Origin of the sequence: Bacteroides fragilis NCTC 9343 (assembly GCF_000025985.1) — a bacterium.
Classification (GTDB): Bacteria; Bacteroidota; Bacteroidia; order Bacteroidales; family Bacteroidaceae; genus Bacteroides; species Bacteroides fragilis.
This window is the reverse complement of sequence record NC_003228.3, coordinates 2,595,215-2,652,885: the sequence shown is the minus strand read 5'-3', so window position 1 is coordinate 2,652,885 and position 57,671 is coordinate 2,595,215. Positions and strand designations below refer to the sequence as shown.

Here is a 57,671-nt window from a genome sequence, read left to right as displayed (position 1 = left end):
CTATGATGTATCAAAATCCATATTGGCCTGCCGGCACAGGCAAAGCGCTTGAATGATACCGCTAAACGTATAAAAAACGTAATATGATAAGTTCACCACAGAGTTTACACAAAGCAAATTTGCCAGTGTATCCTGTGGTGAACAAAAACAAATCTCCGAGTGAACTTATCTTATGTTTTTTAAGTTATATAATGTATAAAGAAGACAATAAACGGAATGATAAAATCAAATCTGACCGACTACCATAAACAACAACTTAAAAAAATATAAGAAATTATGAATTCACATCAAGAATTATTCGGTGGAAATATTCCACAAGATGTAACTGGAAAACAAGGCGAAAACGCTATCTTCATTGTCTACGGGCTGAAACAATCGGATAACACTATAAAACAAGTAAAAGATCTATGTGCTAACTTTTCCGCACTGATACGCAGTATGCGTAACCGATTTCCCGAAATGCAATTCAGTTGTACGATCGGATTCGGAGCTGATGCTTGGAAACAACTTTTTCCAGAGCAGGGCAATCCTAAGGAATTAAAGACTTTTGAAACAATTAAAGGAGCTAAATATATTGCGGTTTCAACCCCCGGTGATATTCTTCTACACATCCGGGCAAAACAGATGGGACTCTGCTTTGAGTTTGCCTCCATTATCGACGAAAAGCTGAAAGGGGTTGTAGATTCAATCGATGAAACTCATGGATTCAGGTATATGGATGGAAAAGCAATCATCGGTTTTGTGGACGGTACCGAAAATCCGGCAGTAGATGAGAATCCCTATCATTTTGCGGTGATAGGTGACGAGGACCCGGACTTTATCGGTGGCAGTTACGTCTTCGTACAAAAATACATTCACGACATGACTACATGGAATTCACTTCCGGTCGAAGCCCAGGAAAAGGTAATCGGCCGTCATAAATACAATGATGTGGAATTGTCGGACGAGGAAAAGCCGCAAAATGCACACAACGCTGTCACTAATATTGGAGACGACTTGAAAATAGTACGTGCCAATATGCCGTTTGCCAATACTTCGAAAGGAGAATACGGAACATATTTTATCGGCTATGCAAGTACCTTCAGCACCACCCACAAAATGTTGGAGAATATGTTTATCGGTGACCCTGTGGGAAACACCGACCGTTTACTGGACTTCAGCACTCCGATAACAGGAACCCTGTTTTTCGCACCTTCATACGATCTGCTTGCTAAACTCGGAGAGTAATAGTTACTCTCCATATAGTACAGTTTCTACTATCCAGGCAAAAACATTAGCTATGAGTTTGGACGCATTATTATTAATGGTCCCGGAATTATTGTTTATACGGTTATCGGTAGTTGACGTCGAACTGGACGCCGAACTACCTATATCCGTATCACCCCAATAAACGATTCTCCTTGAATAATCAATGCCTAAAACAATACCTCCCGCAGGTCCCATCAATATAGGAGTAATGCCTTTGGATGCTTCCGTGTTGAGCTGTATTTCGCCATGATAAGCATCATAATTGCGTAAAGAGAAGTCGGTATTGATAGGAGTATATGGGGCACTGGTAAAAGGACCGGTAGTGCTAAAGTAGCTGTTACCATTCTCTGGAGTTGCCAAAGGATAGGGACCGGTATTACTCGTTAAAAAAGAAATGCCGTTATTCCCGCCCAATATCTCTTTTAATAAATTCTGGCTGACATCCAGAGCATCATAAGAAACAATCAATACACGATTCTTTTTCGATTTCACCCAGTTATGAGCTTTTTGTGCATCCGAGGTACCGAACAACAGATTGCCCATATAATGGACATAGACAACATCAAAAGAGGCAAAAAGAGCATCGGTTAAGTTATTATAGTTGGCATTTACACCTATCAGATTATAACCTCCACATTCAACAGTTCCGGTCGGACCGAAATTATTTTGATTATTCAATATACCTCGAAGACCGGTTGCACGCGCTTCGGCACTGCCGGAACCAATAATGTTCGTTCCCAGATATCCCAACCCGGCATTGAACGTTAGAAGATGAATTGTCTGATAAGCGGCCACATCATATTTTTGCTGAATATTCACCAGAATACGCCAACGGTGGGCTGTGATGACAAAATTTTGAATTCGGCTAGTATCATTCGTCGAATTACTCTGCAGAGCCGTAATCACTAACTGACTTCCATTTTGAGCTTTTGTTACAGTAAAGTATTCATTTGCCAATGACTGACTTCCGGTTCCTGTGGGAGTTCCTGCGGCATCGGCCCATTGTAAGGTATAGTCTGGAAGATCGGTACTTACGTTGATAATGCCTGCGGAACCTGCTTTGTTCTTGAGAACAATTTCCCGGGTCGACACTCCAAAATGATGTTCTCCATCAAAATTCATATCAATGGTGTAATCATCCCAAGCCTGTACTTCGGCTACGATATGGGCGGAACGATTATTCGCCGCTTCGTCCGGACTACCCCACCCCGGACCTGAGACCTTCTTTATATTGAATATGTACTTATGATTACGAAGTACTTTCCCGAAAGCATTTTCAACATTATCGGGATCAAAATCCATACGGTAGTAACCCGGTTGATCACTCCCTTCATAATAACCCTCTACAACAATACAGGTTGCCTGACTTACCCGGTTGTCCGGAGTTGGTGAATCGGCTTCAGGCAAATAAAGTTGGGCTGAAAATTCATTCAGGTTCTCAGTAGGTACAGGATACAGGATACTGTTTACATTTCCGGAACTTCCGGCAGGTACGCTCGGAAGCGTAACCCTGACGACTCCAGTTTCATCGGGTATTATCTGTAAGTGGTCATTGGCACGATATGCTTTCACCCCTGACAGCTTAAAGTTTGCCACTTCCGTAGCTTTCACGTCTACCCGGGCAATGGAACGTAACATCTTTATTCCGGTAATATTATTTATAACCGTTGCTTCTAATCCTCCGGGCAATTCATACTCCCCATACATTGGAAAATCGGAAGTGATATTGTTGAACCGGAGATTGATGTTCTTTTTCACCAAATCTTCGCTATCATCCACCGAAGGCTCATTGGCTATTACCGCATCGGTAGCATTGGCCAATATGAGTAATTTTAAAGGCGAACTGCTTGATTTTAATAAAGCTTTAAAAGAAGCAGCGGATGAAGTGTTGTTGATGGATATGCCGGGTACACGGTACTTATATTTACCTTCTTCAAACACTAACACTTGAATCTCACTGATTTTAGACTCATGATCGGTCGTCGCAAATGTTCCTCGCGTCCGGGCATATGTAGTGGAGGCCGGTATGGTTATCACTAACCTTACCGATACATCCTCTGTATTATTTCTATCTGCATCTCCGGACACTTCCATACTGTCGGTACACGACATATATAAAAGGCCGGTTATCAGAATTACCATTAATTTTTTCATTAGGGCTTAGGTTTATTTTCTCAGATACAAAGATGGACTTTTTCAGGAAAGAATCCGTGGCGTTTAATGAATGGTGTAAACAAAGATTTTTCTATTATCACATCTCACATGAATTTATTGTCCAATTATGCAACAATCGGAAATGTGTGTAAAGACGTGTATCTATTTTCGAAACTTCGTCATAAACTTTTCACCAGTTCTTGTTGCCGGTTAAAGAAATGGATTCGCTGAACCTCGCCACTCTGCGAAATCAAAGTTGAATACTTCTTTAATGACTGTATCCATAGCTTCAAGTGCTGAAATAGAAAATCATCTTTCGAAGTTATGGAATTAATGGAAAAGACCCCTATCAGGCATTGATGGTAAATATCTGTTTCTACATAACTATATGTAGACTCAAAATTGATATCGGATATATATATTTTCACATCTTTTCCGGATGAATATTTTCCCTGAGCTGAAATTTTTTCCAATTCATTCAGCAATATCAATAATTCCTTTTTTATTCTTTTTACACTGTCTTCTGATATCAGATTGATATTTAAGAAAAACTTGACCTCATTGACCAATCTGATAAATATCTCTTTATCCCATATATAATTGGTTGACTGGAATAGCTGAGACAGATTTACAAATTCTTTTTGCTTGTCAATCAATTTTTCTGGAATCTCCAAATCTTCATAATGTCTGCCTGCATATGTACTTTCATGCTGGTAAATCCATTTGAAAAGTTGGAATTTGGATAAGGCTTCATACTTTAAATACAGGGTTTGTGGAACGGTATTTGAAGAGGTGCTTCTTTCCGAACTTTCCCGTTCAATCAATTGACCGAACAACTTTATATACGAATCGATAATAGAATAATAGGTCTCCGTAGGGCGTTGGCATTGCAACATATTCAGATTAACAATAGCGTTGTCATTCAAATCGGCCCCTACTATTTTATCAAGAGAGATGCCCATGTGTTGAGATATGGTGGCAACTTCGGCAAAAGTGAACGGTACTTCACCCCGCAACCGCCTGTAAGTAGCTTCTTTGCCAAGGTAAAGAATATCCATCAGCGCATTTGCAAGATTATTCCCCTTGGGTAAGTATATTTTCATTGCATCTATTAAATCTGTATTTATATTACGCATAATCATTGTTTTTATATTTTTATCTGTAAACAAGTAATCTGTAACTTTTGTTTCGCCTATCGAAACGAACAATCCCTTTGATGACGGTGCGTTGCATTATCAGAGCTTTCTTTTGCAGGGATTGCTTCAATAGACACTTTTTGTTTATAAATACATTTTTAAAGTCACAAATCGTTGTTGTCTGGAAGGTATATTTGTTATCTGAAAAAAATGTAGTATATCCACCTAAATAAAAAGATAATGAAAACAAGTAAAATCTTTATGACTACACTGGTTGCATTGACTATGGCTGCATGCAGCAATGACAATGATTGGGTTGACCAGTCCAGGAATCCGGACGTAATTGCCCCGGATGCATATGCCTCTTTTTCCATCAACATTCCCCACGCATCGAAGACACGTGCAGTATCTACAGATCCGGGAATTGCAGCGGAAAACACTGTGAAATCCTTACATGTGTTTATTTATGACGCAGAATCTCCCAATACACCTACTGTAGCTGAATTTACGGTCGCAGGAGGTACACTCACACAGAAACCAGCCGGGAGTTCTACCTGGATGACCAGCCAACCGATCAGCACTAAAAAGACGGATAAATATATTTTTGCGGGAGTAAACCTTAATGCAGAAATAGTGAACTATATTACTTCTAACGGATTGGGTGCATTCAGCTATAAAGATTTCACACAAGAAATAACAAAATTGGCGGATCAAACAAATGGATTTGTCATGTTCAATAGTGCTTATCCGACCCTTACGCCCGCTGCTGATTTATATGAGAAGAAAAGTGAAGCCGAAAACAATCACATAACCATTTCTGTGAATCGCGTCACTGCAAAAGCGGCGGTGTTCCAATCACAGAGCTTTGTGGTGAACGGAGGCGGAACGATGACAGATCTGAAGTTCGGCTGGAGAAACCTGAATAAAAAATTCTACTTTATTCAGGATAACAGAGACGCTCTCATCAAAGACTATAATTGGGCTAATTATACCGCAGAAGATTTTACGAGGGGAACAGATGCCATCAACGTTTATGCTTCGGCTGATGTGCCTACCTCTTTTTCTTATGCTACGGAAAATGCATTCCAGTATATTTCGGGTACATCCAATGTGGATGCAGCAACTTTTATCAGTGTCAGCGGGGTATTTACACCCACTAACATCATATCTGCCAAAAAAAATCCCCCTACAGTTGCGGCTGATTTTGAAATCATCGTCAATCCGAAACCGGTGGATAAAACATTCTTTGTCGTGCGGACTGCCGATGGTGTTGCCAATTACTTTATAGATGGACCTACGGCAGAAAAGTTTGCGGAGCTATGTGCCGCGAATACTCCGCAAATGCCATCTATCAATGGGATCTACCTATTATCGGAGAATACGTATAGCAACGGATTGTGTTACTATCATATTTTTGTTAACGGTGACGCAGTCACACCGCAGGCTCCTTATAATATCTACAGAAACCAATATTTCAAGATCAACATCAATTCTATACAAGCACCGGGAAATCCTTCGGACAATTTTGACAGAGGAGAACCAATCAAGCCTAATTCATGGATTGGGGTCGACATCCAGATTATCCCTTGGGAGGTGATTGAAGAAGATCACGATTTATAACCAGCTAATTAATGCCCCACAGAATGTTTACCTGCAAGATAGAAGCCGGATTCAGAGTATTCATATTCATTATATTGCATTTCGTACTCACGAATTGTATCCGGGAAGATATGTCCGGATGTCCCCGGGATGATGGAGGGCTGGCTCTCAAATTCAGCTATGATACAAATGCAGACTCAAGACTGAGCACTGCGCAAGGTGTTGATCGATTGGCTGTTTTCATATTCGATGAAAAAGGACTTTTTATCTCTCAGGTAAACGATTCTATGACTTCAATCAACGACGATTATGTCATGGAGCTGCCTTACAAACAGGGCAGTTACCAATTTGTAGCATGGGGTGGCTATGATAAAAGTACTTATCAGACTTCTGAATGTGTGCCGAGGAAAACTTATATCGATGATTTCTTTCTATCTGTAAAACGTCAGGAGGACAACCAGGTAACCAATCAGCCCAAACTGCTCTATCATGGTATGCACGATATAGTGGAGCTTAACAGTAAAGAAAAAACAATCGTATTGATAAACTTGAAACAAATGACGAATCATATCCGGGTTATTGCTCATAATTTGAATCAAGATAGAAGTGACAACATTTATATAGAGGATAATAACGGTAAGTATGGATATGATTCACAATTCTCCGATGATGACCGGATAACCTATATTCCCATTTATGAAGCATCATCGGAACAATCAAATCCGTTGATTGCCGACTTCAATGTAATGAGGCTGGAAAAGGATAGAGAACCCTGGCTGCGAATTGCCGACAAAACTGGTACAATCCGCTATGATGAGAATCTTATTGGTAAACTTATAGGCGGAAATCCCAATATTGATTTTGAGCATAACCATGATTTCACCATTGAAATATCCTTCGATAACTACATCCCGGTCATTATCAAGATTAATGGCTGGGAGATAGTTAATGAAGAAATATGACTATAAACTGCAGAACAATGAAACAAAGAAAGGTACACTCATATCAATGAGAATACCATGAAAAATGGCAACGGGTATCATATCCTTTCCGGAATAAAGGGTGATGGATGGCAACAATACATCCATTGAATTTACTCCGGCTGCAGAAATTGGTGCCAGTTTTCCAAAGTATTTTCGGATTAACGGTGCACCCAGCAATGCCATCATCTCACGGAAGATATTAGCCAGCAAAGCAATAGTGCCAAGCTCTGTTGCCAACTGTAATCCGACAGAAGCCTCTTTGAATTGAGTAATCAAAATAGATGAAAGGGAATAATAAGCAAATCCGCTTCCTACCGCCATACAATCGAATACACTCCACTGACTCAGCAATAAACTGGCAAAAGCTGAAAAAAGAAGAGTTCCGACAATGGTAGCTATCGGCACTAAAAGCATATTGGGACGTAGGCTTTTGATCAGAAATTTCAGATTCTTATTGCTCCCGATACTGATGCCAACCTGCAACATCAACGCATAAAGTATGTACATAGAAAGATTGTGCATGTCAAACTGGAAATCATTGAAGATTCCGACCAGACAACCTATACAGAAAAATGCAACAACAATTAGACTGCTTTTCATGACTTTCCTCCTTTCTTGAAAAACAGGCGTAATACGAGAAAAGAAGCCAACATGCTGCCCAAGATACTTGAAGTAGCCAACACAATGGCTTGCCATCCGAATTTACCCAGATTATTTACGATTAAACTATTGGAGCCTATCGAAAGGCCCAGCACGAAAAGTAGCAGGAATATCGTAAGCGAAGTACTCTTTTCTACTTTCTCCAGAAATTTCAGGTTACGCAGCAAATAACCGATGCCAATACCTAAAAACATGATAGATATAATGGAAAACATACTCGTATATTTTAAAAAGTTACACAATGCACTCCCTGGCAACTTTTATGTATAAGCTGCCGGACAGATCCTCTCTTTCACCTTATATTAATAAGTGAACGAAAAGAGATAAATCAAACTACAAAACAGGGAGTAATTCAGATAAATCCGCTAAACCAATGTACATGCACAATGCAGTGTCCGTACAGAATCTTATTTTCTTGCACGGCATTATGTATGCTATATGTAGTAAACAATCGGTTCATATTATTCATTAATTACAGTGCAAAGGTAATACTTTTGCGCATATTTTCCAAATAATTATGCAAAATATAAATAATCATAGTAGTGGAATTACTCATAAAAAGACGATGAAAATCTTGCAGAACCTATTTTTTTCTTCGTATCTTTACAAACCGAAATAAAGGATATATCAATAAACATATAACGATATGGAAAACAGAAGTTTAGTAACCATAGCGGAGCATTCGAGGGAGAAAATTCTCTATATGCTCGAAATGGCGAAACAATTTGAAAAGAATCCCAACCGCCGGTTATTGGAAGGCAAAGTAGTCGCTACCCTGTTCTTTGAACCTTCTACGCGTACCCGACTAAGTTTCGAAACTGCTGCCAATCGACTAGGCGCACGGGTAATCGGATTTTCGGATCCCAAAGCCACCAGTTCATCCAAGGGGGAGACTCTGAAAGATACCATTATGATGGTGAGTAATTACGCTGATGTGATTGTTATGAGACATTATCTGGAAGGAGCAGCACGCTATGCAAGTGAAGTGGCTCCGGTACCTATCGTAAATGCCGGAGACGGAGCCAACCAGCATCCTTCGCAAACGATGCTCGATCTCTATTCTATATATAAAACACAAGGTACACTGGAGAATCTGAATATCTATTTGGTAGGTGATTTGAAATACGGACGTACCGTACACTCTTTACTGATGGCTATGCGCCACTTTAACCCGACTTTCCACTTTATTGCCCCCGAGGAACTGAAAATGCCGGAAGAATATAAAATATATTGCAAAGAGCACAATATAAAATATGTAGAGCATACGGACTTTAACGAAGAGGTAATTAAGGATGCTGATATCCTTTACATGACCCGCGTACAACGTGAACGTTTCACTGATCTAATGGAATATGAACGGGTAAAAAACGTATATATCCTTAAAGCGAAAATGCTTGAAAATACTCGTTCTAACCTTCGTATTCTTCATCCGTTACCACGTGTCAATGAAATTGCTTATGATGTGGATGACAGTCCGAAAGCTTATTATTTTCAACAAGCGCAAAATGGACTCTATGCCCGTCAAGCTATACTTTGCGATGTATTAGGAATCACTTTACAAGATATTTTATAAAATCATGAGCGAGAATAAACAAGCATTACAGGTGGCCGCACTGAAAAATGGCACTGTTATCGATCATATACCTTCAGAGAAACTTTTTACGGTAGTTTCATTGCTCGGATTGGAACACATGACGACTAATATTACTATCGGATTCAATTTGGACAGTAAAAAACTAGGTAAGAAAGGAATCATCAAGATTGCCGATAAATTTTTCTGTGACGAAGAAATCAATCGAATTTCCGTAGTAGCCCCTCATGTGAAACTGAACATCATCCGTGATTACGAAGTAGTAGAAAAAAAAGAAGTGCGAATGCCTGACGAGTTAAAAGCTATCGTAAAATGTGCTAATCCCAAATGTATCACGAATAATGAACCGATGGCTACTTTATTTCATGTGATCGACAAAGACAATTGTGTTATAAAATGTCATTACTGCGAGAAAGAACAAAAAAGAGAAGATATTACAATCATTTAGTTATGCACTGCAAGCTACGAGTTCTAGACCGCTAAACGATGTCGGACGTAACTCGTAGCTCGTAACATATAAAGTGAATAAAAAGATGAAGCAAGACTGGAAGCCCGGAACTCTGATTTATCCGTTGCCTGCCGTATTGGTAAGTTGCGGAAGCGATGAAAGCGAATACAATATACTTACGGTGGCATGGACCGGAACCATTTGTACCAATCCGCCGATGTGTTACATTTCTGTTCGTCCCGAACGTCATTCTTATCCTATTATAAAAAAGAATATGGAATTTGTGATCAATTTAACAACCCGGGATATGGCATTCGCAACAGATTGGTGTGGGGTACGTTCAGGGAAGGATTATCATAAGTTTGAAGAAATGAAACTAACCCCGGGCAAATGTTCTGTAGTGAATGCACCTCTCATTGAAGAATCTCCCCTTTGTATTGAATGCCGTGTGAAAGAAATCGTATCTCTGGGATCACATGACATGTTTATTTCTGACGTAGTAAACATCCGTGCAGATGATCGTCATCTAAACCGGGAAACCGGAAAGTTGGAACTGGCAGAAGCAAATCCGCTTGTATATGTACACGGAGGATATTATAATTTAGGAGAAAAGATAGGAAAATTCGGTTGGTCAGTAGAAAAGAAAACAAAGTGAAACGAATAGTTCTCCTTTTTATATCGATATGGATTGCTTTTGCCGCTTATGGGGAAGACAATCATAAAAAGGAAAGACACCCGGATGACCGCAAAATAAATGTAGGAATCAGGGGTGGATTCAACTCTTCTATGTTTCTGGTTTCTGATCTGAAAATTAAAGATGTAACCATTGACGAAATTCAGAACAACTACAAAATAGGATATTTCGGTGCTCTCTTTATGCGCTTGAACATGAAAAGGCATTTTATACAACCGGAAATCTCGTACAATATCAGCAGGTGCGAGATTTCTTTCGATAAACTCGGCTCACAGCATCCCGACATTGAACCTGACTATGCATCGGTCAGTTCCACTATCCACAGCATTGATTTTCCATTACTATATGGTTATCATGTAGTAAAACAAGGTCCTTACACAATGTCTCTCTTTGCAGGACCGAAACTAAGATACTTGTGGAATAAGAAGAATAAAATCACTTTTGAGAACTTTGATCAACAGGGTATCCACGAAAAGCTGTATCCCTTCAATGTCAGTGCAGTAATTGGCGTTAGTGTCAACATCTCCCGCATTTTTTTCGATTTTCGATACGAGCAAGGGCTTCACAATTTATCAAAATCAGTAACATACGATAATATAGATATGGAAGGTAGACCGGAAGTAAGCAATATCACCTTTCGACGTCGTGACAATGTGCTTAGTTTTTCACTCGGAGTTATATTTTAAATAACTTTTTCTTCAAAAAGGTTGCACACTCTTTAAATAATATCTAAATTTGTGCGATTATAATAATAAAGGTTTCAAGATACACTTTAATCTTATTATAACAAATAATGAAAAGAGACGATTTAATTTTCGATATTATCGAAAAAGAACATCAACGTCAGTTGAAAGGCATTGAGCTGATCGCATCAGAAAATTTCGTAAGTGATCAGGTGATGGAGGCAATGGGATCTTGTCTTACCAATAAATATGCGGAAGGATATCCGGGTAAACGCTACTATGGTGGCTGTGAAGTGGTAGACCAAAGCGAACAAATTGCCATTGACCGCCTGAAAGAGATTTTTGGTGCAGAATGGGCCAATGTGCAACCCCACTCAGGAGCACAGGCTAATGCAGCCGTATTTCTGGCTGTACTGAATCCGGGAGATAAATTCATGGGGCTGAATCTGGCACATGGAGGACACCTTTCACATGGTTCATTAGTAAACACTTCGGGAATCATTTATACTCCCTGCGAATATAATCTGAAACAGGAAACTGGGCGCGTAGATTACGATCAAATGGAGGAAGTAGCATTGCGTGAAAAGCCCAAAATGATCATTGGAGGCGGTTCGGCCTACTCTCGTGAATGGGATTATAAACGTATGCGCGAAATTGCCGACAAGGTAGGAGCAATTCTCATGATCGACATGGCACATCCTGCTGGGTTAATTGCAGCCGGTCTATTGGATAATCCTGTGAAATATGCACATATTGTGACTTCAACCACTCATAAGACCCTCCGAGGACCTCGTGGTGGCGTAATCATGATGGGAAAAGACTTTCCTAATCCTTGGGGAAAGAAAACTCCGAAAGGAGAAATTAAGATGATGTCTCAACTACTTGACTCAGCTGTATTCCCAGGAATACAAGGAGGGCCGTTGGAACATGTGATTGCAGCCAAAGCTGTAGCTTTCGGTGAATGTTTGCAACCCGAATATAAAGAATATCAAAAACAGGTACAAAAGAATGCCGCTGTATTAGCACAAGCCTTGATTGACCGTGGTTTCACTATTGTTTCAGGTGGCACAGATAATCATTCCATGCTGGTTGACTTGCGTAGTAAATACCCTACTCTAACAGGTAAGGTTGCAGAAAAAGCACTCGTATCTGCTGATATAACAGTTAATAAAAATATGGTTCCGTTTGATAGTCGTTCCGCATTCCAGACTTCAGGTATCCGTTTGGGTACTCCTGCCATCACAACACGTGGTGCAAAAGAAGATCTGATGTTGGAAATCGCGGAAATGATCGAAACCGTATTATCTAACGTAGAAAATGAAGAAGTGATAGCACAAGTACGTGCACGTGTCAACAAGACAATGGAAAAATATCCGATCTTCGCATATTAAATAGCACATTTTAGTATTAAACAATAACATACGTGGGCTCGCAATTCTCTGTGAAGAAAGTTGCGGGCATTTTTTTGCTCTTTTAACATCGCATTAACACCTCCCTCAAAACCTTTCATTCCTGTTAACCGTTGATAAGTAACTAAAAAAAGAAGATGATATTTACTTAATACCTAAACTGATATGAAAATAAGAAATCTAATGGTCGCAGCAACCTTATTGGTTACTGCCGGAGCTATGGCTCAAAATCAAGATTGTGCCTTCTTTTTTCCCAACCAAGAAGGTGAACAAATCACCCGTAATTGCTACACTGCTGATGGTAAACTTACTAATATCCTAGTCTACAGAGTAGATCAGGCGTATGAATATCCGTCAGGTATGGAGGTAGTAGCAAATTATACATTTGCTGATGCCGCAGGCAAAACACTCAATTCCGGACAAATGGTAGCTCGTTGTAGCGATGGAAATTTTTCTATGAGTATGGGAGATGTGGCAACATTCCCCACAGCACTCAACATGATGAACGCTGATGTATATATGATGGGAGATTTAATGAATTATCCGGATGCCTTTTCTAATCCGATGAATCCGGGAGACGATGACGAATTTGATGACGGAACTCTGCGTCTTTACCAAAAAGGAAATAAAAACAACCGGGCTGAAATCTCCGTTTTCGACAGAGAATTTGTTACTACAGAAACTGTAAATACTCCTGCTGGAGCATTTTATTGTACGAAAGTAAAGTATGAAATGAATATCTGGACACCGAAAGAAACAATTAAGGGTTACGGATATGAATGGTATGCACCCAATATTGGTATTGTCCGTTCCGAACAATATAATAATAAAAAGGAGCTACAATCGTACAGTGTGTTAGAAAGAATTAAAAAATAGCACACTGGACTCTATATATCCGTCATCCCCGCCATTCGTTCAGAAAGAATAGCGGGGATTTATTTGACTAATCTCCAAGAATCACAATAAATTTATGGGCCTCCAAGAAACTATCTCAGAATAGAAAAAAGAGGCAATATTACTGGTTCGGATATAATGATCCCCTCGTTCTAGCTTTAATCTATTACAATACAAGGCTAGAACAAGGGGATTCTTATATTTGAAGTTTTAACCTATAAAATCCTCAATTTCCAGTTTTTTTTGAAACTACCTCTTCCTGTATATGGAAAAGTTTAGCTCAATCCTTCAATATTACCATCCACAATATCGATATGGAGTGCTTGCGGCTCTTTTGGCAAACCAGGCATACGCATAATCTCACCTGCAATCGCTACAATCATTTCGGCTCCATTGTTAATAACGATATCTTTAATATGGAGTTCAAAGTTATCTACTGCCCCATATACTTTTGGATCGGCTGAAAAAGAATATTGCGTTTTGGCAATGCATACAGGATAATGACCGATTCCCATTTCTTCAATTAATTTAATCTTGTTACGGGTCAATGTGCTATAGGTCACAACGCTTGCACCGTATAAATTGGTTGCGACTTTCTCAATCTTCTGCTGTACACTATCTTCATCATTATAGGTAAACTGTAATGGTTCGGATGGTTTGTTTTCAATTGTCTCAACCACCAGATTCGCCAGATCGACGGCGCCTTCACCACCTTCTGAAAAAGCATTATTGATAGCATAGCCTACTCCCAACTGCTCACAGTGCTCACGAAGCAACTCCATCTCTTCATCCGTATCACTGGCAAACTTATTGAAAGCAACAATAACAGTCTGACCAAACGAGTGCAGATTGCGGACATGCTTATCTAAATTACGCAAACCTTCTCTCAATCCTTCGAGGTTTGGCTCCTTAATGCGATCGAGACTAACTCCCCCATGCATTTTAAGTCCTTGCGCAGTAGCCACAATCACTGTCAAACGCGGCTGCAACCCACTCTTGCGACATTTAATATTGTAGAATTTCTCTGCTCCCAAATCAGCACCGAAACCGGCCTCTGTAATTACATAATCACCAAAAGTCATTGCCATCTTCGTTGCTAATATAGAATTACATCCATGAGCAATATTAGCAAATGGACCTCCATGCACAAAGGCGGCAGTACCTTCGGTAGTCTGTACCAGGTTCGGATGTATAGCATCTTTCAATAGAACTGTTATAGCTCCTGCCACACCCAGATCTTTAACTGTAAACGGTTTATTATCATAGGTATATCCTAAAAGAATATTTTCAATTCGACGGCGAAGATCATCCACGTCTTTTGAAAGACAAAGAATTGCCATGATTTCTGATGCTGGAGTAATATCAAATCCGGATTCCTGCGTAATACCGTTGGTCTTCGGTCCTAGACCAACTACGATATTCCGTAAAGAACGGTCGTTCACATCAAGTACCCGACGCCAAAGAATCTCTTTTAGACCGAAACCCTTAGATTGATTTTGGTATAAATAATTATCCAGCAATGCGGAAATCATATTGTGAGCAGAAGTGATAGCATGAAAATCACCGGTAAAATGCAAATTAATCTTCTCCATCGGAAGTACCTGGGCATAACCGCCTCCTGCCGCTCCTCCTTTCATTCCGAAGCACGGTCCCAAGGAAGGTTCGCGCAAAGCGACAATTGCTTTTTTGCCAATCTTATTCAGTCCTAACGCAAGACCGATAGAAACAGTCGTTTTACCAATGCCCGCCTTGGTTGCAGTAATGGCAGTAACCAAAATCAGGTTACTCTTTTTTACTTTCTCTTCATCAATCAGATACTCGGGAATTTTGGCAATATAACGACCATAATTTTCTACTTCATCGCGGGGAATGCCGATGCTTTCTGCTACTTGTTTTATTTTCTTCAACTCAACACTACGTGCTATTTCTATGTCTGATTTCATATCGGGAGTTTTTAGGTTTTTAAAATGGAGTTGCAAAATTAACAATTAACTCCATATCAAAGTTGACTTTATTACCTTTTTTTAGTAGGGAGCAAAAAGATACCGGAGGATTGACGGATTTCCCATTGAAAAAAGGCGTATATTTGTTACCTACAAACAACAAACAATATGATGCGATATATAATCCTCTTAGTCTTGTGCGCCTGGACCGGAATAGCATTGGCCATAGATTACCATGCAAAAGACAGTCTTTTATTACAATTAAAACAAACGACAATAGCTGCAGAACGAATCAATATTTACCGAAACCTGGCGGACATTTGTTTTGAAACCCCTGATGAAAAGACATATTTGCTCAACATGTATAGAGAAGCCCAAAAGGCTGGCGATACATCGGGTATGCTCAATGCCTTAAATGATCTTGTATGCGGAGAGACAAAAGAATATCGTATGGATTCAGCATATCATTATATGGAACTGATAAAAGCAATCCGGGAGCCGCAAGAAACAGCCCCTGTATTGGCTTACCTTCAAATGCGATTTTTCGATACACTATGCAGCCACAATGAAACAGAAGAAGCTATCACAAAAGAATTGCAATTTATAGAAGAAAAGAAATCTGATGAAGCATCACTTTACAGTAAAATCGCCCAAGCTTACATCACCGGTGGTAGCCTTCATTACAATGACATGATAAAGGAGGCACTCCCCTATCTGGAAACAGCAATGAACTTATCTAAGCAATTGCCTCCGGAAAAGCAAATCTTATTTGTATCGATCATTGTTTGGAAATTATCCAATACATACAGTATGCTGAATAAATGTGATTCAGCCATCCGGATTTTAGATGAGAATCTGCAAACCCAACAACAATATTACAAAGATCACTATCAAACACAACGTCCTTTTTATAATATGGCGATACACGAATTACGCTTTTATACATCTCTATTGACTAATGCCATTTCGGAGGCTCCCGAAAAAATGGATTATTACTGGCAACAAATAGTTAAATTGAACAAAAAGCTAACCAATCCGTACGATCGATATAACTATTTTCTATCGATGGATAACTATTATCTGAATCAAAAGCCCCAACCCCATTATGAAAAAGCATTGGTGGCTAATGATAGTCTGATACAAATTGCACAAGAAATAATCCCAAACAATCTACCGGGATTATACGACATTCAATCACAAACCTACGAAGCCATGGGTAACTTCAAAGAGGCATTGGCATACCTCAGAATAGCGACTCAATATAAAGATTCGCTGACTACTGAAAATATGCAAAAGCAATTGGGTGAACTCCAGATAAAATATGAAGTGAATAAGTTGAACAATGAAAAGTCACAACTTGAAATTAAAAACAAACGTATTCTGGTGATATGCCTGTCTATCATTCTGATAATTGTAATCTTTGTCTGTCTGTATTTATATCACGACCTGAAAAAAGAGAAAAAGATGAAGTTTCATCTCCGGAACCTCAAGCAAAAAGCCGAAGAAAGTGAAAAGATGAAGACAGCTTTCATAAACTCTATTTGCCACGAGATACGTACGCCACTCAATTCGATTGTAGGTTTCTCCGACTTGATATTCAATGATGAGATAGATAAAGAAACCCGTGAAGGTTTTTCACAAGAGATTCAGAAAAGTACAATTCTACTTACTTCATTAATCGATAATATGCTTGAAATATCCAGTCTGGATGTATCACAAGAGAAGTTACCTTGCAAAGAAGCGAATCTTAATTCTATCTGTATACAAGAGATGACATTATTAAATCGGTCTCATAAACCCGATATAGACTATCGGATTGACTTGCCGGAACACCCCATCATACTGACCACACACGAGAAATATTTATCATTAGTCATAGAGCATCTATTGAACAATGCAAATAAGTTCACTGAAAAAGGCATTATCACCCTCCATTGTCACATCGACGAAGCACGCCAACAAGTTCATATAAGCGTAACAGATACCGGATGTGGTATACCGGCAGACAAACATAAGGAGGTTTTCGAACGATTCTCCAAGCTCAATGCATTCACTCCGGGTAACGGATTGGGACTTTATTTGTGCCAACTGATCATCCGCAGATTGTCCGGAAAGATAAGCATTGACCCAACATATACAGGAGGTATCAGAATAACAGTGATTTTACCTGTTCAATGACACCTCCTTAATTCTCGAACACAGAACTATTTGAAACGTGAGGTATCCACTCCCTCCCGTTTCTTCTCTTTATAGCCTCCAAACTTATAGGTAAGCGAAACACCAAATTCACGGAAAGCAGAGTAATGGTTGGTCACGTTCTGCATAGCATAATAAATTCGCGGTGAAATCTGCCCTGTTTCAAGCAAGTCATTACATCGAAGAGTCAGCAATGCCTTTCCATTGGCAAAACCATACCTGAGCGCTATGTCCAAGTTGCCGGATGCCGGTAAATCATAGATGCCTTGTATCGCCTTACTGCGTATCATTCCACTCACAATCAGCTTAATATCCGGATGTGAGAACAGAGTCACTGTATGATTCATATTCAACATCGCATAATATGCTTTCCGATCAAAAGGAATATCCCAAAAGTCACTGTCTTTTTGACGATCGTAAACGCCGGTCAATGTGAAACGCGATTTCAGCCAGCGTCCGATCGCAAATGGGACAACAGCCTGTACACCGGCTTGCTGTTCAAAATCAAAATTGAAATACTTATAAATTTCAACCAATCGCTCCGGTGATTGATAAAGGGTTTGTGTTGCATTATCCTTAGTATGACTATACCATGCATTAAACATATATTTACTGTTTAAAACATAAGTCAACTGTAGCTGGTAGTTAATCTCAGGTTTCAAATAAGGATTGCCGTGAATCTCGGAATATCCTCCACCCATATAAGAAACTGCATCCTGAGTAGCCCAGTAATCGGGATAACTTTTATCACTGCTGAGGGATAATTGCCATACATTTCCCGGTGCAGGAGCATAGTTAATGTTAAAAGTCGGATACAGGCTCCATTCATTCCATACAGTCGTGTGGAATTGTTCGGCAGCCAATGAGGCATCTAAAGACAATTTATCACCAAAAGCCTTGTTAAATCCGGCGTAAAAATTAAGTGTTTGTTCCCGACGACGAGACTTCATATTGCTATTTCCCGATATTATTTCATCAGTTTCAGGGTCATGATAATATTGATGGCTGTTGTCCAAACTTGTCGTATAAACTGCCCCATAATTCATTCCCCACCCATTGCCCAGATCATGTTCTCCGGAGAGGAAAAGTTTCCAACGATTGATACGCTGAGAGTCTTTAACACGAAAATCCAGTTCATCACTCCCCATCCGACTGTGAAGTAATTGTGAAGAAGGTGAATGATAATAAGTATATTCCACTCCGGCTTTCCATCCGAATGGCATATGATAATCGAGGCGTGCATTATGGAGCTGGTCGGTCATACGGGTACGGGCATTCGAAATTTGAGTGCCGTCTACAGTGCTCAGATTAAAACCATTCACAAATTGGGCATTGTATGTCACACTAAGTTGATGGTTTGCGGCAAATACATAATCGCCGGCTAAACGCAGGTTGTGTCTATTCGAACGGCTTCGTTGAGATTCATTCGTACTTATGGGATGTATCGTACCATCTGACAAAGCGTGCAAAGCCTCTTTATCCGTCAGGAAATAGTTTCGCCCATGACTGTAAGAGTAAAGAAAGTCTGCAGAGAATTTATGTTCCGAATACAGAAGGCTCGCACGCTCAGTCAAATATTCATAATGCTTTTGCCGATAATCACTGAAAAACTCACCCTGCAAGGTGGATTTCCCGAAGTCTCCCTGTTTCAGGCAGATATTTATCATAGCCCCCCGCACCTGATAACGTGCAGGAGCCGAATACATCACTTCGGCCTTTTCAATACGCCCGGCAGGAATGCTTTTTAAAAGAGTGTTCAGTTGTTCCTGAGTCATTGTGGTTACTTTGCCATCCAATACAACCGTAACACTTTTTCCTCCTAAAGTCAGATTATCATTCATTTCGCTCACTCCGGGGAGTTCCTTTATCGCGTCATATGCATTGTCTACTGCAAAATTCTGAATAAGTCGAGGCAAATCATATACAAGTTTTCCCTGCATTGCTTTCACCACCGGACGTTCACCTACCACCATCACTTCGGGCAAGGATCTGTACAAACTGTCTAAACGTCCATCCATCGTAATCAGACTATCCGCAGAAAGTATCCGATCTTCATCCGCGTTCTGTGCCGCTACCTGAAAGCAGACAGCACCTGCAAACACAAAAGTCAAGTAAATTCGTTTCATTTTTTATTCCTTGTTTGGGTTACAGTTGCAAAGTACGGCAGAAAAGGCAAGACAATACGTTATCATCGACTTATGTAGTGTTATCTACTGTTATCGGTAGTGTTATTTAGTCTTATCAGATGTAACAACAACAAAGGTTAACCATTATCTTTGCCTGCATGAAACTCCCAATCAAACATATCGCCATACTTGTAATTGCTTCTCTGATGGCCATCTTTGCCTACCAGGCATACTGGTTGGTTAGTATGTACCATACCATGAAAAGTGATATGGAACATTCGATTATCGAGGCTATGCGCACAAGTGATTACAATGAGATGATGTTACGCATAGAACGCATGCGTCGGGATGACCAAGATCATGGTGAAATCTCTGTTTCCGCCGGATACAATGATGAAGGTGGAACACTGGTTCGCAGCAGCACTATGGTCCATAAAGAAAAGATTCCGGGAAGTAGAGGAATACAACAAGATTCCATTCTCAAAACCGAACGGAAACTGGACACCCTGATCGTCGTTCGTAATGATCAGAAAGAAATAAAAGTAGTTCCGCAAGATTCCACTTCGCAGGAGGTAAAAGCTGCCATGCTGCAAACAAAAGGCGGGCTGGACATACTATTGAAAGATCAGAATACCATGCTCGAACTGGCCACTTACTTTCAAAGAGGATTGCACTCCGGCCTTGACGTTATCATGGATCCTGATTTTCAATCATACGATAGCCTGCTGACACTCAGTTTACAGGAAAGAGGAATCTCACTGCCGTATCGGATAGAATATCTGCATTTCGGCAATACGCCTGACTCCAGTTTACTTTTCACCGATACATTAGGAATGGGCGGTACGGCGAACTACATCCCCGGACCGGATGCCCATACGTACGACTACACTTTCGACATCCATTCCCATTCTCTCTACCGCCTTCGGATGGATTCAGTTGCAGGAGTGATCGTCCATCAGATGGCAGGAATACTTATTACTTCATTCGTCATTCTGTTGATTTTGGGATTCTCTTTCTGGTTCCTGATCCGCACATTGCTGAAACAAAAAACACTGGAAGAGATGAAAAGTGACTTCACCAACAATATCACCCATGAACTAAAGACTCCCATTGCCGTGGCATATGCAGCCAACGATGCTTTACTCAACTTCGGACAAGCTGACGAAAAAGCCAAACGGGACAAATATTTAAGTATCAGCCAGGAACAACTGCAAAGGCTTAGCGGACTGGTTGAACAGATACTGACGATGAGTATGGAACAACGCAAAACCTTCCGACTCCGTCTGGAAGAAATAACTCTTGCTACTTTGCTTGAATCATTGACAGAACAGCATAAACTCAAAGCACAAAATCCGATTGACATCGACTATAGAGTAGAACCGGCAAACCTTACAGTATTTGCCGACCGGACCCACTTCAGCAATATATTGAGCAACCTGATAGACAATGCAGTGAAATATTCACCGGGAAAGGCCGTCATCCGCATTCATTGCCGCGAAACAGCAGATAACGGAAAAGTGGAAATTTCTGTCAGCGACGAAGGAACAGGCATCGCACAAGAGAAACAAAAACATATATTCGATAAATTCTACCGCGTACCGACCGGTAACCTGCACAACGTAAAAGGATACGGACTGGGACTCTATTATGTAAAAACAATGATAGAAAAACATGGCGGAACAGTTTGTGTAAAAAGCGAACCCGGACACGGTAGCACATTCACCATCACGTTATGAAAGAGAAAATCAAAGTATTGTTGGCAGAGGACGAACTGACCCTCGCCATGATTATCAAAGACACACTCGAAGAGGACGACTTCATTCTCACTATTGCAGCCAACGGTGAAGAAGGATTACGCATGTTTTTCGATATTCGTCCGGACGTGCTGGTGGCCGATGTAATGATGCCCCGCATGGATGGCTTTGAAATGGTAAGACGTATCCGCCAGACCGATAAACAAACACCGGTACTTTTCCTGACAGCACGTTCGGCTATTAACGATGTGGTAGAAGGCTTCGAACTAGGCGCCAACGACTACCTGAAGAAGCCATTCGGCATGCAGGAGCTGATCATACGCATCAAAGCATTGGTTGGCAAAGCATTCAGTTTCAATGAAGAAAAGAAAACAACCACCCGGTTTGAGATAGGCAACTATTTGTTCGACTCTCTTGCACAAACACTGACACATGCCGGATTGAAGCAGGAGCTTTCTCATCGGGAATCGGAAATCCTGAAGCGACTTTGCGAGAATCAGAATCAAGTGGTCAACACACAGAATGTATTACTCGACCTATGGGGAGACGATAACTTTTTTAACTCAAGAAGTTTACACGTTTTCATCACAAAGCTCCGCCATAAACTGTCAGCCGACGAGCGAATTCGCATTGTCAATGTCAGAGGGATAGGATATAAACTGATCTTAAATTAAATACACAGAATGATGAAGAATAGAATATACTGCACATTTATACTGTCAATCATTACAGTGATGGTATGTGCACAAACAGAACAACCGAAAGACAGTATCAAAGGGCATCGCGAAACTGTACCTGAAATTCGTCAGGGACTGCATATCAACGATAGAAACATACAAACAGACGGTACTCTTCCGGACAACACCCGACAAGCTGCAGCCGGTGACAGTATGACTTTCCGTATACCGTACCCGGAAAGTATTCCGTCCGGTTGGATCGTCCCTCAATTAGGGACCTATTCCAACCCCTTCATTTGGGATTACGACCGTTATTACAATTTCAACCTTTCTCCCAACAGTAATCTCACTACTTTCAGCAATTATAACACCTATCTCAGCATAGGCACCATCGTAAAGGCGGGTGCTGCCTACTCGTTCTCTCCCAATGATCGCTGGATCTTTTCGGGAGGAGTGTTTGTTGCTAAATATACATTGCCAAGCCTTCGCATCCCCACGGCTCCGATGGCCGGTTCGCGCTTTGATGCCGGTATCCACGGAAAAATTACCTACAGGCTTACAGACCATTTATACCTGAACGTGTTCGGCCAATATTCGCTCAACGGGCAACGAAACTCTAAGAAGGGCTATATGGTCCCCGACTTATATATGCAGAATCATTTCGGAGGAACAGTCGACTACATGTTCAATGGTAAATTCGGCATTACCGGCGGAGCCATCCACGAATTCAATCCCGTAAAAGGACGTTGGGAAACGAACCCTGTTTTCGGCCCTGTAATTCATCTAAAAAAGAAATAAAGGATTCACGGCAAGCAGATTATTTTCATATCTTTGCGTTTTGAAAGATAACATAGAACGGATATGAAGAAGCTGATATTCTTTTTGCTGCTGTTACTGAGTACGGCCTCACTTTCTGCCCAGTCGGAACAACCTTCCGACAGCATCCGGCATTTGCCTTCTACCGTCAAGCAATACGGAGATTTCCTGATCGATATGGGATTGTTTATAGCAGCTCCTCCCAAACTGCCGAAATATAAATTCGAATTACCCGATGCAAGCAAAGACTATAACCGGATCTTCAGTTTGAATCCGGACGTCATAATGACACAAGGACTATCCAATGTGTTCACTCCCTCCCTTTCATACGGATTCGGTTGGGGCGGACACGATTTCTTCTCGTCTCCGCAACAGCTCCAGATGGGATCGTTTAAACTGAAAAACGGCATGCGTCTGAACACGTATGGGGAATATAATGCCGATGGCAAAAAAGTCCCTAACCCTGCCGCCATGCCATGGGAAAAGAACAACTTCAAAGGGGCTTTCGAGATGAAATCTTCCGATGGGAATTTCGGTATCCGCATTGAAGTCCAGCAGGGGCGCAACTATCCATATTAAAAAAAGAAAGAAATGAAAAACATATTGATTATCGGTGCCAATGGATTTACGGGGCGCCGGATACTGAATGACTTATCGGTTAACCCTATATACCACGTCACAGGATGCTCGCTGAGAGATGACATTTGTCCCGGCAAAGATTATCGCTTCGTACGTACCGATATCCGGGACGAAAATGAAGTACGGAAATTATTTAAAGAATGCCGGCCGGATATCGTAATCAACACCTCTGCCCTTTCGGTACCGGACTATTGCGAAACCCATCATGCAGAAGCTGAAGCTACAAATGTTACAGCAGTCGAAACGATAGCACATGTTTGCGAACAGTATGGCAGCCGTTTCATCCATCTTTCCACGGACTTTGTATTTGACGGTAAAAGCACCCGGCTCTACAAGGAAGAAGATGAAGCGATTCCGGTGAATTATTACGGTGTTACGAAACTGAAAGCCGAAAAGATTATAGCCAGCATTTGTAGTAATTATGCCATAGTACGTGTAGTCGTCGTTTATGGAAAAGCCCTTCCGGGACAGCATGGCAACATCCTTCAGCTAGTAGCCAACCGGTTGAGAAACGGAGAAACGATCCGTGTCGTATCCGATCAATGGCGTACACCGACCTTTGTTGGAGATATTTCAGTAGGAGTAGAAAAGCTGATGTTTCATACAGCCAACGGCATCTATCATATTTGCGGCAGCGAATGCCTCACAATTGCCGAAATCGCCTACCGGGTGGCTGATTTTCTGAAACTGGATCGTTCATTGATCGAACCTGTCACTACCGAAGAAATGAAAGAGGTTACTCCCCGCCCGCGTTTCAGCGGATTAAGTATCGAAAAGGCTAAAGCCGAAATCGGGTACACCCCGCGCACATTGGAAGAAGGTATGGAGGCTTCTTTGTTCTAACTTCACAGCAGAGGAGAGCAGAAAAGTAATTTCCCATTTATCAGGAGCAGGCAACAGCCATCATGGTGCAGTCGTTTCGGAGCTGTTGTGCCAGATTCTGAACGATAAGGGTTCTTGGGATGCCCCTCAGCGGTTAAACGGCTCTTTCGGCACTCCCGGCCTGCAATCTCTCCAACAGTTCTTCAATGCTGTTCAGCGTTACGGCTTCCCCTTCCTGCGGATGTAGGATGAATCCGTTACCGTCTTTCAGATCACCGGTTTCGATGTAGGTATCCGACTCGACAGTACGATTAGCCAAAATCCCGTTACGTTGCAGGGCTTTACGCACCATGGCATATTTCTGTCCATGCCCCACCAGGCGTATCTGCGATGTATATTCGTTGTCTACCCGGAACAAGCCCGTCTCCAAATCGAACACAATGCCTTTACGGGCAAAGAAACTACTCAGTTTGCCACTCAGTGACAGATCTTCCGGAGTACCGATAGTCACCCCGTTCATCTTGTCCATCAACCAGATTTTATCGGCAATCTGTAAAGCCAGCTCCAGATCATGTGTGGAAAGAAAAATCGTTTTATTGGTCTGGCGGCTCAACCGATGAAGCAACTGCATCATCTCCACTTTACTGGGGAAATCGAGAAATGCCGTCGGTTCGTCCAGAAAGATCACCGGAGTCTCTTGTGCCAGCGCTTTGGCAATCATCACTTTCTGTCGCTCACCATCACTCAGGGTATGCACCATGCGGTGTGCCAGGTTCTGAATCTTCACCAAAGCAATGGAACGTTCGACCACCTCCTTATCTTCTCCGCGAAGTGTTCCCCAAAAATCGGTATACGGACTGCGTCCCAAGCCTACAAGCTCGTGCACCGTCATATTGCGAATATCACATTTCTCAGTGAGCACTACGCTAATGACGGTTGACAGTTCCTTGTCGGTATATGCATCGATCTCCTTGCCCACAATCTCTATCTTACCCCCCAATTTAGGTTGAAATGCCGAAAGTGTACGCAATAGGGTGGACTTCCCTACTCCATTAGCTCCCAACAGGCAAGTCAGTTCGCCACAGTTAATGCCGGCATTGATACGATCGGCCACAACTTTAACATCGGTCTTACCCAGGTAGCCTATCGAAAGATTCTCTATATGAATGGTTTTTTGCTTCATGATTCTTTATTCACTTAATTCACTTTTACGCTTACGGAACAACACTGATGCCACGACCGGCGCGCCTACCAGAGCAGTCACGGAGTTGACCGGAAGAGCTCCCTCAAAGCCCGGCATGCGGGCAACTAGATTGCATACCAAAGCCAACGAAGCACCTGCCAGCAAAGTGGCCGGCATCAGGATGCGGTGATCCGAGGTATGAAAGATGGCACGGCAAAGATGAGGAACCGCCAAACCAATGAACATAATCGGTCCGCAATAAGCGGTCACGATGGCCACAAGCACTCCCGAACATGAAATGACCAACAGGCGGGCACGCTTGATGTTCAATCCCAAGTTACGTGCATACCCATCGCCAAGCAGCATCAGATTCATGGTTTTAATCAACAGGAAAGAGAGCGGAATCAGCACAACCATGATACAGACGAACAAGGTCATCTGATCACCGGAGACGCGGGCAAAGCTACCCAACCCCCAAATGACGTAAGCGCGGATGTCTTCTTCCACACTAAAATATTTGAGTACACCGATAACGGCACTCGCCACATAGCCAATCATCACACCGATAATCAACAAAGTTACATTTCCTTTCACTTTTTGGGATACATACACAATAAGCGCCATCACCGACAGGGCACCGATAACGGCCGCCAACGAAAGAGCCACCTCGCCCATATATCCCAATTTGCTAAGTGCCACGCCTCCAAATGCTCCGGACAACAATACCACGAAAGCCACTCCCAGGCTGGCACCGGAACTGATACCAAGTACAGAAGGTCCTGCCAGCGGATTACGAAATACGGTCTGCATCTGCAAGCCACTGATAGAAAGTCCGGCACCCGCCACCAAAGCGGTCAAAGCCTGCGGTACCCGTGACTTCCAGATGATATTTTGCCAGATAACGGATTCATCCGTTCCGCCCCAAAGTATGTTCCATACCGAACCGATGGGAATGGAAACCGAGCCCAGAAGCAGATTCAGCAGAAAAAAGACAAAAATAGATGCGGCTATAAGCAGCATAAGAGGTATTGTCGGTCGTTTCATCGGACAGATTAATTGAGTCGTTCGTAATAGACAGGCGTATAATCGGGCAACAAGTCCGGATGAAAAGCCTTAATCAAATCTTCCAGTACCACTTCCGGCTGGGTAGGCATACTTTCATAAAACGGCTTTTCACGCATGTTGCAATATATCACCCCTTTCTCACGGAAAGCACGAAAATCGGCATATCTCGGATCTTCACTCTTCAATACATCATAAGAGAAAGTCCCGTCGAAACTATTGACAATACGCCAATAGTCGGCACTTTCCGCCTGGCTGTACACTGTTTCGAAGTCGAGTGTGACACCTCCCGACCGGGGATCGTCTTTCAGAAAATAATCGGCACCTGCATCACGAAAGAGCTGTGCCAGAAAACTTTTACCGCCCACGGCATACCAGTTGCCCCCGCGGATCTCTCCACTGAACACCACCGGACGCTTCTTTACATGGGCAACCCTTTCTTTCAATTCATTATAATGCTTTTCTATGGCTGCAAATTTCCGGTTGGCAGTCTCTTCCTCTCCGATGAAAAGTCCGATAAACTTAATCCATTCGGCCTGTCCCAACGGAGTCATCTCTTTGTATCCCAAATGCGGCACCAGCGGAATGCCCACTTCACGCATGGCATCGTATCCGCCGCGCTTGAAAGGAGAAATGAAGATGACATCGGGATTCACACTCATGATCACTTCATTATCAAAGTTCCCCTCGATACCTATCTTAGCCGTTTTACCCTGCTTCAAGCGTTCGTTCATTTCTTTGTTGAAGAGATGACGGGTGCTCGTGATACCCACTACATGACTTAAAGCATCCAGTTTAATAAAGTTGGATAACTGCAAGGAAGTCATACAGATAACACTCTTCACAGGAGTCTCTATCACTGTATAGCCGGCAGGAATATTTTCAGGTTTCGTCCCTCCGGGCACAAGAGCGTAATGAAAAGATTCACCTCCTTCTTTCTGCGGATCGCTGATATCGACCAAGCGGCATGTAGGAGTATAGGTCACTTTAAAACCTTTGGCATAAACTGGTGTGATACGGACAGAAGATGTATCGGACACCTCACCGGTTACTATCGTTACATTCTGGTTGTTCTTCGAACGACAACCGGCTAAAGAGATACAGGCCAGCAGTGCGCATCCGATCAGGAATTGTTTCATCGTTATTTGTCTTTTAATTCAGATTACAGCGGTCAAAGATACTTAATAATTCTTGTTTCATAGGGATATTTTCCTCACTTTTGCAGAACATTAAGATGATAAACCGATAACAAATGATAACTACACATCCCATACGTTTCGTATCTTTAGGCCCCGGAGAACCGGATCTGATTACATTGAAAGGACTCAAAGCACTGCAAGGAGCCGATTGCATCTTCTGTCCGGCCACCATGACTCAAGACGGCAAGTCCTCTTCACGGGCACTCTCCATCCTGAACACTCTCGGATTCTCGGACACCGTACAGTGTTTCCGGCTTCCTATGGACAAGGACAGGACACTGGCATTAAGATCTTATGAAGCTGTATATGAAAGCAGCAAAATACTCCGTGCAGAGGGACAAAACGTCGTAATTGTGGCCGAAGGAGATGCGGGTCTTTACTCTTCCATCCACTACATCTACGACAAGCTGCAACAAGACGACATCCCCGTTGAACAGATTGCCGGTATTCCCGCTTTTATTGCTTCCGGAGCGATGGCGGGCCTGCATATTGTCAGTCAGGAAGAGCGGCTGATCGTGATACCGGGTCACGTCACCGCTAAAGAACTGGACGACTACCTGAAACATCAGACGGTAGTGGTCATAATGAAGCTATCGCAATGTATAGACGAGGTACACCAATGTATAATTAACCATCCGGAATACCAATACCACTACTTTGAAAATGTAGGGACCGAGAAGGAATACTACTCTTGCTCCACCGAAGAACTTCGGGAAAAAAGATACCCTTATTTCTCGGTAATGATTATCAGATTCGGATAAGGTTACACCTCGTTAAAGTTCCCGACCAATCACATACCAGCTATACATCCCGGCACATACGAGTTGTACAACTCGTACATCACCAGTTGCACAACTCGTCGTGTACCAGTTGTACAACTCGTCTACGATTACATCGGTTGATTGCATATTCAAGATAGAATGATTACATTTATATCCCCTAATACTCAATGATCATGAAAACTACCAGACTCCAACTTTCCCTTTTAGCCCTTTTTCTGGGGTGCGCTTCTCTACAGGCACAATACAAATGGGCAGATCCACTCAAACAAGACTTTCATACAGTACGCGGACAAGCATGGCAGGACGAACTGAAAGATTCTTATGCCCGCCTCCCGCAAAGGGCAGAAGATAAAGTACGCAAGCCTTTATGGGATTTGTCGCGGCAAAGCGCAGGGCTGTCTGTCGCCTTCCGTTCCAACGCATCCGAAATAAAGGTTCGCTACGTAGTAAAAGGCGGACTCTCTATGCCCCATATGCCGGCTACGGGAGTTTCGGGCATCGATCTGTATGCTACAGACAATAACGGGCAAGAACGCTGGTGTGCCGGAAATTATTCCATGGGAGACACCATTGTCTACAATTTCAGGGGACTTTCATACGCGGCTAAATCCGGCAACGAATTTGAATACCAACTATTCCTGCCGCTATACAACAGTGTATCATGGATGGAGATAGGTGTTCCTGCCGACGCTTCTTTCCGTTTTCTTCCGGTTTCACAAGAAAAGCCTCTGGTCATATACGGCACTTCCATTGCGCAAGGAGCCTGTGCTTCGCGTCCTGGCATGGCATGGGGCAATATACTGAACCGGAAGTTGGGACATCCGGTCATCAATCTGGGGTTCTCCGGCAACGGAAAACTGGAAGAAGCACTCTTCGATCTTCTGTCAGAGATCGATGCACGGCTATATATCATTGACTGCATGCCCAATCTGGCAGGAAAAGAAGCATCGGCCGTAGTGTACCAACGCACTTTGGAGGGAGTGAAAAAACTTCGTGAAAAGAGCCAGGCCCCCATCCTGTTGGTAGAACACGACGGATATAGCAATGAATTCAGTTCCGAAAGCGCGGAGGAATCCTATCGTGTGGCCAATGCAGAACTACGCAAGGCATACGAGACGCTGCAAAAAGAGCAGGTTCCTACTGTCTATTATCTGACCAAGGAAGAAATCGGTATGCCGATGGATGCCATGGTAGACGGTGTTCATTCCACCGACCTGGGTATGCAGCAATATGCGGACAGTTACCGGAAGAAGATAGGTGAGATCTTACACGAAGAGAGTGAAGGGCCTACTTCATGTATCCCTTGCAAGCAGCAAAGAGATCCATACGACTGGTACGGACGCCACGAAGAGATCTTGAAACTAAATAAGCAAAGTGCTCCCGAAGTGGTGATGATCGGCAACTCGATCACGCATTTCTGGGGAGGCGAACCTATTGCACACAATCAGTTTGGAACAGAATCCTGGGATAGACTTTTCAAAGGAAAGCGAGTTCGTAACCTCGGATTTGGCTGGGACAAAACAGAAAATGTACTGTGGCGTATCTACCACGGTGAGCTGGACGGTTTTCAGGCACAGAACATTTTCCTGCTGATAGGCACCAACAATCTCTTGTTCAACACCGACGACGAAGTCATAGAGGGAATCTGCCGGGTCGTAAAAGCGATTCGCGAGCGTCAACCCCGTGCAAAACTCTGCGTGATGGGCATCCTGCCGAGAAAAGAGATGGAAACCCGCATTGCCCAAATAGATGCGGCATTGCAAGAGCGACTGAACGGCAAAGATTGTACTTTCATTAATCTTGCTCCGCAACTGACGCATAAAGACGGAACAATAGACCATTCACTGTTCCGTGACGGGCTTCACCCGAATGCCGAAGGATACAAACGCATCGCAAAAGTGCTGAAAGGCTACTTATAAACAAAGGACTCAATCCTTAATAATTATGCCTCCTCCCCCTTAAAGTGCCACTGCATTTTTCCAGAGTCTGACAATGGTATATATTCGTTTTCATCATGAACCGTATGTTGCTCATACTGATCCGGACAAACGGATAGAAACGGGTAAATATCATTGCCGGCTGCCGCAGCCGCTCTGTAACGGCTGTAATCATAAGATACTCAAATGAAATATCTGAGATATACCTGTCACGGAAATCTGTATGCCGATGCAGAATGTAAAAAAGGCAACGAGCTTGTTAATGATCTGATTCCCTACCGGCCCGAGTTTCTGAATAATTCTTTGCCCTTGGGAAAGAAAGATATAAAGTATGGCTGCCATACAAACTATAACAAGTGCGATCACAAAATAATTGATTCCGGTTTGCAACAATTTACCTTTGACGCTGGCAGAAGCCATCAGAGTAAATATAACGGATATACTGCCCGGACCGATGCTGATGGGAAACGTGATGGGATAAAATATCTTCTGTTCTATATTCTTCCATTTGAGGCTATCCATGTTCCGGCTCGATTCTTCCTGATCCGGGGAGTTAGAATCGCCGAGCAACTCCATGGCCGTTTTACAGATAAGTATCCCACCGCCCAACTGAATGACAGGGATGGCCAGTCCGAACATTAACAAAAACAGGTGGCCTATGACCAAAGTACCCACACCGATTATTATAAAGTTAAGAATCAGTTTCCGGATGGCGGTTTTCCGCTGCTTGGGATCCAGGTCGGTAAAAAAGCCATTCACCACAAAACCGTTTCCCAAAGGATTCACCACGGGAAACAAAGCCATAAAAGAGGAAGAGAATATAATTAGCAGATTACTCAGTGACATAGTTCTTGCATTTTTTAAAATACTCCATTAAGAATACAATACCTATGTAAAAACACAGATGGACTCTTATTGATGCTGCAATTGCAAGAAACATTTTCTTATTGTGATATTTTAACGGACTAACACTAATGGGAAACATACATACGTGTGTATCCGCACTTCCCCGGAAAAGTAAATCGTATATTATGCGAAGACAACTCTCACTTCCGTCCCCTTCCCTTCTTCGGAACGAATGCTGACCTTACCCCTGTAGACAGAAAAGATTTTCATGGAAAGACTTAACCCGATCCCTTGACCGACGTATTCTCTCGTATTACTTCCCCGGTAGAATGACTGGAAGATAAGTTCCATTTCATCCGCCGGGATGCCGATTCCGGAATCTTTGACAGCTATCCCCCATCGCTCATCTTCCTTGTAAAGCCTGATAAGCACCTCGCCTTGCGAATACTTGCAGGCATTGTCTATCACGTTTTGCAAGGCTATTTTAAACAAGTAAGGGCTGGCACTGACCACAGCGTACCTTGCGGCATCTTCCGGATATTGCAGCCGGATGCGCGGGTTAGCAGCTCCAGCCTCTTCCAACAGGTCTGCCAGACGAATCTCTTCTACGTTATTCTTCCGGATGTCCTCTTCCTGTCTCGACAGAAACAGCAGATGCCTGATCAGATTGGACAGGCGTTTACTTTCCCCGGCTATCCGCCGGAGTGCTTCGATGTACTCATCGGTACTCCGTTCTTTCAGGAGACTTATTTCACATTCACCCTGAATGGCGGTAATAGGATTATTCAGTTCGTGAGAAGCATGGCTGACAAATGATTTTTCTGCTCTAAATGCCGTATCGATACGGTCGAGCATACTGTTTAAGGTTTCTATCAGATGGTCCAGTTCATCTTTATTGCCGGTGGTCTTCAATCTGCGGTTCAGACTGTTGCCGCGGATCTGTTTCAACTGTAACAGGACGTGCTGCAAGGGAATCAATATTCTCGTAGAATAGAGTTGTCCGATGAAAAAGATCAATACCGAGCTGCATAATACCAGAAAGGCGGATAAGAGCAGCAAGTGTTCTTGTATCTTGACCCCATAACTGTTATGCGACATGATAATTACGATAAAATTGCCTTCATTATCGGGATAGTATAGTGCGGCTCCCAGCATATCCTGATATACGAAAGAGACCGATGACATCTCTTTTGACTCGAGAAGCTGCTTCTGCTGGCTGGCGGAAAGATATTTATTCAGCGTATCACGCACCACGGCATCACTATCCATATCCAACAAAATCTCTTTGGCCTCCGGCAGCAGCTCATCATACTTCCGTTGAATGGTCTGATAGCTTTGCTCATCCACTTCATCTCGCTCCCAGTGTTTCTGAGCGGTCAGAAAAGCTTTTTCCCGAAGGTATGACCTGTACAACCCATCGATATACCTTGAACTGAACAGGTAGAACACTCCGATAACTGCCATGGTGGTCAGTACCGTTACCAACGTATAAAAGAGTGCGATTTTACGTCCTATTTTCATAGCCTGGCTTGTTAAAGTTAAGCATACATGATATATCCCGAACCTACCACCGTATGAATCAATTTCTTGTCATGCTCCTTATCTATTTTACCACGAAGATAGTTCACATAAACATCTACCACATTGGTATTCGTATCGAAATTCTTATCCCATACATCTTTCAATAATGTCAGGCGCGAAAGCACCATGCCTTGATGGGTCATGAAATACTCCAGCAAGCGGTACTCCTTAACAGTGAGTTCTATCTCCACCTCCTTGCGTCTGGCACGGCGGGTGTTGCAGTTAAGCACCAGATCATCACATACCAGCTGCTGGACAGAGTCTTCCCGCCCTCTGCGCAGGATGGCCTTGATGCGCGCCTCCAGTTCCTGAAAGCTGAATGGTTTCACCAAATAGTCATCCGCCCCCGAATCGAGCCCTTTCACGATATCCTCCGTGGTGCCCAATGCAGTCAACATTATAACCGGGGTGAGATAACCGTATTGCTGCCGATAAAGCCGGCATAGCTCCAGACCGTTCATCTTAGGCATGATAATATCCAGGATCAACAGGTCGAATGCTTCTTGCCGGATGAGTTCCCATCCGGCATCACCGTCATTAGCCACCGACACAGAATGTCCAAACTCCTTCAAACCCCGTTCTATAAACGAAGCTATATTCACTTCATCTTCTACCAATAATATCTTAGCCATCCTTCTTTAGTTTTTAAAGTGGCAAATATACTGTTTACACTCGTCTTTGCCGCAATTTACCCTCTTTATCATACAACGTTTTACCATAAATAACTTCTACAATCAACGGAAAAATGAATAGAGTAAAGAAAGTATCGCACAATACGCCCCCGATAATGACAATGGCAAGCGGGCGTTGCGACTCAGAACCGATGCCATGACTCAAGGCGGCCGGCATTAATCCGATGGCAGCCATAGCAGCCGTCATCACGACCGGACGAACACGCGAACGGACGGTATTCTTTACAGCTTCCGATAAAGGTATGTGTGAACGTACGTTCGATTTAATGCCCGAGATCATAATCACTCCATTCTGGATGCAGATACCGAACAGGGCAATGAAACCGATCCCCGCAGAAATCGAAAAGTTGAAATGGGTAATCAACAAAGCAATAATTCCCCCGGCAGCTGCAAACGGCACATTCAGTAGCACCAAGCCTGCATCTCTCGCATTCGAAAAAAGGATGAAGAGAATGACAAAAATAATGGCAATGCTGACAGGAACCACCTGGGCAAGCCGCTTACTGGCACGTTGCTGATTTTCAAAATCTCCGGTCCATTTCAGCGTATATCCGTCCGGCAGATGTACCGAAGCCGCCACTTTCTTTTGTGCTTCGGCGACAGCAGACCCCATAGCACGTCCGCGTACGGAGAACTTAACGGCACAAAAACGGGCATGACTGTCACGGAATATAAGTAGAGGTCCCGTAATAGTCCGGATATCCGCCAGCTCTTTGATCGGTATCATCGTACCATCCATTGCGGGTACCAGAATCTTACCTATTTGCTCTTCGTTCCGGCGAAACTCTTCATTGTAACGCACCATGATATTGAATTTACGCTCGTCTTCATAAAGCAGGGAGGCCGATTTACCTCCTATAGCCATCTCGATAATAGACTGCACGTTCTCTTTAGACACACCGTAACGCGCCAGTTGCTTTTCATTCAACTCGATGCGAAGTTCCGGCTGGCCAATGTTGCGGATCACTCCCAAATCCTCGATACCTTGTACGGTTCCCAATACTTTGTCGATCTGCACAGCCAGTTTCTCCGCTTCATATAAGTCTTTGCCGAAAACTTTAACGGCAATAGATCCTTTTACACCCGAAGCCGCTTCCTCTACATTGTCAGTGATCGGCTGCGAGAAATTAAAATCGGTGCCGGGATAAAGAGCAAGGGCAGATTGCATTTTCTCAATCAGTTGTCCTTTGCTAAGTCCGCTTTCCCACTCCTTCTCCGGGAAAATATCGACATGAAACTCCACATTATAAAAACCGGTGGCATCGGTTCCGTCATTCGGACGCCCGGTTTGCGAAAGCACCTGTCTTACCTCGGGAAATGCCAGTAATTCTCTGCGCATTCTATTGGCAAGGGATACTGACTCATCCAAAGAAATGCTCTGCGGAAGGGTAGCGCGAATATAAATAGCCCCTTCATTCAACTGCGGCAAAAATTCCATTCCCAGAAACGAATAGAGAAACAGACCGACTCCTCCTGCCAAAGAAGCCAATCCGATAGACAATTTACGATGGGCATGAAAGATCGCAAACAAAGCCGCACTCTTTTCTCTGATAAAGTGCACCAGAAAATTACTTCTCTCACGCACATTCTTCTTCAAAAGAATAGACGACATGACCGGAACCAGCGTCAATGTGAAAATCAATGCTCCCAGTAAAGCAAATCCCAGAGTATAGGCCAAAGGAGAAAACATTTTTCCTTCTACTTTTTGAAACGAAAAGATGGGAATCAGCGCTGTAATGATAATCAGCTTAGAAAAAAAGACAGCTTTGGCCTTTTCTTTGGCTGTACTTCGGATCAGGCCCATTTTTGACATCCTGTTGAATACGGGCATTCCCACCTCTTTCGCTTTTCGGTCGAGGGCAACGAATATTCCCTCCACCATCACTACCGCTCCGTCTATAATGATCCCAAAATCAATAGCTCCCATTGAAAGCAGGTTGGCAGACATCCCCATTATGTGCAAGCAGATAAAAGCAAATAACAGGGCTAACGGTATAATGACCGCAACTACTGCCGTCGTCCGCCAGTCTGCCATAAAAATTAATACAATGAAAGTTACCAGCAATATGCCCTCTACCAAATTGTGTGTCACCGTATGAACTGCAAGATCCACCAGATCTTCCCGGTCATAGAAAGGTACGATCTCCACATCCGACGGCAGGATATTCTCATTCAGTTCGTCTATTTTCGCTTTCAACCCGGATATGACTTCTCCCGGATTCTCTCCTTTGCGCATCACCACAATGCCTTCCACTACATCATCTTCATCCATACGCCCCACCTGGCCCAAACGGGGTAAACATGATTCGCGTACATCGGCCAGATTTTTCACCAGTATGGGAGTCCCATTAATGTTTTTTACTACAATGTTCCGCAGTTCTTCCAAGTCATTAATCAATCCGATACCTCTCACAACATAGGCCTGCGAACTTTTGGTAATCACATCTCCCCCGACATTGATATTGCTTTTCGCTATGGCATCATAAAGTTCAAGCGAAGTGATGCCATAATTGATTAACTGATTCGGATTGACACTGACTTCAAAAGTCTTCACTTCCCCGCCGAAACTGACAATATCCGCCACTCCCGATACGGCACGCAAGTTACGGTCGATCACCCAATCCTGAATCGTTTTCAGTTCGCGTACACTCCGTTTGTCACTTCGCAAAGTATAACGGTAAATCTCACCCGTAGGTCCGTAAAGAGGTTGTACTTCCGGAGTCACCCCATCCGGAAGATCTGCGTCATTCAATAAATTGTATACCTGCTGACGGGCAACAAAATCATCCACATGATCTTCAAACAACACATTGATGACCGACAGTCCGAATAGGGTTGTCGAACGGATGTCCGTCTTCTTCTGTACCGAGTTCATGGCTATCTCCACCGGAATCGTAATGAACTTCTCCACCTCTTCCGCACTGCGTCCCGCCCATTGGGTAATGATGGTCACTTTCGTATTCGTCACATCGGGAAATGCATCTATCGGTGTATGCTTGAACGAAACCACACCGGCAATGACGGCAATCGTCGTACAAAAAAAGATGAAGAACTTATTTTTCAACGAAAATGCCACAATATTGTCTATAAACTTATGCATAGTATTCTTCCGTTTTTAGTCTGCATTTAAACTATTGTAGACCAATAATACATTCTGATTCAGCACTCTGTCACCCTCGGAAAGTCCGGAACGGACATAGCATTCCTGATTCTGCCGTTTGTATACATCGACTTCTTTCACTTTCAGGCGGTTGTCGGGGGTGACGGTTACGACGTAATTCTTACCTCCTTCAAATATCAAGGCATGTGCATTGATCCGAGGCATCTGTTTCCCGGAAGATTTGCACTCAACATTGACCGTGGTGAACATACCCGGCTTCAGCAGATAGTCTTCGTTACACAGCTTTACCCGTACGTTCATTGTCTTACTTTCAGTATTCAACATGTGGTATACTTTATCTATATTTCCGGAGAACACCTTACCCGGATATGCCAGCGTAGTGATATGTACCGATGCTCCTTCTGCTACTTTACTGATGTCGCTTTCATAAACATCTGCCATCACCCATACATGCTCCAGACCGGAGACAGTAAATATCTCCTCACCCTGATCGGGACGAAGCTGCATATTTCTGCTCACACTCTTTTCCACAATAAAACCGCTAACGGGAGATTTGACTTCATAGAATGACCGGCCGCTAAAGTTATTTATGGAAAAAATTTCTTTGATGCGATTCTCTTCCGCTTCAGCATTGATCAATTCCTGACGTGCCTGCAATACATCTTTATCGGATGCCAACCCGGAATCGAACATATCCCGGGTAGCATTTACATTTCTGCGGGCAATAATCACCTGCTGCTCCGCCTCTTTCATCTGTCTTTCGTAATCGGCCACTTCACCGCTACGCAATATGGCAAGTATGTCTCCTTTTCTCACATAATCCCCAACTTCAGCGCGAAGCTCCGTCACTGTTCCGCCAAACATCGGATAGACGTGTGCCACCTGTTCCTGATTAAAAGTAACACGTCCGTTCAAAGTCAATTCATCTGCCACATCATGCAGATGCACCGTATCGACGGAAACTATTTTCAGTAAACTGTCTGTCAGACACAGATCTTGATTTTCTCCGGGGTGCTTCACTTCTGATGAGCAACCACTCCCCATACCCAAAATCAATAGGCATGGAAGGTATTTTGTCCAATTCATAAATTATATGGATTTAGTAGTTAAAAATAGGTTGTCCGGCCACCGCATTCAGGTTCTCTATACCGAGCAGTACGTTTTTCTTGATTTCGTAAAGCCGGATGCAAGTCTCTTTGTAGCTATCATAAAAGTCGATGAATTCTAAAAGACTGATGTTACGTTTGATAAAGTTCTCGTTGGCTCCGGCTATCAGTTTCTCAAAATTCTGTTCCAGTCCCATATCAGTCGACTGATACAACTGACATGCTTTCTCTAAAGCAGTATAAGCTGCGTATAGTTCGGCCTCGGCTTTATTTCGGGAATACTCTTGCTCCCGATCCGCCTTCAGAAGATTGAAACGGGCCATTTTAATATTCCCCTGGTTACGGTTAAAGATAGGTACCGACATACTGAATCCGATTGCAAAGTAGTTATTAATAAAATTACCTTGGCGATCATAACTACCTTTTACTGCGAATTCCGGAAAAGCCAACGCCTTCTGCAATTTCAGATCGGCTTGCGAAGCAGTGACACAGCTGCGTGCCAACTTCTGGTCAGGTCTCCCGTGTACCCTCTCTTGTAAATCGGCATAAGACAACCGGTCCATGTTTAATTGTCGAAGATCTCCTTCATCTATTACAGGCTCTGTCCGAAAGTCGGCAGGCAGATTCAGTAACAGATTCAATTCTCCTCTCCGGGACAAATAGTTGCTTTCGCATTCGTTCTTGTCTTTCTTCAGAGAAAGCAGCATAGACTCGAGTCTCGCCATTTCCATTAAAGAGATATTTCCCTTTGCATGCTGCTCTTTTATACCTGTCAGCAAATGCTCCAGCGAATTGATTTCTTTATCATAAACAGACAATGACTTTGAGAGATAGAAAACTTCTGTAAATGCCTCGCCAAGTTCCTGGCGTAAAGTCTTCATCACTTCTTCGAACTGATAACCGGCAATTTCCTTGTTTATCTTTTCCAACCGTATCTGCTTATTCCGTTGTCCGGCAAGGCGTATCACCTGCTCTATTTCGACTACCGACTCGCCTTTTTTGCCGAAGTCAAAGTACTTTCCATTCAATCGGTTATACACATTTTGTTCGAATGAAATTACCGGATTATCGAACAGTCCGGCCTGAAGCAACCTGGCTTGTGCGATGTCTACATTGTAGCGCTCGGCCAATAGGGATAAATTACATTTCAGGAAACGTTGCTCTGCCTCCTTCAGAGTCAAGCCGACGGACGGCTGTTGGGCTTCGGCAAATCCGAAAAAGCCAAGAAAAAAGAGAATAAAAAACTTTCTGATCATAGTCCTTGTTATTTTGGAAGCAAAAGTACAACTCCCCCATGAAGCAAACCGTTTGAAAGCAATTATAAGATACTCAGATAAGATTAGAAAGTTATTAGAAAGCAGAAAAAACGGGACAAGGAAGAATTGCTAATATAATAGGAGAAATAGCTATCTGACAATAAGATCTATCTTCCTATCTTTGCAACATCAAAGAAATAAATAAGTAATCACTAAAAAAGTAAAAATATGAAAGTCATTGATTTAACAAAAGAAAGCTTCGTAGAGAAAGTGGCCGAATTCCAAGAATACCCGAATAAATGGGATTTTAAAGGTGATAAACCTTGCCTGGTAGATTTTCATGCTCCCTGGTGTGTATATTGCAAAGCCCTGTCACCTATACTCGACCAACTGGCTGTAGAATATGATGGGAAAATAGATATTTATAAAGTGGATGTAGATCAGGAACCGGAACTGGAGGCTGCTTTTGCCATTCGTACAATCCCTAACCTGTTGCTTTGTCCGATGGGAGGAAAACCAAGTATGAAATTAGGAACTATGAATAAAACCCAGTTAAAAGCATTGATAGAAGAAGTTTTGTTATAATTTACCGGATCAATCATTTAATGAAGGGGTATCGAAACCCGTATTCACCACAGATTACACGGATTCACACAGATAAATAGAATAGATTAAGCTTACTCTGTGTGACTCTGTGTACCCCTGTGGTGAGTTATGAAACACTCTCTTGAAATTAATATGACTATTTTATTCCGGCAGCAAGTACCAACCTTATATCTGCATATGAGACATCATCCCCCAAAGCTGCTTTAATAACCGTCAGTCCTTTATCACTTCCATGGGCCTGTACGTAACGGATGATTTTCGTGATTTTCTCTCTTGCCACCAACTGCTCTATTTTAACTTCACCAGAGCGTACATAGTGTTCCAGATGTCCCGCTATGGTTCCGGAAACCAGCTCGCGTTCCTTGGCTATTTCTTCAATACTCTTCCCCTGCCTGAAAAGACGATACGTTACCTCTTTGGTATCAGGCTTCGGTTCTTTCACCGATTTAGCCTCTTTTAAAGGTTTGGGCTCTTTCGACGTTTTAATCCCATTATTGACAGTCAACGTCGCTGTTGGCATTTGCGGACGTTCTATGCCATGCTCCTCTACGTATCGGTTCACCATTTCAAGCAAGGCATCACCGTATTTTTCGGCACCGCGTTTTCCGAAATACGGAATACGTATCAGTGAAGCCGCATCATTCGGCAAGAGGTTTACAATACCCAGAATTGCTTTCTGCTGTATGATGGTATATACAGGCAAACCAGCTTTTGCAGCTTCAGAATTTCTCCAGGCAATCAATTGCTTATATAATTCCGGATGAAGAATATCAGTCGGTACTTCTATTTTCTCGGCTGTCCGGGATTTACGCTCCGATCTTCCGGAAGAAGACGCAGCTTCTCCTCCCGAAACAGATAACGTAAGAACAGCCTTCTGTTTTAGAAATGCGGAAACAGAAAAACCTTCTTTCTCAGTATAGCACAAGGTCCCCAGCTTTACGTGCAATGCTGTCTTCATTGCATCTGCCGCTTCGGAGAATTTCTTTTTCAGTTCTTTATTATCCGTTTCTACTTTTGTAGAAGTAATCAGCGGAGTTAATAAATCTTCCAGATGTTGACGGAAATAGTGGGCACCGGCCATAACCCGTTCATTCAATTTCGGGTTGGCGGTATAATCTTCAGCCCCCATCAATAGGGCAGAATATTGCAGTTTAAATGTATCGGCGACTTTCATTATCTGCGTTTTATACAGATCGGCAGTTGTCTTATATCGTTCCAACAACTTTGGATAGAGACGATATAAATGCTCGTCAAGCAAGCGAAGCAAACGTAAAAAATGCTGTTCAATCGGATGAAAATCAAACTGTTCGCACAACAATTCATAGAAGTAATGTTGACGCAATAGAGCCAATTTATGCTTGTCGGGAGTCATCTCTCCGGCATTACGGGTAAATTCATCAATCGTATCGTCACTGATAATGGACTCTCGCCTTAAAGGAGAACTAAGCACCAATCCCTGAAGCGACTTACAACGACTCAGAGCGACATAAACCTGTCCATGGGCAAAAGAGGCATTTGCATCAATGATTGCACGTTCGAAAGTTAACCCCTGGCTTTTATGGATGGTTATTGCCCATGCCAGACGAATGGGATATTGCCGGAAAGTACCTTCCACCTCTTCGGTAATCTCTTTCGTCTGCGGATTCAGGCTGTATTTACTATTTGTCCATTCTTCGGTTTCAAGCAGAAAGTCCTGTGATTCTCCGTTCCCTTTCACCCGGATGCCATCTTTACTGACAGCCGTAACCAAACCGATCATTCCATTATAATATCGATGTTCACCGGAAGAATCGTTTTTAATAAACATTATCTGAGCCCCTTCCTTAACGGTAAGCATTTCATCAGCCGGGTATGCCGATTCCGGAAAAGTGCCTTCCACCTTCGCCTGGAAACTGAAAGCTCTTCCTGAAAGAGAAAGCAGTTGTCGGTCGTTATATTGCTGAGCCTGATAGTTATGTGTAGTCAGTCGGATATATCCTTCTTCCTCTCTCGGACGGAATCCCGGAAGATAACGTTTGTTCAATTCTTCCAGAACAGCGTCGTCTGCCTCTTTCTCTCTGATTTTATTCAATAATCCGACAAATTCCATATCACTTTGCCGATAGACTTTCTTTAACTCTATCGTGATATATTCCGTCTCTTTCAGTGAATGACTGCCAAAGAAAAATGCTGTATCATAGTAAGAGCTCAACAGGCTCCAGTCCTCTTCTTTCACCACGGGAGCCAATTGCTGCAAGTCGCCTATCATCAGGAGCTGAACACCGCCGAAAGGTTTCGAGCGATCACGATACCGACGCAGTACAGCATCAATTGCATCCAGTTGATCGGCACGTACCATACTGATTTCATCGATCACCAACAAGTCCATACTACGGATAATATTGATTTTTTCTTTTCCGAATTTATGAAAACCTTGCTGAGCAGAATTAAATGTGCTTTCCGGAATGTAAGGTGCGAAGTTCAACTGAAAAAAGGAGTGTATAGTGACACCTCCGGCATTAATGGCAGCAATCCCCGTAGGTGCAACCACTACCATACGCTTTGGGGTAAGTTCTTTTAACCGACGGAGAAAAGTTGTTTTTCCGGTTCCGGCCTTTCCTGTCAGAAAAAGATGCGTACCGGTATTTTCAATGACTTGCCAGGCTAATTCTATTTCGTGGTTCTCTTCCATGCAATAATACTTTGCGACAAAGTTAAAGCAAAAGAAAGAAGAAAGCAATATAATAATAAGTTATTTCACGGTAGAAACCACAAAGGTCACGGAATGAAGGTTATCAACTTTTCATTAATAACCATTCCGTGACCTTTGTATACTTTGGTGTGGAAATCTATGCCATACTGCCACCTACAATATCGAGCAATTCATTTGTAATGGCCTGCTGGCGGGTTTTATTATACTGCTTTGTCAACTCCTGAATCAGTTCGTTGGCATTGTCCGTCGCTATCTGCATAGCCAAAGTACGTGCAGCATGTTCGGATGCATTAGAATCGAGAGCAGCTGTAAATATCTTCTGACTCAACACCTGCGGAATCAAGTCTGCTATCAATTGAGCTGCAGAAGGTTCTATGATATAGTCATTCACTACTCCACCTCTCTCTTCGTCATTTTGAACGGCAGACAAGTCAATCGGTAAATATCTTTCACGCAACAGTTCTTGTACCCCCATTGACTTGAAATGGTGATAAATCAATTCCACACGGTCGATATTTTTTTCCAGAAAAAGTTCCATCAACAATTTGGCCAATGCAGCGGCTTCATCATACGACGGTTTATCTGCCAACTTCTGATAACTGCCTTGAGGAAAGAATCCTAACTTCTTGACAGCCTCCTCTATTTTTTTGCCCACCGGATAGATCAGGATATTATCTTGTCCCAACTCGCGATATTCTCCCACCGTCTGCAAAAACATTTTCAGTACATTCGCATTGAAAGCACCGCATAAAGAACTGTTGGAAGAAAAAGCCACAATAGCGACCCGCTTGACGGGACGTTCCACACAGAACGGAGACTCTACCGGAAGATCAGCACTCAGAAAGTTAGTCAGAATCTTATTCAACTTCCTCTGATAAGGCAACATATTCTCAATGGCTCCCTGCGCCTTGTGTAACTTGGCAGAAGCCACCATCTTCATTGCTGAAGTGATTTTTCGGGTACTTTGTACCGAATTTATTCTGGTTTTTACTTCTTTTAGTGAAGCCATAATCTTCTAAATGATTTATAATTAACTATACTGTTTGGCAACCATTGCCGCCGTTTCTTCAATGGCCTTCGTTACCTCGTCATTGATCACTCCGGTTTTCAATACATCCAGCACATCCGCCTGATGATCGAGAGCGAGTGTATTGAGGAACGCTGCTTCAAAATCTTCTACCTTATCCAACGGAACATTTCGCAATAATCCGTGGATACCGCAATAGAGAATGGCAATCTGCTTCTCTACCGGCATTGGAGAGTATTGGGGCTGAACCAGCAAACGGGCGTTTTTCTGCCCCTTGTCAATGGTCAGTGCGGTAACCGGATCCATATCTCCACTAAATTTGGAGAATGCTTCCAATTCGCGATATTGTGCCTGATCGATTTTCAATGTACCGGCCACTTTCTTCATAGCCTTAATCTGCGCATTACCTCCCACACGGGAAACCGATATACCTACATTAATAGCCGGACGATTACCTTGATTGAATAAATCCGTATCAAGGAATATCTGACCGTCTGTAATAGAGATCACATTAGTCGGAATATAGGCAGAAACGTCTCCGGCCTGAGTTTCAATAATAGGCAATGCTGTCAGCGAACCTCCACCTTTCACTTTACCTTTCAGGCTTTCGGGCAAATCGTTCATCTCACGGGCCACTTCTTCCTGATTAATAATCTTGGCTGCACGCTCCAGCAAACGGGAGTGTAAATAGAAAATATCGCCCGGATAGGCTTCACGTCCCGAGGGGCGACGGAGAATCAAAGACACTTCACGGTAAGATACTGCTTGTTTCGACAAATCATCATAAACAACCAGTGCATGTCGGCCGGTATCACGAAAATACTCACCGATGGCAGCCCCCGCAAACGGAGCAAAATATTGCAATGCAGCCGGGTCTCCAGCTGTAGCCGCCACCACAATAGTATAATCCATCGCACCATATTGGCGTAAGGTGTTTACGATAGAAGCTACCGTGGAACCTTTTTGTCCGATAGCTACATAAATACAATATACAGGATCACCTGCTTCATAATTACTTCGCTGATTGATGATCGTATCAATGGCTATCGATGTCTTACCCGTCTGTCGGTCACCGATTATCAGCTCACGCTGTCCACGACCGATAGGGATCATTGCATCAACAGCCTTCAGACCCGTTTGCAAAGGTTGATTCACCGGCTGACGATAGATGACCCCGGGAGCTTTACGCTCCAGCGGCATTTCATAAAGTTCACCTCCTATCAGCCCTTTTCCATCCAATGGTTCACCCAACGGGTCGATAACGCGTCCCAACATACTTTCTCCCACACGGATAGAAGCAATTCGCTTGGTACGTTTCACCGTAAATCCCTCCTTGATTTTATCCGTCGGTCCCAGCAACACGGCACCTACATTATCTTCTTCCAAGTTCATCACAATGGCCTTGATACCATTGTCAAATTCAAGTAGTTCGTTGGCCTCGGCATTGCGTAGACCATAAATACGCACTACACCATCGCTTACCTGTAGCACCGTACCTATTTCGTCAAGCTGCACTTTGGTCTCGATCCCTTCAAGCTGCTGCCGCAGAATGTCGGATACTTCGCTTACTCTTATATTTTCAGACATAATTTTTCACTAATTATACAATTCTTCGATTCTTATCAATGAATTGTTGTTTGACTTTCTTCAACTGTGTAGCGATACTGGCATCCAGTCGGTAATCGTTAATATCGAAAACGAAGCCGCCTTCTATAGAAGGGTCAACCACTGTTTCCAACTCCATATATGCATGCAAAATATGTGCAGCAGTTTGTCGGATACGCTCTTCTGTAGCTTTGTCTACCGGAACAGCAGTGATCAGTTTCCCTACACCGATGTGTTTCTTCTTCCGGTAAAGATCCAGATACATCAGACTCATAAATTGCAGATAGGTCTCCCTTCTCTCCTTGAGTACCAACCGAATGAAACGAATAAATTCTTCACTCGGTTTATGGTCCCCATCGGCTGCCGTACAGATCAGATTAAACTTTTCGTTAACAGAAACAATAGGATTGTCAAGCACGGCACAAAATCCCTTCACAGTACGGAAACTGTGCGCCAGTGTGACAAGCTCATGATAAAGCCTCTCCTCCGCTCCTCTCTCTTCAGCATAAGCCATCAGAGCTTTCGCATACCGCATTGAAATTATTCCGACTTCCATCTTCTTCTGTTAGTTCTTCGTTAATACTTCATCAAGCATACGGTCAATCATTCCCATCTGCTCTTGTTTATCATCCAGATTTTTGCGAATGACCTTCTCGGCTATATCCACAGAAAGCAGAGCTACCTGCCGACGGATATCACGTATGGCTTCGTCTTTTTCAATCTGAATCTGTCGTTTCACTTCATCCAGTTCCTTCTGAGCAGCTATTTCAGCTTGTTTGCGGGCCTCGTAAATAATCTTTTCACGTTCCTGCATAGCCTCTTTCATGATACGTCCCTGTTCCTTGTTAGCGGCAGCCACAATAGCTTCGCCCTCCTCTTTCAGTCGTGACAACTGGGCGTTTGCTTCTCTGGCTACCTCCAATGATTCGTCAATGTAGGTTTTACGGCCTTCCACCATCTTAATAATGACGGGGAAGCCGTATTTTGCCAATACTGCGAATACAATTCCAAAAGAAAGGAGCATCCAGAATATCAGGCCACTATCGGGTAGTAACAATGACATAATCTTCCTTGTTTATTATAAGAAAAGTACCAATAGACAAACAACTAATGCCAACAACGCTACACCTTCAACCAAGGCAGCGGCAATAATCATATTCATACGGATATCTCCCGATGCCTCCGGTTGACGCGCAATACCTTCCATGGCCGAGCCACCGATCTTACCAATACCGATACCTGCTCCGATAACAGCTAAACCAGCTCCGAGAGCTGCTCCCAATTTACTTAATCCTACTCCTGCAGCAGCAGCTTGCAATAATACTGATAGTAACATAATTTTCAGTTTTAAAATGGTTTATATTATTCTTTTACTTCTTCTTTTTTACCGCCTTCCTGGGCCAGTCCGATGAATACAGCAGATAACATCGTGAACACATAAGCCTGAATAAAGGCAACCAACACTTCCAGCAAATTCATAAAGATGTTGAATAATACGGAAGCCACCGTAAGCGAACCATTGATAGCCGGTCCCATGCTTGCCGATATAAATATCAGGCAGGTAAGCACTAACATGGCCATGTGTCCGGACAACATGTTGGCAAACAGACGGATCATCAAGGCAAACGGTTTGGTAAATACACCGAAAAATTCGATAAACGGCATCATGGGTATAGGTACCTTCAGCCACCAGGGAACATCAGGCCAGAAAATATCTTTCCAATAGTGTTTTGTTCCGAATATATTAACAATAACGAATGTGAATAAAGCTAATACCAATGTTATGGCAATATTTCCGGTTACATTCGCTCCTCCGGGAAAGATGGGGATCAGTCCCATAATATTGTTAATGAAAATGAAGAAAAAGGCTGTGAGCAGATAGGGAGCAAACTTTTTATAGTTGGGTCCCACACAACTCTTAATCACATCATCATGAACCATCATAATAAACATCTCCATAAATCCGATAAATCCTCCCGGAGCATATGCACCCTGTTCACGTTTGCGATACCAATGCGCTACACTCAGAATGATCGCCAGCAAAATAGCGCTATTGATAAAGAGAGACAAAGTTACCTTTGTAATGGAAATATCCCACGGACGTACTTCCTCTCCCGTCGCATTACGTTCTACTACTTTCCCCTCATACTTGCTCCCGGCAGGAGCTATATAAAATCCCTCGTATTTGCCGCCATTCTCTTCTAGGCGCGAAGACAGAAAAGCATGCCAACCAGAAGTTTCGCTATACACGATAATCGGCAACGGAATGCAAATCGAAGTTTTTCCTATATTCGTGATATGCCACTCGTAAGAATCTCCAATATGGCCGAACACAATGCCTTTTACATCTACCTGATTAGCTTCCTGATTGATTGTGTCTTTACCTACAATAATCTCCTGCTGCAAAGTAGCGGTGGTATCACCCGGTACAGGCTCCTGTGCAAAGGTTGTAGCAGGCAACATTCCTCCTATCAAGACAAGCATTCCGGCAACTATGTTACGCAACTGTTTCATATTTTTTTGATTTCTTTTTAAGTTTCTGATTCCACTCGAAAACGAAGAAAAACCAGCTTTCATATATAAGATAGCCCAGATAGAACGCCAGGAATGTCAATAGAAATTCAATAGCGGAATCGGGCACAGCCACACAATAAATGATTAGTAAGAAAACTGATACAATCATTTTCAATACTTTTGCCACTAAAAAGAGCATCACCATCTTCTCCGGTGCATGACGCCTGCAGGCATCAAACATATAAATATAAAATACACCGAATATATAAAAGTACACCGGTATCAACGGATAACCTCCGAAATAATGTCCGGGTTCCAGATAATGCAAGACCAAGGCTCCCAATCCTCCCCCTACAAGAGTAAGGATGCTGAGATAACCCAGAAAATTGCGTTTTGTGATGCTCATATTCATAGTAAAAACAGATTATTGTGCGGAGATCAAGGCTCAGGATACGCAAACGGAAGCTTCACCATTGCTTAGCTCCACAAAACCGCTGTGAATATCCAGCGTATGCTCTTCGCCATCCGTTGTCGTGTAACTGACTGTCCCTTCTTGCAGGGAAGAAACAATCGGTGCATGCTGCGGCAGAATAGAAAAGACTCCACTGGTGCCCGGAAGGGTAACACTCTTCACTTCACCATTAAAGACCTCTTTTTCCGGCGATACAATATTCAAATGCAGTTCTTTCATGATTCCTTATTTTATTTGTTAGCCTGTTCAAGCAGTTTCTTACCTTTTTCGATAGCTTCTTCAATGGTTCCCACATTCAGAAACGCCGGTTCAGGCAGATAATCTACTTCACCATCCAAAATCATTTTGAATCCTTTTATTGTATCTTCAATGGCCACCATTGCTCCCGGTACTCCGGTAAACTGTTCGGCCACTGTAAATGGTTGAGACAGGAAACGCTGTACCCTGCGCGCACGGTTTACCACCAGACGGTCGGCGTCGGATAATTCCTCCATACCTAAAATAGAGATGATATCCTGTAATTCTTTATTGCGTTGAAGAATCTGCTTCACACGTTGTGCGACATCATAATGCTCTTGACCCACAATGTGCGGATCGAGAATACGAGAAGTAGACTCCAACGGATCCACTGCCGGATAAATACCAAGCTCAGTAATTTTACGACTCAACACAGTCGTTGCATCCAAGTGGGTAAAAGTTGTTGCCGGAGCAGGGTCGGTCAAGTCATCAGCCGGTACGTAAACAGCCTGCACCGAAGTGATAGAACCCGTTTTTGTCGAAGTGATACGTTCTTGCATAGCACCCATTTCGGTAGCCAACGTAGGTTGATAACCTACCGCAGAAGGCATACGCCCCAACAAAGCCGAAACCTCGGAACCCGCCTGAGTGAAACGGAAAATATTATCGATAAAAAACAATATATCTCTCGCTCCCGACTTTGCCCCCATATCCCGGAAAGATTCAGCGACAGTCAATCCTGACAAAGCAACTGAAGCACGTGCTCCAGGAGGTTCGTTCATCTGTCCGAACACCAATGTAGCCTGTGACTTTTCTACCTCATTATAATCCACTTTCGAGAGGTCCCAATGTCCTTTTTCCATGCTTTCTTTGAATGCTTCTCCATAACGGATTACACCCGATTCAATCATCTCACGAAGCAAATCATTACCTTCACGGGTACGCTCTCCCACTCCGGCAAATACGGAAAAACCATTATGCTTCTTGGCAATGTTATTAATGAGCTCCATAATAAGTACAGTTTTACCCACTCCGGCCCCGCCAAACAAACCGATCTTACCTCCTTTTGAATAAGGCTCAAGCAGGTCTATCACCTTAATTCCAGTAAACAGAACTTCCTGTACAGTGGTTAAATCTTCAAATTTGGGAGGATCACGGTGAATAGAATATGCACCGTCGCGATTGAGTTCTTTCATTCCATCGATGGAGTCGCCGACTACGTTCATCAAACGTCCTTTGATCTGTTCGCCTACCGGCATTGTGATAGGACCTCCCGTCGGAAATACCTTCATCCCGCGCTGCAAGCCGTCGGTACTATCCATGGCAACCGTACGTACGGTATTTTCACCAATGTGTTGTTGAACTTCTACAATCAGCTTTTTGCCGTTGTGCCTTTTTATCTCTAATGCGTCGTGGATACTTGGCAATATCAAGTCCGATTCTGTACCTTCAAAATACACATCGACCACAGGGCCAATTACCTGAGAGATATGTCCGATAATCTGTGACATAAGCAATCTTTTTATATATTATTCTTCTAATACTCTAAAACGTTATAGCATGGTAAGTCGCGTTTTTACCAGTTTCACTATTAACATAACGTTCGATATCCGGTTTTGTTCACATAGATAGTTAAACAAACAACTTCGCAAAAGTAGAAACTTTTTTTTCCCGTTGTACCATTTTTCTGTTTTTTCTCTTTAGATAACATTCATTAAACTTACAAAGGTGTGAAAATGAACAACATTAGCACCCTTTTTACTACTATACAAAGCATATTAGAGCCAATACGCTCTATCCTCTGCCCAATCAGAGAATTGATTAAGTTTTCAAGTAGCTGTAGCGTTTTCAGTCAATTAGTCAAATGTTAGATAGTACAACATGCAACGAGTTTTATACAAACAAAGGGAAGTTGCGTTTTAAAGGCATTTTTCGCTCTTTACGCCATGAATAGGATAGAGTATTAACAATTGCAAAAGCGGAGAGAACAAAGGTATAATCAGATAAAAAACAGGGGTGTACCAAGACTCGTATTCACCACAGATTCATACAGATAAAAGTAATCAATAGATTAAGTTCATCCTGTGGTACTTTGTGGTAAACAGGAGTTTCGGCACACCCCACTATGGTTTTTCAACCAATAATCCCAGTATTTAATATACTTCTACTTTATCGGCTATCCGCTTTGCCTTATCACGCAAAGCATCCAGATCCGAACCGTTTGGAGCATAGCAAAGCACTACTCCCATACGCCGATTCACACGTGTATACGGCTTACCAAATATACGCAGATAAGTATCCTCTTCTCCGGTAACTTCCTCCATACCTCTATACTGCGGACGTTCCTGACTGGCAATCGGCGACAGAATAACGGCACTCGCTCCTATTCTTTCTTGTTTTATTCCCGGAATGGGCAACCCCAATACGGCACGTAGGTGAAGTTCAAATTCATTCAGATTTTGTGTTCCGGCCAATGTCACCATTCCCGTATCATGTGGACGTGGAGACAGTTCCGAAAAGTAAACCCCGTTTTCATGGCTCAGGAAAAATTCTACTCCCCACAGTCCTGCACCGGTCAATGCACGAGTTACTTTTTCAGCCATATCTTCTGCTTCCTTCAAGTGTGCAGGATCAATGTGTGCAGGTTGGAAACTTTCCCGATAATCCCCACCCTTTTGTACATGCCCGATAGGCGGACAAAACAGAGTCGGACCATTCTTCTGTGTCACTGTAAGCAAAGTTATCTCACTATCGAATTTGATAAATTCCTCAATGATTAGCTCACGAATATCTCCACGGCTGCCATTACACCCATATTCCCAAGCATGTTCCAACTCGGCAGCGCTCTTGACCAATGACTGCCCTTTACCCGATGATGACATTAAAGGCTTCACGACACAAGGGAAACCGATTTTCTCAGCGGCTTCCTTCAGTTCTTCCAATGACTTGGCATAATAGTATTTCGCAGTTTTCAGTCCCAGTTCCTTAGCGGCCAAATCACGGATAGCCTTTCGGTTCATTGTGTAATTAACGGCACGTGCACTCGGCACTACCTGAATCCCTTCTTTTTCGAAATCGTATAAACGTTCCGTACGAATGGCTTCAATCTCGGGGACGATAATGTCCGGCCGATGCTTTTTTACAATACGCTCCAGTTCTTCACCGTTCAGCATATCGAATACTTCGCATTCATCAGCAACCTGCATGGCAGGTGCCCCGGCATATGAATCACAAGCAATGATGTGTTGACCTTTACGTTGAGCAGAAATTACAAATTCCTTGCCCAATTCGCCCGATCCGAGTAAAAGTATTTTCTTCATGATTGAATATTTTAAGATATAATGACGCAAAAATACTACTTTTCTTCCAATAAATCCCGAACGAGCTACTAAATGATTACGATAAAAGAGAGAAAAAGACAATTACATAGAAAAAGATTAACAGGTCACAGAACAACAAGCTGTTCTTCAAGAACAAAGTCCTCCTTTAAAAGAGAACGGGAACATTATTTAACAGCATATTAATCATGATTATCAAGCACTTACACCGATAGTAAAAAGGAGATTTTACGAAGTTAATATCGTAGTTCCAAGAAGTTAACTTCCTGCAGATACGATGTTAACTTCGTATAAATACGTTGTTAACATCGTACATGACAGGATGTTAACTTCGTAAATGTCATAATATAATTTCCAATATTATAACAAATAAGACACATATAGCCAAAGAGAAATGTTAATTTTTGGTCTAATTACACAATAAAGAATATTTAAAAGGATAAAAAGAAGCGGATATGGTGTATTATCCGGAATTAATGCCTTACTTTGCAACATCAAACAATAAGAGGTTTTTATTGGTTTAACTCTCACATGTATTTCCTCAATGTTCGCATTGAGAACTTTCATCTCTGATTTACACTTCCTAAAGCTTTATTGTTATTTTATTAATTTTTTATTTTTGTATATTTATGAATATGTACGTTGGAAATCTTAGCTATAATGTTAAGGAGTCAGATTTGAGACAAGTTATGGAAGAGTATGGAGTAGTAGAATCAGTAAAACTGATCACAGACCGCGAAACAAGAAGATCTAAAGGGTTTGCGTTTGTCGAAATGCCGGAATCTTCAGAAGCAAGCAATGCCATTAAAGAATTGAACGGAGCAGAATATGCCGGTCGTCCGATGGTAGTAAAAGAAGCTTTGCCAAGAAATTGATCTGAAAAGCAATTAAATAATAAAAAGGGGATATTCGCCGTGAATATCCCCTTTTTTATTTTCCTTTGATTACTGATGCTGTTCACGCAACAGGTCGTTCACAGTCTTTACCGGATTGAAAGTGGAAAGTGGAACCTCCACAAATACCGTACTCCAATCGCTCATAGCACCATTCCACAAACCGGGAAGTTCAAGAGCTTTCAGATCCTTACCACTCTTCGACTTATAAGAGATGAAGCCGGTAGCTTTATCCACATATTTCGCCAAATCAAATTTATGACCCTTATAATCACGTACGGCGCAAACCAGATCGACCGGGTTGAAGTGCGTACCCTTTTCAAACATTTCCTTTGCTTCCGGATTATTCATATCGATTTGTGAGCTTTCAAGGATTTGCAGGGAGATAGTTCCATCACTATTATATGCCAGGAACGGACCACCGCCCGGCTCGCCCACGTTCTTCACCATACCACAAACACGCATCGGACGGTTCAATTTATTCTTCAGGTAAATGACCAACTCGGCATCTTCCAGATCTTTTGTTTCAGGATTCTTACAGAAAAGTTTCTTTTGTACAAATTGCAGGATATCCATCACCTGCTCATGTGTATAACGACCACTATCCAATAATTCCAGATATTGAAAAGCTTGCTTCTGGAGAGATACCAGTACACCGGCAATCAGTTTCTTATAAAGCACTGTATCGCCTTTCAATTTATCAGGAACCACATTGTCAATGTTCTTAATAAAAATAACATCCGCATCCAGATCATTCAGATTCTCAATCAGCGCACCATGCCCGCCGGGACGGAACAAAAGCTTACCGTTATCGCGGAATGGCTGGTTTTCCATATCAGCGGCAATTGTATCAGTGCTTGGTTTCTGTTCGGAGAAAGTGATATTATAATCTACGCCATAACGTTTGGCAAAAGCATCGACTTTTTCGGTAACCAATGATTTAAACAGTTCACGGTGCTCGGTAGAGACGGTAAAATGCACATTGACTTTTCCGCTTTTTCCGGCAGCATACATAGCACCTTCTGCCAAATGTTCCTCAAGCGGGGTACGCGAACCTTCTTCATACTTATGAAACTTAAGTAACCCCTTAGGAAGCGCACCGTAATTCAGTCCCGCTACATTAAGCAATCCTGAAACGACCGCTTTATAATTGCCTTCTGCAATCAGGGTAGGAATATCTTTGCCTTCTGTCCGCACACAAGCCGTATTCAAATCATCATAAAAAGCAAATTTTTCAATCGATTCAAAAAAAGTTTGTTCGAACTTTGTAGTGGGTTCAGTATAGTCAGCATCCAAAAATTCAAATAGATTCTTGAACATACGGCTGGCAGCACCCGAAGCGGGTACAAACTTCACAATCGTTTTGTCTGAATTGGTATAGGCATCCCATGCTGCAAGATAAGCTTTCTGCTCCTCGGCATCAGGAGCCAAAATGCCTTTTTCTACAGATGCGGCAGCATCTAACTTCAAATAAGGAAAGCCTTTTTGGAAGCAAGCCAACTGCTCAGCGATTTGTACTTCCGAAATGCCCTTTTTGGCAAGCAATTCTTTGTCTTCAGGTGTTATCATACTATCTAATTTTATTAATTCATGCCCAAAAATACAAAAAAAGGAAGAGGACACCCTACAAAACCCGGAAAAAAACTATCTTTACCGACGATAAATTTGAGCTGCTTATGGAAAGAGATGAATTCTTTACGAAAGAAGAGAGAGAATTATTGTTCTCACTATACAAAAAACTACTGCGTCTCACCGGAGAAACCTTACAAAAAGGAGATTGCAGAAAGCTGAAAAAGCATCTTATCGACTCCACTCAAAACAATACGATGCAGAGGGACAGTTTTGGGCTGAATCCTGTTATCAAAGATATGCAGACTGCTGTAATCGTGGCTGAAGAAATCGGCATGAAACGGGCATCTATTTTAGGCATTATGCTACACACGCCTGTACGTTGCCACTCTTATACAATAGAATACATTCAACAGGAGTATGGTGAAGATGTGGCCGGAATTATCCGGGGATTAATCAAGATCAATGACCTCTATGATAAGAGTCCGACCATAGAATCGGAGAATTTCCGCAATCTGCTACTGTCTTTTGCCGAAGATATGCGGGTAATTCTGATCATGATTGCCGACCGTGTAAACGTGATGCGACAAATAAAAGATGCCGAAAATGACGAGGCCCGCAGACGGGTGGCCAATGAAGCAGCCTATCTGTATGCTCCGCTAGCCCACAAACTGGGATTGTATAAGCTGAAATCGGAACTGGAAGATTTGTCACTAAAATATACCGAACATGACATCTATTACCATATCAAGGAAAAGCTGAACGAGACGAAAAAGTCACGTGACCGTTATATTGCCAACTTCATTGCTCCGATACAACAGAAATTGGAGGAAGCAGGACTGCATTTCCACATGAAAGGACGTACCAAGTCCATTCATTCCATCTATCAGAAAATGAAGAAACAGAAATGCCAGTTCGAAAACGTATATGACTTGTTTGCTATCCGTATCATCCTGGAATCTCAGTTTGAAAAAGAGAAGCAGGAATGTTGGCAGGCATATTCCATAGTGACGGATATGTATCAACCTAACCCCAAACGTCTGCGTGACTGGCTGTCGGTTCCCAAAAGTAACGGTTACGAGTCATTACACATCACTGTTATGGGGCCCGAAGGCAAATGGGTTGAAGTACAGATTCGTACGGAGCGTATGGACGATATTGCCGAGCGCGGATTGGCAGCCCATTGGAGATATAAAGGCGTGAAGGGTGAAAGCGGACTGGACGAATGGCTGACTTCAATACGTGAAGCACTGGAGAATACGGAGAACGACCTGGAAATGATGGACCAGTTCAAACTGGATCTGTATGAAGACGAAGTATTCGTATTTACACCGAAGGGAGACCTTTTTAAACTGGGCAAAGGGGCTACCGTACTTGATTTTGCTTTCCACATTCACAGCAAATTGGGATGTAAATGTATCGGAGCAAAAGTAAACGGTAAAAATGTACAGTTAAGACAAAAGCTGAACAGCGGGGATCAGGTAGAGATTATGACATCGAACACACAGACTCCGAAACAAGACTGGCTGAACATTGTCACTACTTCAAAAGCCCGTACTAAGATTCGTCAGGCCCTCAAGGAGATGGTGGCGCGTCAGCATGATTTTGCCAAAGAGACCCTGGAACGCAAGTTCAAGAACCGGAAGATGGAATACGACGAAGCTGTGATGATGCGCTTAATCAAACGCTTGGGATTCAAGAACGTGACAGAGTTTTATCAGAAGATTGCCGATGAGGTACTCGACGTAAACGATATTCTGGATAAATACATCGAACAACAAAAGCGGGACAGCGAACGTGATGAGGTGACCTATCGCAGTGCAGAAGAATACAACCTGCAAAACCAGATAGACGAAACAACAGTCACTAAAGAAGATGTACTCGTTATTGACCAAAACCTGAAAGGATTGGATTTCAAACTCGCCAAATGTTGTAATCCCATATACGGAGACGATGTATTCGGGTTTGTCACAGTATCCGGAGGTATCAAGATACACCGAAATGACTGCCCCAATGCAGGACAGATGCGCGAACGCTTCGGCTATCGGATTGTAAAAGCACGCTGGGCCGGTAAATCGGAAGGTACTCAATACCCAATAACACTCCGCGTTGTGGGTCATGATGATATCGGTATTGTAACAAATATTACTTCGATCATCTCAAAAGAAAATGGTATCTCGCTACGTTCTATCGGTATCGATTCGAACGACGGCCTTTTCTCGGGTACATTGACCATTATGGTAAGTGATACCGGACGTCTGGAAGCGCTGATCAAGAAGTTGCGCACAGTAAAAGGAGTAAAACAGGTTAGCAGAAATTAAGAATGGAAAAATTCAGCACCAGAAAAAGAATACGGAGCTTCGGATATGCCTGGAAAGGTATCCGAAGTTTTGTAAGCAAAGAACATAATGCCTGGATACATTGCACGGCAATTATTATAGTAACAGTGACCGGATTCTGTTTCGGCATCACCCGGAACGAATGGATAGCTATCATACTTTGTTTTGGAGTAGTACTGGCAGCAGAGGGATTCAACACGGCTATAGAAAGATTGGTCAATCTTGTATCTCCGGAACGTAATCCGATAGCAGGTGATGTGAAAGATATCGCAGCGGGTTCCGTTCTGATATGTGCTATAGTTGCTGCCATTGTAGGAATTATCATCTTCATGCCTTATGTACTTGCTGTTTTACTGTGTAATATGGGATAAATGATACATTAAAAAAGCGGACTCCGTATATTATGCTACAATTCGTTGCAAATATACGGAGTCCGCTTTTCATAATTATATCACATTTATCTTACCTTCTTCCTTTTAAAATAAGGATACGTAAGTAAAACGAAGAATGCCAAAGACACGATTGCCGATAACAATCCGACCCGATAAACGGCCTGTTCATTAGCCGTAAGATGTAAATGACACGCAGATGCAATACCCAATCCGACTCCAAGTTCCCATGCAAGTAGATGAGTGGTATTAGCCGTGCCGCGCTGGCAGTGTTGCGACAATTTGACAAACATCATAAGAAACTCCGGAGTGACCAAGCCGAGTCCTAAACCCATCAATACAGCTGCCGGAGCATTCCAGCTTGTTTCAGGAGAGAACAGCATAGCCATCGATCCGATTACTGTCACCAGCCCGACAACTATCTGCAACCACATTTTGTTATCATAGCGGAAAAACAATTTCACAATTAATACTGATAAGAGAAATCCGCATCCGACCAAAGCAAAAAAAGGTACTGTCTCGCCTCCTACCGGCACATCACTCGGCGCACCGGCAAGCACAGGAAGCATCAATCCCGGTATAAAAGCAATCAATATTAAATTGAATGCCGGAATAAGTCCCCGGAGAAGCAGGAATCGGTCCATGGAACAAACTTTCATCCCGATAGGTGCACGAAAGGGAACATATACCCTTGACACAAATAATATTCCCAACGCTCCCAACGCCACAGCAACATATAGCAAAGTCTCAAAG

50 protein-coding genes (2 of these 50 running past the window's edge) are annotated in these 57,671 nt (G+C 42.7%); 22 read left to right on the top strand and 28 right to left on the bottom strand.

Annotation, left to right across the window (positions count from 1 at the left end; all coding sequences use genetic code 11):
* A protein-coding gene (locus BF9343_RS10685) for a RagB/SusD family nutrient uptake outer membrane protein (protein WP_010992928.1) crosses the window boundary here: on the top strand, nt 1–56 show its end. The gene continues 2,029 nt to the left of window position 1, outside the view; the window shows 56 of its 2,085 coding nt (coding positions 2,030–2,085); the start codon falls outside the window, past its left edge; its stop codon occupies nt 54–56.
* Between the two features lie 220 nt (nt 57–276).
* Nucleotides 277–1,227, top strand: coding sequence for a Dyp-type peroxidase (locus BF9343_RS10680; RefSeq protein ID WP_008660182.1), 951 nt, complete (start codon nt 277–279; stop codon nt 1,225–1,227).
* Nucleotides 1,228–1,230: 3 nt separating this feature from the next.
* Here the strand turns inward: BF9343_RS10680 and BF9343_RS10675 are convergent, their stop codons facing one another.
* Both BF9343_RS10675 and BF9343_RS10670 read right to left on the bottom strand, forming a co-directional pair.
* Entirely contained in the window at nt 1,231–3,402 is a 2,172-nt protein-coding gene (locus BF9343_RS10675; RefSeq protein ID WP_010992927.1) for a fimbrial protein, read from the bottom strand.
* A 179-nt stretch (nt 3,403–3,581) separates the two neighbouring features.
* Nucleotides 3,582–4,538, bottom strand: a complete 957-nt coding sequence (locus BF9343_RS10670) for a hypothetical protein (RefSeq protein WP_005794164.1) — start codon at nt 4,536–4,538, stop codon at nt 3,582–3,584.
* Nucleotides 4,539–4,778: 240 nt separating this feature from the next.
* Here BF9343_RS10670 and BF9343_RS10665 point away from each other — a divergent pair, with 240 nt between their 5' ends.
* Complete coding sequence (locus tag BF9343_RS10665; protein ID WP_010992925.1) at nt 4,779–6,158, top strand: Mfa1 family fimbria major subunit; 1,380 nt, start codon at nt 4,779–4,781, stop codon at nt 6,156–6,158.
* 23 nt (nt 6,159–6,181) lie between these two features.
* Nucleotides 6,182–7,099: a FimB/Mfa2 family fimbrial subunit gene (locus tag BF9343_RS10660; RefSeq protein WP_032575514.1), complete on the top strand. Its 918-nt coding sequence runs from the start codon at nt 6,182–6,184 to the stop codon at nt 7,097–7,099.
* On the opposite strand, the gene BF9343_RS10655 is transcribed toward BF9343_RS10660, so the two are convergent.
* Together BF9343_RS10655 and BF9343_RS10650 are read right to left on the bottom strand one after the other, a co-directional pair.
* On the bottom strand, nt 7,100–7,720 hold the full coding sequence (locus tag BF9343_RS10655) for a lysine exporter LysO family protein (RefSeq protein WP_005803436.1): 621 nt from the start codon (nt 7,718–7,720) through the stop codon (nt 7,100–7,102).
* Nucleotides 7,717–7,995, bottom strand: coding sequence for a LysO family transporter (locus BF9343_RS10650; protein WP_005777620.1), 279 nt, complete (start codon nt 7,993–7,995; stop codon nt 7,717–7,719). Before BF9343_RS10650 ends, BF9343_RS10655 begins: the two co-directional genes overlap by 4 nt.
* A 431-nt stretch (nt 7,996–8,426) precedes the next feature.
* Between BF9343_RS10650 and pyrB the strand changes: the two genes are divergently transcribed.
* The 6 genes from pyrB (at nt 8,427) to BF9343_RS10620 (ending at nt 13,481) form a co-directional block, all read left to right on the top strand.
* Entirely contained in the window at nt 8,427–9,353 is a 927-nt protein-coding gene (gene pyrB, locus BF9343_RS10645) for an aspartate carbamoyltransferase (RefSeq protein ID WP_005787548.1), read from the top strand.
* Between the two features lie 4 nt (nt 9,354–9,357).
* The gene (gene pyrI, locus BF9343_RS10640) at nt 9,358–9,819 is read left to right on the top strand and encodes an aspartate carbamoyltransferase regulatory subunit (RefSeq protein WP_005787546.1); all 462 of its coding nucleotides are present in this window, start codon (nt 9,358–9,360) and stop codon (nt 9,817–9,819) included.
* 85 nt (nt 9,820–9,904) lie between these two features.
* On the top strand, nt 9,905–10,474 hold the full coding sequence (locus BF9343_RS10635) for a flavin reductase family protein (RefSeq protein ID WP_005787543.1): 570 nt from the start codon (nt 9,905–9,907) through the stop codon (nt 10,472–10,474).
* Nucleotides 10,471–11,199 (top strand): porin family protein, encoded by a 729-nt coding sequence (locus tag BF9343_RS10630; protein WP_005787542.1) that lies wholly within the window; start codon nt 10,471–10,473, stop codon nt 11,197–11,199. Before BF9343_RS10635 ends, BF9343_RS10630 begins: the two co-directional genes overlap by 4 nt.
* 107 nt (nt 11,200–11,306) lie before the next feature.
* On the top strand, nt 11,307–12,587 hold the full coding sequence (gene glyA, locus BF9343_RS10625; RefSeq protein ID WP_005787540.1) for a serine hydroxymethyltransferase: 1,281 nt from the start codon (nt 11,307–11,309) through the stop codon (nt 12,585–12,587).
* Between the two features lie 183 nt (nt 12,588–12,770).
* Nucleotides 12,771–13,481, top strand: a complete 711-nt coding sequence (locus BF9343_RS10620; RefSeq protein WP_005787535.1) for a TapB family protein — start codon at nt 12,771–12,773, stop codon at nt 13,479–13,481.
* 293 nt (nt 13,482–13,774) lie between these two features.
* Here BF9343_RS10620 and BF9343_RS10615 read toward each other — a convergent pair whose 3' ends face one another.
* Nucleotides 13,775–15,442, bottom strand: a complete 1,668-nt coding sequence (locus BF9343_RS10615; RefSeq protein WP_005787533.1) for a formate--tetrahydrofolate ligase — start codon at nt 15,440–15,442, stop codon at nt 13,775–13,777.
* Between the two features lie 168 nt (nt 15,443–15,610).
* Here BF9343_RS10615 and BF9343_RS10610 point away from each other — a divergent pair, with 168 nt between their 5' ends.
* Nucleotides 15,611–17,620, top strand: a complete 2,010-nt coding sequence (locus BF9343_RS10610; RefSeq protein WP_010992923.1) for a tetratricopeptide repeat-containing sensor histidine kinase — start codon at nt 15,611–15,613, stop codon at nt 17,618–17,620.
* 26 nt (nt 17,621–17,646) lie between these two features.
* On the opposite strand, the gene BF9343_RS10605 is transcribed toward BF9343_RS10610, so the two are convergent.
* Entirely contained in the window at nt 17,647–19,764 is a 2,118-nt protein-coding gene (locus BF9343_RS10605) for an outer membrane beta-barrel family protein (RefSeq protein WP_010992922.1), read from the bottom strand.
* Nucleotides 19,765–19,970: 206 nt separating this feature from the next.
* Here BF9343_RS10605 and BF9343_RS10600 point away from each other — a divergent pair, with 206 nt between their 5' ends.
* The 5 genes from BF9343_RS10600 (at nt 19,971) to BF9343_RS10580 (ending at nt 24,493) form a co-directional block, all read left to right on the top strand.
* Nucleotides 19,971–21,500, top strand: a complete 1,530-nt coding sequence (locus BF9343_RS10600) for an ATP-binding protein (RefSeq protein ID WP_172579074.1) — start codon at nt 19,971–19,973, stop codon at nt 21,498–21,500.
* Entirely contained in the window at nt 21,497–22,192 is a 696-nt protein-coding gene (locus tag BF9343_RS10595; protein WP_005787526.1) for a response regulator transcription factor, read from the top strand. Before BF9343_RS10600 ends, BF9343_RS10595 begins: the two co-directional genes overlap by 4 nt.
* A gap of 12 nt (nt 22,193–22,204) precedes the next feature.
* Nucleotides 22,205–22,993 carry a hypothetical protein gene (locus BF9343_RS10590; RefSeq protein WP_041926323.1) on the top strand — a complete coding sequence of 263 codons (789 nt, stop codon included), beginning with the start codon at nt 22,205–22,207 and terminating at the stop codon, nt 22,991–22,993.
* Between the two features lie 63 nt (nt 22,994–23,056).
* Nucleotides 23,057–23,590, top strand: a complete 534-nt coding sequence (locus BF9343_RS10585) for a hypothetical protein (RefSeq protein ID WP_005787524.1) — start codon at nt 23,057–23,059, stop codon at nt 23,588–23,590.
* 12 nt (nt 23,591–23,602) lie between these two features.
* On the top strand, nt 23,603–24,493 hold the full coding sequence (locus tag BF9343_RS10580; protein WP_005787522.1) for an SDR family oxidoreductase: 891 nt from the start codon (nt 23,603–23,605) through the stop codon (nt 24,491–24,493).
* A 133-nt stretch (nt 24,494–24,626) separates the two neighbouring features.
* Here BF9343_RS10580 and BF9343_RS10575 read toward each other — a convergent pair whose 3' ends face one another.
* The 3 genes from BF9343_RS10575 to BF9343_RS10565 are packed head-to-tail and all read right to left on the bottom strand — an operon-like array spanning nt 24,627 to nt 27,856.
* Complete coding sequence (locus tag BF9343_RS10575) at nt 24,627–25,655, bottom strand: ABC transporter ATP-binding protein (RefSeq protein WP_010992919.1); 1,029 nt, start codon at nt 25,653–25,655, stop codon at nt 24,627–24,629.
* Nucleotides 25,656–25,661: 6 nt separating this feature from the next.
* Nucleotides 25,662–26,699 (bottom strand): iron ABC transporter permease, encoded by a 1,038-nt coding sequence (locus tag BF9343_RS10570; RefSeq protein WP_005787518.1) that lies wholly within the window; start codon nt 26,697–26,699, stop codon nt 25,662–25,664.
* Between the two features lie 8 nt (nt 26,700–26,707).
* Entirely contained in the window at nt 26,708–27,856 is a 1,149-nt protein-coding gene (locus BF9343_RS10565) for an ABC transporter substrate-binding protein (protein WP_010992918.1), read from the bottom strand.
* Nucleotides 27,857–27,969: 113 nt separating this feature from the next.
* Between BF9343_RS10565 and BF9343_RS10560 the strand changes: the two genes are divergently transcribed.
* Both BF9343_RS10560 and BF9343_RS10555 read left to right on the top strand, forming a co-directional pair.
* On the top strand, nt 27,970–28,677 hold the full coding sequence (locus BF9343_RS10560) for a precorrin-2 C(20)-methyltransferase (RefSeq protein WP_005787514.1): 708 nt from the start codon (nt 27,970–27,972) through the stop codon (nt 28,675–28,677).
* A gap of 194 nt (nt 28,678–28,871) precedes the next feature.
* Nucleotides 28,872–30,617 (top strand): SGNH/GDSL hydrolase family protein, encoded by a 1,746-nt coding sequence (locus BF9343_RS10555; RefSeq protein ID WP_010992917.1) that lies wholly within the window; start codon nt 28,872–28,874, stop codon nt 30,615–30,617.
* Nucleotides 30,618–30,806: 189 nt separating this feature from the next.
* Here BF9343_RS10555 and BF9343_RS10550 read toward each other — a convergent pair whose 3' ends face one another.
* The 6 genes from BF9343_RS10550 to BF9343_RS10525 all read right to left on the bottom strand — a co-directional run bounded on the left by BF9343_RS10550 (nt 30,807) and on the right by BF9343_RS10525 (nt 39,237).
* Nucleotides 30,807–31,481 (bottom strand): MarC family protein, encoded by a 675-nt coding sequence (locus BF9343_RS10550; protein WP_005787510.1) that lies wholly within the window; start codon nt 31,479–31,481, stop codon nt 30,807–30,809.
* A 183-nt stretch (nt 31,482–31,664) separates the two neighbouring features.
* Nucleotides 31,665–33,002 carry a sensor histidine kinase gene (locus tag BF9343_RS10545; protein WP_010992916.1) on the bottom strand — a complete coding sequence of 446 codons (1,338 nt, stop codon included), beginning with the start codon at nt 33,000–33,002 and terminating at the stop codon, nt 31,665–31,667.
* Nucleotides 33,003–33,019: 17 nt separating this feature from the next.
* Nucleotides 33,020–33,694, bottom strand: coding sequence for a response regulator transcription factor (locus BF9343_RS10540; RefSeq protein WP_008660145.1), 675 nt, complete (start codon nt 33,692–33,694; stop codon nt 33,020–33,022).
* A gap of 34 nt (nt 33,695–33,728) precedes the next feature.
* Nucleotides 33,729–36,854, bottom strand: a complete 3,126-nt coding sequence (locus tag BF9343_RS10535) for an efflux RND transporter permease subunit (RefSeq protein WP_010992915.1) — start codon at nt 36,852–36,854, stop codon at nt 33,729–33,731.
* Nucleotides 36,855–36,869: 15 nt separating this feature from the next.
* Complete coding sequence (locus BF9343_RS10530; RefSeq protein WP_005787502.1) at nt 36,870–37,961, bottom strand: efflux RND transporter periplasmic adaptor subunit; 1,092 nt, start codon at nt 37,959–37,961, stop codon at nt 36,870–36,872.
* Between the two features lie 13 nt (nt 37,962–37,974).
* The gene (locus BF9343_RS10525) at nt 37,975–39,237 is read right to left on the bottom strand and encodes a TolC family protein (RefSeq protein ID WP_010992914.1); all 1,263 of its coding nucleotides are present in this window, start codon (nt 39,235–39,237) and stop codon (nt 37,975–37,977) included.
* Between the two features lie 228 nt (nt 39,238–39,465).
* On the opposite strand from BF9343_RS10525, the gene BF9343_RS10520 reads away from it, so the two are divergent.
* The gene (locus BF9343_RS10520) at nt 39,466–39,822 is read left to right on the top strand and encodes a thioredoxin family protein (RefSeq protein WP_005787498.1); all 357 of its coding nucleotides are present in this window, start codon (nt 39,466–39,468) and stop codon (nt 39,820–39,822) included.
* Between the two features lie 157 nt (nt 39,823–39,979).
* Here the strand turns inward: BF9343_RS10520 and BF9343_RS10515 are convergent, their stop codons facing one another.
* From BF9343_RS10515 to purT, 11 genes are all read right to left on the bottom strand, one after another.
* The gene (locus BF9343_RS10515) at nt 39,980–42,514 is read right to left on the bottom strand and encodes a helix-turn-helix domain-containing protein (RefSeq protein WP_010992913.1); all 2,535 of its coding nucleotides are present in this window, start codon (nt 42,512–42,514) and stop codon (nt 39,980–39,982) included.
* A gap of 157 nt (nt 42,515–42,671) precedes the next feature.
* Nucleotides 42,672–43,544, bottom strand: coding sequence for a F0F1 ATP synthase subunit gamma (locus BF9343_RS10510; RefSeq protein WP_005787494.1), 873 nt, complete (start codon nt 43,542–43,544; stop codon nt 42,672–42,674).
* A 21-nt stretch (nt 43,545–43,565) separates the two neighbouring features.
* Nucleotides 43,566–45,149, bottom strand: coding sequence for a F0F1 ATP synthase subunit alpha (gene atpA, locus BF9343_RS10505; RefSeq protein WP_005787491.1), 1,584 nt, complete (start codon nt 45,147–45,149; stop codon nt 43,566–43,568).
* 13 nt (nt 45,150–45,162) lie between these two features.
* The gene (locus BF9343_RS10500; RefSeq protein ID WP_008768717.1) at nt 45,163–45,723 is read right to left on the bottom strand and encodes a F0F1 ATP synthase subunit delta; all 561 of its coding nucleotides are present in this window, start codon (nt 45,721–45,723) and stop codon (nt 45,163–45,165) included.
* Between the two features lie 9 nt (nt 45,724–45,732).
* The gene (atpF, locus tag BF9343_RS10495) at nt 45,733–46,230 is read right to left on the bottom strand and encodes a F0F1 ATP synthase subunit B (RefSeq protein WP_005787487.1); all 498 of its coding nucleotides are present in this window, start codon (nt 46,228–46,230) and stop codon (nt 45,733–45,735) included.
* Between the two features lie 15 nt (nt 46,231–46,245).
* Nucleotides 46,246–46,503 (bottom strand): ATP synthase F0 subunit C, encoded by a 258-nt coding sequence (atpE, locus tag BF9343_RS10490; RefSeq protein ID WP_005777530.1) that lies wholly within the window; start codon nt 46,501–46,503, stop codon nt 46,246–46,248.
* A gap of 26 nt (nt 46,504–46,529) precedes the next feature.
* On the bottom strand, nt 46,530–47,681 hold the full coding sequence (atpB, locus tag BF9343_RS10485; protein WP_005787483.1) for a F0F1 ATP synthase subunit A: 1,152 nt from the start codon (nt 47,679–47,681) through the stop codon (nt 46,530–46,532).
* Nucleotides 47,665–48,093 carry a hypothetical protein gene (locus BF9343_RS10480; protein WP_005787480.1) on the bottom strand — a complete coding sequence of 143 codons (429 nt, stop codon included), beginning with the start codon at nt 48,091–48,093 and terminating at the stop codon, nt 47,665–47,667. Before BF9343_RS10480 ends, atpB begins: the two co-directional genes overlap by 17 nt.
* A 33-nt stretch (nt 48,094–48,126) precedes the next feature.
* Nucleotides 48,127–48,372, bottom strand: a complete 246-nt coding sequence (gene atpC / locus BF9343_RS10475; RefSeq protein WP_005787478.1) for an ATP synthase F1 subunit epsilon — start codon at nt 48,370–48,372, stop codon at nt 48,127–48,129.
* An 11-nt stretch (nt 48,373–48,383) separates the two neighbouring features.
* The gene (gene atpD / locus BF9343_RS10470; protein WP_005787476.1) at nt 48,384–49,901 is read right to left on the bottom strand and encodes a F0F1 ATP synthase subunit beta; all 1,518 of its coding nucleotides are present in this window, start codon (nt 49,899–49,901) and stop codon (nt 48,384–48,386) included.
* A gap of 642 nt (nt 49,902–50,543) precedes the next feature.
* Nucleotides 50,544–51,710, bottom strand: coding sequence for a formate-dependent phosphoribosylglycinamide formyltransferase (purT, locus tag BF9343_RS10465; RefSeq protein ID WP_005803416.1), 1,167 nt, complete (start codon nt 51,708–51,710; stop codon nt 50,544–50,546).
* 647 nt (nt 51,711–52,357) lie between these two features.
* On the opposite strand from purT, the gene BF9343_RS10460 reads away from it, so the two are divergent.
* Nucleotides 52,358–52,603 (top strand): RNA recognition motif domain-containing protein, encoded by a 246-nt coding sequence (locus BF9343_RS10460; RefSeq protein ID WP_005787472.1) that lies wholly within the window; start codon nt 52,358–52,360, stop codon nt 52,601–52,603.
* A 69-nt stretch (nt 52,604–52,672) separates the two neighbouring features.
* On the opposite strand, the gene BF9343_RS10455 is transcribed toward BF9343_RS10460, so the two are convergent.
* The gene (locus tag BF9343_RS10455; RefSeq protein WP_005787470.1) at nt 52,673–54,190 is read right to left on the bottom strand and encodes a DUF4301 family protein; all 1,518 of its coding nucleotides are present in this window, start codon (nt 54,188–54,190) and stop codon (nt 52,673–52,675) included.
* A gap of 107 nt (nt 54,191–54,297) precedes the next feature.
* On the opposite strand from BF9343_RS10455, the gene BF9343_RS10450 reads away from it, so the two are divergent.
* On the top strand, nt 54,298–56,511 hold the full coding sequence (locus BF9343_RS10450; RefSeq protein WP_005787468.1) for a RelA/SpoT family protein: 2,214 nt from the start codon (nt 54,298–54,300) through the stop codon (nt 56,509–56,511).
* A gap of 2 nt (nt 56,512–56,513) precedes the next feature.
* Nucleotides 56,514–56,900: a diacylglycerol kinase family protein gene (locus tag BF9343_RS10445; protein ID WP_010992912.1), complete on the top strand. Its 387-nt coding sequence runs from the start codon at nt 56,514–56,516 to the stop codon at nt 56,898–56,900.
* Nucleotides 56,901–56,986: 86 nt separating this feature from the next.
* Here BF9343_RS10445 and BF9343_RS10440 read toward each other — a convergent pair whose 3' ends face one another.
* Nucleotides 56,987–57,671, bottom strand: the 3' portion of a protein-coding gene (locus tag BF9343_RS10440) for an MFS transporter (RefSeq protein WP_005794210.1). It continues 482 nt past the right edge of the window; 685 of the gene's 1,167 nt are visible here — the last part of the coding sequence; its start codon lies beyond the right edge, outside the window — the gene reads right to left on this strand; it ends in the stop codon at nt 56,987–56,989.

Bases quoted from the DNA above. Each gene is read 5' to 3' on its own strand.
- BF9343_RS10675 (WP_010992927.1), bottom strand. From the start codon at position 3,402: ATGAAAAAATTAATGGTAATTCTGATAACCGGCCTTTTATATATGTCG.
- BF9343_RS10655 (WP_005803436.1), bottom strand. From the start codon at position 7,720: ATGAAAAGCAGTCTAATTGTTGTTGCATTTTTCTGTATAGGTTGTCTG.
- pyrB (WP_005787548.1), top strand. From the start codon at position 8,427: ATGGAAAACAGAAGTTTAGTAACCATAGCGGAGCATTCGAGGGAGAAA.
- BF9343_RS10595 (WP_005787526.1), top strand. From the start codon at position 21,497: ATGAAAGAGAAAATCAAAGTATTGTTGGCAGAGGACGAACTGACCCTC.
- atpD (WP_005787476.1), bottom strand. From the start codon at position 49,901: ATGTCACAGATTATCGGACATATCTCTCAGGTAATTGGCCCTGTGGTC.
- BF9343_RS10605 (WP_010992922.1), bottom strand. From the start codon at position 19,764: ATGAAACGAATTTACTTGACTTTTGTGTTTGCAGGTGCTGTCTGCTTT.
- BF9343_RS10600 (WP_172579074.1), top strand. From the start codon at position 19,971: ATGGCCATCTTTGCCTACCAGGCATACTGGTTGGTTAGTATGTACCAT.
- pyrI (WP_005787546.1), top strand. From the start codon at position 9,358: ATGAGCGAGAATAAACAAGCATTACAGGTGGCCGCACTGAAAAATGGC.
- BF9343_RS10480 (WP_005787480.1), bottom strand. From the start codon at position 48,093: ATGAATATGAGCATCACAAAACGCAATTTTCTGGGTTATCTCAGCATC.
- BF9343_RS10590 (WP_041926323.1), top strand. From the start codon at position 22,205: ATGAAGAATAGAATATACTGCACATTTATACTGTCAATCATTACAGTG.
- BF9343_RS10680 (WP_008660182.1), top strand. From the start codon at position 277: ATGAATTCACATCAAGAATTATTCGGTGGAAATATTCCACAAGATGTA.
- BF9343_RS10565 (WP_010992918.1), bottom strand. From the start codon at position 27,856: ATGAAACAATTCCTGATCGGATGCGCACTGCTGGCCTGTATCTCTTTA.
- BF9343_RS10535 (WP_010992915.1), bottom strand. From the start codon at position 36,854: ATGCATAAGTTTATAGACAATATTGTGGCATTTTCGTTGAAAAATAAG.
- BF9343_RS10570 (WP_005787518.1), bottom strand. From the start codon at position 26,699: ATGAAACGACCGACAATACCTCTTATGCTGCTTATAGCCGCATCTATT.
- BF9343_RS10575 (WP_010992919.1), bottom strand. From the start codon at position 25,655: ATGAAGCAAAAAACCATTCATATAGAGAATCTTTCGATAGGCTACCTG.
- BF9343_RS10585 (WP_005787524.1), top strand. From the start codon at position 23,057: ATGAAGAAGCTGATATTCTTTTTGCTGCTGTTACTGAGTACGGCCTCA.
- atpA (WP_005787491.1), bottom strand. From the start codon at position 45,149: ATGTCTGAAAATATAAGAGTAAGCGAAGTATCCGACATTCTGCGGCAG.
- atpC (WP_005787478.1), bottom strand. From the start codon at position 48,372: ATGAAAGAACTGCATTTGAATATTGTATCGCCGGAAAAAGAGGTCTTT.
- BF9343_RS10650 (WP_005777620.1), bottom strand. From the start codon at position 7,995: ATGTTTTCCATTATATCTATCATGTTTTTAGGTATTGGCATCGGTTAT.
- BF9343_RS10660 (WP_032575514.1), top strand. From the start codon at position 6,182: ATGTTTACCTGCAAGATAGAAGCCGGATTCAGAGTATTCATATTCATT.
- BF9343_RS10455 (WP_005787470.1), bottom strand. From the start codon at position 54,190: ATGATAACACCTGAAGACAAAGAATTGCTTGCCAAAAAGGGCATTTCG.
- BF9343_RS10525 (WP_010992914.1), bottom strand. From the start codon at position 39,237: ATGATCAGAAAGTTTTTTATTCTCTTTTTTCTTGGCTTTTTCGGATTT.
- BF9343_RS10580 (WP_005787522.1), top strand. From the start codon at position 23,603: ATGAAAAACATATTGATTATCGGTGCCAATGGATTTACGGGGCGCCGG.
- BF9343_RS10545 (WP_010992916.1), bottom strand. From the start codon at position 33,002: ATGAAAATAGGACGTAAAATCGCACTCTTTTATACGTTGGTAACGGTA.
- BF9343_RS10445 (WP_010992912.1), top strand. From the start codon at position 56,514: ATGGAAAAATTCAGCACCAGAAAAAGAATACGGAGCTTCGGATATGCC.
- atpB (WP_005787483.1), bottom strand. From the start codon at position 47,681: ATGAAACAGTTGCGTAACATAGTTGCCGGAATGCTTGTCTTGATAGGA.
- BF9343_RS10520 (WP_005787498.1), top strand. From the start codon at position 39,466: ATGAAAGTCATTGATTTAACAAAAGAAAGCTTCGTAGAGAAAGTGGCC.
- BF9343_RS10540 (WP_008660145.1), bottom strand. From the start codon at position 33,694: ATGGCTAAGATATTATTGGTAGAAGATGAAGTGAATATAGCTTCGTTT.
- BF9343_RS10670 (WP_005794164.1), bottom strand. From the start codon at position 4,538: ATGCGTAATATAAATACAGATTTAATAGATGCAATGAAAATATACTTA.
- purT (WP_005803416.1), bottom strand. From the start codon at position 51,710: ATGAAGAAAATACTTTTACTCGGATCGGGCGAATTGGGCAAGGAATTT.
- BF9343_RS10560 (WP_005787514.1), top strand. From the start codon at position 27,970: ATGATAACTACACATCCCATACGTTTCGTATCTTTAGGCCCCGGAGAA.
- BF9343_RS10555 (WP_010992917.1), top strand. From the start codon at position 28,872: ATGAAAACTACCAGACTCCAACTTTCCCTTTTAGCCCTTTTTCTGGGG.
- BF9343_RS10635 (WP_005787543.1), top strand. From the start codon at position 9,905: ATGAAGCAAGACTGGAAGCCCGGAACTCTGATTTATCCGTTGCCTGCC.
- BF9343_RS10550 (WP_005787510.1), bottom strand. From the start codon at position 31,481: ATGTCACTGAGTAATCTGCTAATTATATTCTCTTCCTCTTTTATGGCT.
- BF9343_RS10500 (WP_008768717.1), bottom strand. From the start codon at position 45,723: ATGGAAGTCGGAATAATTTCAATGCGGTATGCGAAAGCTCTGATGGCT.
- BF9343_RS10450 (WP_005787468.1), top strand. From the start codon at position 54,298: ATGGAAAGAGATGAATTCTTTACGAAAGAAGAGAGAGAATTATTGTTC.
- BF9343_RS10460 (WP_005787472.1), top strand. From the start codon at position 52,358: ATGAATATGTACGTTGGAAATCTTAGCTATAATGTTAAGGAGTCAGAT.
- glyA (WP_005787540.1), top strand. From the start codon at position 11,307: ATGAAAAGAGACGATTTAATTTTCGATATTATCGAAAAAGAACATCAA.
- BF9343_RS10665 (WP_010992925.1), top strand. From the start codon at position 4,779: ATGAAAACAAGTAAAATCTTTATGACTACACTGGTTGCATTGACTATG.
- BF9343_RS10615 (WP_005787533.1), bottom strand. From the start codon at position 15,442: ATGAAATCAGACATAGAAATAGCACGTAGTGTTGAGTTGAAGAAAATA.
- BF9343_RS10515 (WP_010992913.1), bottom strand. From the start codon at position 42,514: ATGGAAGAGAACCACGAAATAGAATTAGCCTGGCAAGTCATTGAAAAT.
- BF9343_RS10620 (WP_005787535.1), top strand. From the start codon at position 12,771: ATGAAAATAAGAAATCTAATGGTCGCAGCAACCTTATTGGTTACTGCC.
- BF9343_RS10510 (WP_005787494.1), bottom strand. From the start codon at position 43,544: ATGGCTTCACTAAAAGAAGTAAAAACCAGAATAAATTCGGTACAAAGT.
- atpF (WP_005787487.1), bottom strand. From the start codon at position 46,230: ATGTCATTGTTACTACCCGATAGTGGCCTGATATTCTGGATGCTCCTT.
- BF9343_RS10610 (WP_010992923.1), top strand. From the start codon at position 15,611: ATGATGCGATATATAATCCTCTTAGTCTTGTGCGCCTGGACCGGAATA.
- BF9343_RS10530 (WP_005787502.1), bottom strand. From the start codon at position 37,961: ATGAATTGGACAAAATACCTTCCATGCCTATTGATTTTGGGTATGGGG.
- atpE (WP_005777530.1), bottom strand. From the start codon at position 46,503: ATGTTACTATCAGTATTATTGCAAGCTGCTGCTGCAGGAGTAGGATTA.